We start from the raw sequence: 57,671 nt of genomic DNA on the forward strand, positions 1-57,671 counted from the left end.
TGCGTCCCGATGTACGGCTGAACCGCCTCGCGGATCTCGTGGTAGGTCTGGTGCGCGGTGGAGTTCTCGTCGTCCAGCGCGGTCCTCGGCGCGGGCGCGACGTCGTCGAACCACTGGCGGGCCTGATATCCCACGGCGCCGGCCGCGGTGGTGACCGGCGGCGGCGACGGGGTGTCCCGCATGACGGTCTCGTACCCCAGGAACTGCCCGTACTCGTCCTCGACTCTGACCTGCAACTGGTACGGCATGCCGTAGAGCGCGGTCGGCGGTGGCGGCGCCGCGGTCGTGGGCAGACTGCTCGGCGTCTGGTCGGACGGCGTGGCGAGCGTCTGCTCCACAGTGGCCAGCGGGTGCGGCGTCGTCGGGGCGGGCGTGCAACTGGTCAGGCCCAGCGGGTCCGCCACGGTGAGCGGGTCGGTGACGTACGCGGTCGGGTTCGGGCCGCCGGACAGACCGAGCGGGTCGGGGCTGACGTACCGGCCGGTGGCCGGGTCGTAGTAGCGGAACCGGTTGTAGTGCAGGCCGGTCTCGGCGTCGACGTACTGGCCGGGGAACGCCAGCGGCGTCGCGGTGCGGTCCGCGCCGCGCCCCCACAGGTCACCCCGCGACCACCAGCGCAGCCCGCCGCCCGGCTCGACCAGGTGGGTCGGGGTGCCGATGGTGTCGGTGACCACCGCGCGGACGGCGCCGTCGTCGGTCTGCGCGACCGGAACCGGCGCGTCCGGACGGTAGTCCCACGTGGTCGTGGTGGTGCCGGCGGCGTGGCGGTGCGTCTGCTCCAGCATCAGGTCGCCGGACCAGGCGAAGGAGACCTCCTCCAGCACCTGGTCGCCGTCGCCCAGGCGCTGCTTGGCGATGCGCCGGCCGAAGCCGTCGTAGCGGTACCGCCAGCGGTCGCCGCCGGGGGTGACGGCCAGGACCATCCGGTCCTCGGCGTCCCACTCGAACCGCCACGCGCCCGCCTCGTCGACCCGGCCGGTGAGGCGGCCCTTCGCGTCGTACGAGAACGTCGCGTCGTCGGAGCGCACGAGCATCGTGCCGGTGAACTCCCAGCGCCCGCCGCCGGCGCCGACCAGGTTGCCGGCCTCGTCGTAGTCGTACCGCTGCGGCGCGTCCCCGTCGACGGCCCGGATGCGGCCGGTGTCGTCGGCCGTGAACGCCAGGTCGCCGGCGAGCGAGTCGGCGATCGCGGTGACGCGGTCGGCGGCGTCGTACGTGTAGCGCCGCTCGGCGCCGTCGGCGATGTGCTGCCCGGTGAGCCGGCCGGCCGCGTCGAACGTCTGCCGCAGCGCGACCAGGCCGTCGATGGTCCGGCCGATCTCCCGGCCGGCGTCGTCGTGGCGGAAGCCGACCAGGTGCTCCCCGGCGGTCAGGCTCTCCGGGCGGCCGGCGGCGTCGAACGTCCAGCGGCTCGACCGGCCCGACGGCGTGGTGCGCGTCTCGACCGCGCCGGAGGTGGTGTACGAGGTGTGCACCGTCCGGCCGTTGATCGTCTCGGACAGCACCCGGCCCTCGGCGTCGCGGGTGAACCGCACCTGCGCGTCCGGGCTGAGCACGGCTGCCACGTGGCCGTCGGCGTCGTACTCGACGCGGGTGACGGCGTCACCGACCCGGCGTTCGACGACCCGGCCCAGCGCGTCCCAGCGGTAGCGGGTGACGGTGCCGGCGGCGTCCGTGTGCGCGACCAGCCGGCCCGCGGCGTCGTGCTCGTAGCGCTGGGTGCGGCCGTCGAAGTCGGTCTGCCCGCACAGGCGGCCGGCCGCGTCGTACTCGTAGCGCCACGTCTGACCCGCCGGGTTCGTCACCGCGGTCAGCCGTAGTTCCGTGTCGTACGTGAACTCGGTGCGGTTCCCCGCCTGATCCACCCGTGCCGTGGGTAGATCGAAGGGGCCGTACTCGAAGCTCACCGCCCTTCCTGATGCGTCGATGACGTCCACCAGATTCCCTTCACCGTCGTAGAACCACCGTTGCGTGGAGCCGTCCGGGCGGATCCGCCACGCGAGATCCCCCTCGGCGGTCCAGCCGTACGTCGTGACCGCCCCGTCCGGGCGCTGGGTCGCCCGGACCCGTCCGAGCGCGTCGAACTCGATGTCGCCCGCGGGCGCGGGCCGGCGCGGCGGGACCGGGCGGGTCGAGCCGTCCGGGAGCGTGAGCGTGCGCGCCTCGTGGTCGAACCGCAGGACGCGGCCGAGCGGGTCGGTGCGCGCCAGCAGCCGGTCCGCCGCGTCCCACTCCTGCCGGACGGTTCCGCCCAGCGGGTCGACGATCGCGGTGACCCGGCGGCGCTCGTCGAACTCGTACCGGGTCACCTGGCCCAGTGAGTTCGTCACGTGCGTGACGCCGTCGTCGTACCGCAGGCAGTAGCGCAGGACGTCACCGCCGCCGCCGGCCCGGACGCAGCGGCCCGCCTCGTCGTAGTCGTAGCCGAACCACTCGCCGTTGCGGTCCTGCCAGCGCACGAGCCGGCCCGCGTCGTCGTAGCGCAGCCGCGTCTCGTGGCCGGAGGAGTTGCGGACCTCGACCAGGCGCCGCCTGTCGTCGTAACCGTAGGTGGGCAGGTGCACCGCGTCGTCGGCGGTGCCGTCGGCGGTGCGGACGTGCGCGCCGATCACCAGCCCGCCCGCCAGGTGCGGCACCACCACCAGGCCGGACGCGGAGAGCAGGAGTTCGGGCGTGCCGTCGCCGGAGCGTTCGACGCGCCACGCGGCGCCGTCGGTGACCACGTCGGTGAGCCAGGAGTCGCCGTCCGGGCCGGCCGGCGCGAACAGCAGCGACCGGCCCGGCTCGGTGAGCAGCCAGCCGCCGCCGGCCAGCCGGCGCAGCGGCCCGCCCGGGCCGACGACCGGCAGCGTCTCGTCGCCCTCGGCCGGCATCGGGTACGTCTGGATCGAGCCGTCGGCGGCCAGGAACCGGGCGTACGTGCCGTCGGTGACGACGCGCTGGTCCAGCGTGGACGCCCACGTCGGGCCGAAGCAGCGGCCCCACCGGTAGTCGGAGCGGTGGGTCCGTTCCACTGTGAGCCCGGGGAGCCGGGCGTCGACCTCGGTGTAGACGACCCGGCCGGTGGTGACGTCGACCGGGTCGCCGACCACCGGCGCCCGCGCGGTGGGCGTGGCCACCTCGGCGGCGGGCACCTCCACCGGCGGGGCCGGGGCCGGTGGCGGGGCCACCTGCTCCTCGTGCGCGTGGTAGGCGTCCCACCAGGCGTTCTCGGCGTCCGTCAGGGCCTGCTCGGCCTCGGCGACGGCGTCCGCGTTCGCGTCCGTCCGGGAGGCCAGCCCGTCCAGGCGGCCCGCCGCCTCCGACATCTTCTTCGCCGCGTCGGCGACGGCGAGCGCGGACGCGCGCAGACCCGGGGGGAGGTCCCGGCCGGTGACGTCCCGGGCCGCCGCCTCGTCCAGCCGTACGACGAAGCCGCCGGGCACCCGGACCTCCGTGCCGGCCCGGTGCTTGCCGGCGGCGTCGCGGGACCGTGCGACGAACCGGAACTCGACGTCGTACTCGACCGCGGCGGTCAGCGTGTCGTCCGGGTCGGCGCGCCGGGCCGGCTTGCCGGTCGTGCTGACGGCGACCTTGCCCTCGTCCTTGACCTGGGCGCCCGGGTCGGTCCGGTAGAGCTGCTGCTCGATCAGCGTGGCCGCGTTGACGGCGGCGAAGTCCTGCCGTTCGCCCACCTTGCTCGCGCCGCCGGGATGACCGGTGCCGCCGACGACGAGCGGCCCGGCCGTCTTCACCGCGAACGAACTGCCGCTGGTCTGCTCGTACTCGGTGTCGGCGGTGCGTTTCGCCGCGCCGCCGATCTTCACCGTGGCGTCCGCGCGCAGGAGCTTCGGGCGGGCCACCAGGCGGGCGTCGAGGAACAGGTCGCGGCCCAGCCCGGCCGGCATCGGCAGGGGGAACGCGCCGTCGAGCATCGCCGGCAGCGCCTTGATCCGGCTCACCGTCAGGGTGCTGCGCAGCGCCGTGTCGACGTCTCTGCCGGGTGTGGCGCCGGAGGCGACGAGCGCCTCCCGGGCCGCCGCGTGCAGGCCGGGCAGGTCGACCAGGACGTCCTCGACGGCGAAGCGGCCCGGCTCGGGCAGCCGGTCGAAGCCGGACTCCTCGCGCCACCGCCGCCGGCCCTCGTCGGTGGTCTGCTCGGCGTCGACCGGTGTGGCCTCGCCGGATACGGCGAGTTTCCGGCCCTCGGTCGCCGAGTACGTGGTGACGTCGTGGATCGCGTCGATCGACACCCCGCCCTCGGGCAGCCCGCGCCCGGTGACGGTGAGGGTCAGGCGGACCGGCCCGCGGTACGTGGGCACCGGGCCGGAGACGGTCAGCGACTGCTCGTACGTGCGGCCGGTGCGTTCGGTCGATTTGGTGGCCTGGTTGCCGAGGGCGGCGGTGCCGGCCAGGCCGGCGGCGACGGTGCCGGAGGCCGGACCGTGCCCGGTGGTGCGGGTGGCGTCGTTCTCGACCCGGTCGGTCTCGGTGCCCTGTGCCCGGCCGGTCAGCGTGACCTGCGCCGCGGTCCGCGAGGTGGTGCGGGTCCGTGCCTCGCCGACGACAGTGCGGTCGGTGACGGACATCTCGTCGACCAGGTCGATGCCGGTGAAGCTCGGCGTGCCGGCCGGCTCGGCGGTCAGCGTCACGTGGTACGTCGAGCCCCGGAACCGCCGTTCCAGCCGTACCGTCTCGCTCCGGCCGCCGTTGAGGGCGTCGGCCAGGTGCAGGTGGGCGGCGCCGAGGAACGCGCTGCTGCCGAGCCCCCGGATCGGGTCGTCCGGGCCGCCGTCGCGGGTGGCCGGCAGGATCGCCTGGGCGAGGTCCTCGCTCGACGCCCGGGCCAGGGCACGCCGCAGGTGCGGGATGCGGTCGGTGAGGTCGATGTGGGTGGTGACGCCGCCGATGCCGAGCGACCGTTGCGGTCCGGCCCGGAACTCGCGTGGTGCCGGGGTCGGTGGCGTGCCGGGGTCGGCCGCGTCCTCGTTCTGCCGCTGCTGAGCCTCGCGTACCAGGTCGCGTTCCCGCTGCTGGTGCTCGGCCTGCTCGGCCCGCTCCCGCTCGTGGACCGCCCGCAGCGCGTCGGTGGCCGCCTCGTGCGCCGCCGCCAGGTCCTCGCGTTCGCGCCGGTGGCGTGCCTGAAGATCGGCGAAGTAGGCGTCGGCGAGCTGCCGTCCAGCCGGGCTGACGCGGCGGTCCCGGCGGACGCGGTCCACGTAGGCCCGGACGTCACGGAGGTCGGCGTGCTGCCGCCGCAGCAGGTTCCCGCGTTCCGTGGCCTGCTCGTGCGCCATCCGGGCGTCCTGCTCGCGCTGCTCGGCGCGGAGCGTCTCGGCGTTCTCGGCGTGCCGCAGTTGCAGCCGCACGTCGGCGGTGCCGTGCCGGCGGGCGCGGTCGCGGTCCTGGAGTCGCTTCAGTTCCGCCGGGGTCATCCGCATGACGACCGCGCCGGGCAGGGTGAGGCGCCGGCCGGCCCGCCGGGCCGGTGCGCCCGGCCAGCGGCCCAGCGGACGCAGGTTGCTGTCGTGGCGGGCCTCGGCGACCACCTCGGCCTCGACGTCCACCCGCACCAGCAGCTCGCGTTCGGCCCGGCCGCCGCCCAGGCGCAGCTTGGCGATCCCGGAGACGCTGCGCTCGCTGATCCGGCCCCACGCCCGCCGCCACGGCGTGACGGACAGGATGACCGCGCCCCCGGGCCGGCCGGTGCTGCCACCGTGGTCGGCGACCGGCCCGCTGCCCGACGCGACGCCGGTGGCGGAGACGCTCAATTCGACGGCGCGCGTGTCGGTGGTCTTCCGGGCGGTGCCGCTGGCGAAGGTCCGCTTGATCCGGGCGAACTCGGCGCCGTCGAGCACCGTCGGGTTGGTCGGGCGCAGCCGTACCCGCACGTCGGCGCGGGCGTCGGCGGCCCGGCGGCCGTGCCACAGGTTGCTCAGCGCCAGCGGGCGGCTGAACAACTCGGCGTCGCCGGTGAGGCGCTCGGGCGACAGTTCGTCGGCGACGACTGTGGAGATCAGGCCGTCCTCGACGGCGTAGACGTCGTCCCGGCCGGCCTCGCGCAGCGTCTCGACCACCGCCTCCTGCAGCCGGTCGGCACCGGCGAACGACTCCACCCGGCGTCCGTCGAGGTCGTGCGGGCCGCGGGTCATCCGGCTCAGCGGAGGCGGGTACGCGATGGTCTCCACGTCGCGGGGCACCGGGCTGGGCTCCGCGTCGGGACGCTGCCGGGAGACCCGTGTCTCCGGGACGAGCATGCGCACGTCGAGGCGGTGCCGGCGGGGGCGCAGCTCGGACGAGGCGACGACGGTGGGCACGTCCCGGCCGTACGACCCGAGGGACAACTGCCGTCCCGCCTGGTTGACCCGCACGGTGGACGTGGCGGTGACGGTGAGGTCGAGGGTGGCGGCGAACTCGCGCAGCCGTACCCCGGTGGGCTTGCCCTCGTCGTCCAGCGCCGGTCCGTGGTCGCTCTCGGTGGACTGCCCCCCGGTGACGGCGTTCTCGTCGGTGGTGCCCCAGGTGAACGCGGCGCGCGGCCCGCCGAGCAGCGTCGAGGCGGCCTGGCCGAGCGGGCCCAGGACGCGCGGTTCCAGGCTCACCTCGGCCGACCGGCTGTCGTCGCGGGCGCTGGTCACCGTGGACCGGGCGGTCCGCTTGTCTCCGGTGCCGATCGTGTCGTGGTCGAGCAGGTCGCCGTCGGACACCTCGCCGAGGCTGCCCCGGACGGTCACCACCGTGACGTGGTCGTGGAACGTGCCGGTGCGGATCAGCGGGATCTTCAGCCCGGGGCCGATGATCCGGTCCGCCAGGTGGCGGAGCTGGTCGGGAGAGAGTTGCGTCCGCAGGTCGGTGTCCCGGTTCAGGGCCGCCTGCAGCTCGGGGGTCAGCCCGTCGGCGAGCTGCGCGTCACCGAAGTGCCGCAGCATCTCCTCGCGGCTGGCCAGGCGGAACCGGTCGTGACCGGGCACCGACCGCACCGCCTCGGCGACGGTCTCGTACAGGCTCCGGTCGCCGACCCTCGTCAGGTACGCGCCGCCGAACGACTCGCCCCGCTCGATGCGCGCCGGCGCGAAGTGGGTCCGGCCGCTGCCGTGCCGCCCCCGCCATTCCCGGCGGTCCGGGTCGAGGGCGGTGCCGGGCAGCCGGTCCCGGGTGGTCCACTGGAGCGCGTCGACGGACCCGGACAGCATTCGCGGCGCGCGGCCCAGGACGCGCACCTGCACGCCGTACTCGACCCGGTACCGCACGCCGGGCGCGGTGCCGGTCACCGTCTGCTTGCCGCCGGTCCGCTCGGCGATCGTCCGGGTGGCGCCACGCTCCCGGCCGCCGCCGAGCCGCGGCCCGACGACCAGGCTCAGCGGCGCCGCGTCCACTCCGGCGCCGGCGAGGCCCCACAGCCCCCACTGTCGCTTGGTGGTGGCACCGCCGGTGCTCTCGGCGGCGAGCGCCGACGTGTCGACGTGCGTGAGCCCGTCGACGCTCTCCACCTCCTCGACGTGCCGGGCGACCAGGCGGACCTCGACCTGCCGGGCGCGGCCCGGGAAGAAGCGCCGCCAGCCGGTGCGCGCGGCGCGCGGCAGGGAACCCGACCGGACCCAGCCGTCGTGGACGTTCGCCGGGTCGGTGACCACCATCTTCGGCAGGCTGCCGGAGAACGTCGCCTCGCTGAGCAGCTTCTGCATCACCGGGCGGCCGGGCGCGCCGATCCGGACGAGGTCGGCCATGCCGTCCTCGGCGAGGATCGCCTCCACCTGGTCGAAGAACGTGGCGCCCGGATCGGCGGGCCGGTTCCGGACGCTCTCCACACCGAACCGGGAGGGCACGGGCCCGCCGGGCGTGCGGTCCGCGGCAACCGGCGCTGTTGCGTCTGGCGTCCGCAGCCCCGTGTGTACGGCGAGCGCGACGCGACCCGAGGCCTCGACCGGTTCGACGGCGGGACGGCCGGGGCGCACGAGCCGGGCGACGAACCGGATCGGCACCGTCACCTCGGTCAGCCCGGTGACCTTGACCGTGGTGGTGGACGTGTACGTGTCCTTGTGGTCGGCGGAGTGCTCGGTGGCGGGCATCGTCGGCACCGATCCACCGACGCCGACGACGACACCGGGTATCGCGGTGACCGTCACCTTCGGCTCGACCCGCCGGTCCCGGTTGTGGCGCAGCTTGTGGGTGAGGTCCTCCCGCGTCTTGGCGGTGACCTTGCGCGGGTCGTCGTGCACCCGGTCCACCGTCAGCGCGTCCCAGTCGAGGACGGCGGTGACCCGCAGCTCGGCGGGTTGCCCGTCGATCGTCACCGGGTACGGGCGGCCCTCGCCGAGGAACTGGTCCACGTCGTCGCGGCTGTCCGCCTCCACGGCGGCGACCACGTCGCCGGACAGGCCGGGGTCGAGGGTCCGCAGCGCCGCGCCGAGCGCCGCGTCCTCGGTGGCGCGCAACTGTTCGGCGAGGCCGAGGTTGCGGCTGTCCCGCAGGTACGACGGCAGGCTCCGGCGTACCTCGTCGGGCGACGGCGGCGTCGCGCTGGTCTCGGTGGCCGACGACGTGCCGGACCCGCCCGTGGTGTCCTCCCGGGCTGGGCTCTCCTCCGCGGAGGCCGCTTCCGCGCTGGCCGCTTCCGCGCTGGTCTCCTCCGCGGGGCGCCCGGGGGCGGTGGTCTCGCCCGGGGTGTCCTCGGCGGTGGTGGTCCCGTCCACGGTCGTGCCGTCGTCGCCGTGGTCGCTGCCGCCGTGGTCGCCGTCGCTGTCCCGGGCGCCGCTGCCGTCGTCGAGGTCACCGAAGCCGCCGAAGTCGCCGTCGCCGAAAAGGTCGAAGCCGCCGGACTCGCTGTCGCTGTCGCCGTCGGTGTCGCTCGCCGGGGCCGGCTGCGGTGACTCCAGGCGTGCGTACGTGACGTGGCCCGACTCGTCGATCGTGCGGAGCAGCTCCAGCCGGGTCCGCGGCCGGGCGCCGACCACGGGATGGTCGCGCGGCGGGCCGGCCGGGTCGTCGTACACGAGCAGGTGCACCTGGGTGCCGCGGGCGGCGGCCAACTCGACGACGTCGTGCGCGTTGGCGATGCGCTGCCGTTCGGCGTCGTCGACCGGCGTCCGGCGGCTGCGCGGCCCGGGGTCGGGGGCGAGGGCGGCCCGGACGAAGTGGCCGTTGTCGTACGGGTTGCGCTGCCGCATCTGTGCGGCGACGTCGAGGCTCATCGTGTCCCGCCCGGCGTGCAGCGTGCTGATCCGCAGGGCGTCCGCGTCGCTGCCGGGCAGAGCGGCGGCGATCGCGTCGTAGAGGGAGCCGGGTTGCCGGTCGAGGCCGCCACGATCGGCGATGGTGGCGGCGGCGGCGAACTCCTGCTGGATGGTCCCGGAGTCGTCCGACGTCGCGACGAGGTGCGCGGCGGCGAGGCGCTGGCTGTCGGGCAGGCCCACGGTCCGGGCCGGCCGCTTCGGGTCCAGGTCCGGGTCGACCTCGGGTGTGACGTCCGGCACCGGGGCGGTGCCCGGCGCCGGTAGCGAGACGGCGGTGACGTACCGGTTGTGCGGTTGCGCGCCGAGCTGCCGCAGCTGGCGCGGCGTGAGCGTCTGCTGCCACGTCCACGACGGGCCGGGCACCATGTCGGTCGGCGCGGCGAACGGCTTCGGGGCGGCGACGGCGGGCTTGCGCAGCTCCGCCCGGTACTCCTTGAAGCCGGTGCCCTCGGTGTAGAACAGCTGCCGGTTGACGTTCGTGGGCACGGCGTGCGACTGCGGCAGGAAGTTGCCGACGGCGAAGTCGGCGGCGAGCCGGGACAGGTCGGTGGGCGTGGCGGCGCCCACGAAGTCCGTCATGAACGCCAGGTCCCGGTCGGGATGCCTGTTGTTCTGCGACTCGACCTGGACGTCGACGGCGAGGACGTCCGCGGGGAGGTCGGCCGGCGTCGCCGCGCCGTGGGCGACGGCCAGTTCCGCGCCGTACGCCTGGTGCAGGCTCTCGGCCAGCAGGAGGAACTCCGCGCCCGCCTCGCCGAACCGGACCTCGGGCCGGCCCAGGACGAGCAGGCCGTCGACGAACAGGTTCGGCTCCGGCGAGTACGGGAGCATCGGGTGGACGGTCGCCTGCCGGTCCCGGGACCGCATGTCCTCGTCCACGGCGGTGGTGAAGTCCCGGACGAAGGCGTCCCGGCCGGCCTGCGTGTCGAGCTTGGCGAGCCCGTCCTGGACAGCCGTCAGCTTCTGCTCCTCGATCTCGCGGTCCTTGCGCGAGTCCGCGTCGCCCTGCGCGGTGAGGTCGTCGATTCTCGCCCGGTGGTCGCGTGCGCGTCGTTCCAGCCGCTCCCGGGTACGCCGGACCAACTCCTCGGTGTCGCCGACACGGTAGCCACCGGAGATCATCAAGGGGCGGGCCGGTGGCTCGTCCCGCGGCCCGGTCGCGTCCGGCTCGAAACGGGTCCGGCTGTCGATGCGGTCGAAGACGTGGGTGCCGTCGGGGGTCGTCCGGGCGCCCGTGTCGAAGTCCTGGATGGACACGTACGGGTAGCGCCGGGACTCGCCGTCCGGGCCGCCCTGCGCGAGACCCTGGATCGCGGCGACCGTGTCGGGGTCGCGGAGTACCTGGTTGCGGGTCCGGCCGTACGGGAACTTGCCGTTCTTCGTACCGACCGCGTAGCCGTTGACCGCCACCGGCACGTCGAGGTCCGCCGCGAGCCGGGCCGCCCGGGCGACCGCGTCCCGGAAGGCGGTGTCGGGCACCTCGGCGGTGGTGTTGACACCGAAGACGAACGCGACTGTGGTGCCCGGGGCCAGGGCCTCGGTGACGGCGCGGACCACGTCGGGGATCTGGTCGACGTCGTCGGCGGGCAGCATCGAGTTGACGACGAACCCGATCGGCGCCCCGTCGTCCTTGAGGTCGGCCGTCTCCTGCCGGTAGTTGCCGGGGCCGACCTCGCGGGTGTGCCGGGTCAGCGCGTCGAACCGGGCGTTGCGGCCGCCGGGCACCCGCACCGGCTCGAACCGGACCGGTGCGGTCCGGGGCGGCAACCCGCCGCGGTCGGGCGAGAGCACGTCGTGCTGCTGGCCGGCGATCCGCTCGACACCGCGCGCCAGCAGCCGCGGATCGTTGCCGGGCTGCGGCGTGGTGGTCGCCATCACCGAGTTGTCGCCCTGGACGAAGGGCCGGTCCAGGACGCGGCCCGTCACCGGGTACTCGTCCCGCAGGCCGAGGAAGTGCCCGACCTCGTGTGCCAGGTCGAGGTCGGAGGAGTGCGTCGACCAGGTGGTCTGGGTGGTCGGCGACGGCGTGCTGTGCAGCGTGACGGTGGCGTGCGCCTCGCTGGGCCGGGCCGCGAACTCCACCGTGACGTTGAGCTGGTCGCCGCCGATCCGGTAGCCCTGGTTGTAGATCCGGTCGACCGCGTCGCGTACCCGGGACTCGACCTCCGGCCGGGCGGCCGCCGCCGTCGCGTCCCGGGCGTCCAGGAACACCTTGACCGTGAAGTCCTGCACCTTGCGGTCGCCGAGGTCCAGCACCCGATGGTCGTACGCGATGCGGTTGTCGACCGCGTCGAGGCGCGGACGGGGGCGGTCGACCGCCGGAACGGTCAGGCCGGCCTGCTCGTACGAGCGCGCGACCACGTCGGGCACCCGGGTGTCGGGATGGGGTCCGCCGTCGATGACGTCGTACGCGCTGGTGTTCGCGACCCGCCTGGGTGCGGTGTCGCGCTGCTCGGCGCGTGCCCGGGCGATCTCGTCGCGGGTCTTCGGTACGTCGAACCGGGGCGGCGGGGTCCCCACCGCGCGGGGTGCCGTGTCGACGGGGGGCGCGCCCGGCGCGGCCTCGGCGCGCGGGCGGACGTCCGGACCCAGTGCCTCCGGTGTGGACGGCACGCCGACACCGGGGTCAGTGGCCGGGGAGGTCACCGCGACCGGACCGTCGACCGAGATGCCGTCGACGGGCGCCGACGGTGGCGGGGGCGCCTCCGTCGTGCCGGCGGCGTCGCGCGGGGGAGCGGTCGGCTGGCCGGTGGTCGTCGAGGTCGTGCCCGTGGCCGATGTGCCGGTGGCCGTCGGCGTGCCGGTGCTCGCCGCGCCGGTGGCCGTCGGTGTGCCGGTGTTCGCCGTGCCGATGGTCGGCGCGGTGGCCGTCGGTACGGCTGGGCCGGGCGTGCCGGTGCCCGGGGTGAGGGTTGCCGGTGTGCCGGGCGTGGCGGTGGGCGGCGTGGCGGTCGTCGGTGTGCCGGTGGACGGTGAGGAGCCGGCCGGGCCAGGCGCCGGGCCGGCGGCGGCGGTGGCGGGCGGGGTCACGGGTGCCGGGGTGTCGCGAGCGGCCGGTCCGTTGCTGGACGTCGGAGTGTCGAAACCGGGAAGACCGCCGCCGTACGGTGCCGTGACGTCGGCGGCCCGGGCCGGGGCGCCGGTCGTGGGCGCGCCGGTGCTCGCCGGGATGCCGTTCGGCGTGCCCGTCGTGTCGGCGCGCGGTGCCGTGGCCTCGCCGCCCGCGGTCGGGCCCGGACCCGAGGCGGGAGCGCCGACCGCCCGTGGGTCGGCACCGACGCCCGCAGGGGCCGTGCCGTGCCCGCTCGGGTTCTGACCGCCATCGCCGTTCGTGCTTGCGCTGCCGTTCGGGCTCGCGCTGGCGTTCGGGCTTGCGCTGGCGTTCGGGCTTGCGCTGGCGTTCGTCGTGCCGCCCGGCGACCCGTCGCGGACCTGACCGCCGCCGGTCTGACCGTCCGAGGTCGGGCCGCTCGCGGTGTCACCGCTCGACACCGGGCCACCGGCAGTCTGGCCCGCCGAGGCCGGGCCGCCTGTGGTGTGCCCGCCCGAGGCCGGACCGCTTCCGGTCTGCCCGCCTGAGGTCTGGCCGCCCGAGTTCTGGCCACCCGGGGTGTGCACGCCGGGCGCCTGGCCGCCGGAGGCCTGCCCGCCTGTGGCCTGCCCGCCTGTGGCCTGCCCGCCTGTGGCCTGCCCGCCTGTGGTCTGTCCGCCCGAGGGCTGACTGCCCGGCGACTGACTGCCCGAGGGCTGGCCCCCGGAAGTCGGGTCGCCCGGACCGGTACCCCCGGCACTGCCCGAGCCGGCGCCCAGGTGGCCCGGGCCCCGGTCGCCGGAGCCCGGCTGCGCCGGCCCCTGGTTTCCGGCGCTGCTCTGGCCCGGTCCCGGACCTGCCACGTCCGGGCCGCCCGAGGGCTGCGGACCGGGGCCGCCGCTCCGACTCCCCGGGCCGGTGGGTGGCGGCACGGCCGGTCCGTCCACGGCCGTGGGTGGCGGCGTGGGCGGGGTGGTCGTGAGGTTGTTCGTCTCGATCGTGGGCGGTGGCGCCGTGGCGGCGGCGCCCGGACCGTAGCTCTGGCCGACCACTGTGGCGTAGTGGTGGGCCATTCCGCCGATCATCGACGAGGTCATGGTGGCCCACGGGTTGAAGCCGCCACCGCCGACCATCATGGTGAACAGGCCCTCGAACAGCGTCTCGGCGAGCGCCGACAGCCCTTCCCGCGACAGCACGTTGTTGTTGATCTTCGGGAAGAACTTGCCGCCGATCATCTGCACGCCGCTGACGCCGGCCCCGATGAAGGCGCCGCCGGCGAACGCGATCGCCAGGTCCTTGTAGTCGAGGGACTTGCGGTTGCCCTCGATGATCTGGGTGACCTGGGCGGCGGCGCTCTGCCAGAGTTCCTCCAGACCCTCCTGGAACGCCTCCCAGGCCAGCCGCATCAGCATGTTCCGCAGTCGCTGGCGGAACAGGCCGATCAGCGCGCCGACGATCTCCTGCCCGATCCGGATCAGAGCGGGCACCGCCGCCGCGCCGAAGCCGGAGGCCAGCGCGATGGCGATCTCCACGACCTGGGTGAAGGCCGCGATGACGATGTTGTACTGGGTGTTCTCCGAGTCCAGCGCGAAGTTGTAGGCCGAGCCGCCCAGCGCCAGCGCGATGTTGCCGCCCGCCGGCACGTTCTTGGTGATTCCGACCTGGTACTGCTGGAACGCGTCCATCGCCGGGCCGGACAGGCTCCCGGCCAGCCCGTAGCCGAGGTTGGCGGTGGCGCCCATCCCGTTGAGGATGGTGCTGCTGAGCGCGTACAGCTCGTCGCCCATGGCCCGCAGCGCGGCGGGGTCGGCCTTCGGGTACTCCTCGCCGACGGCGACGAGGATCAGGTCGTACGCCCACTGCCACTGCGGGTCGTTGGGGATGTGGAAGTCGGGCATGTCCTACCGGGGCGCGAGGTGGGTGGCTCAGGCGCCGGGGATGATCGGCGTGGGCGTGCCGTCGGGCGCGTAGCTCAGGTACAGCGGCTGGTAGCCGGGCGCGGTGGGGTCCACGGCCGGGTTCTCCCTGACGACGAAGAACCGGCCCTGCCCGGGATCGATCGCCCGGCCGTCCGGCGTGGTCACGGGTGTGCCGGCAAGTGGGGTGATCGAGTCGTAGAGGTTCGCGTCCACCCGGGTGGTGCCGTCCTCGAACGGGTTGAGCGCGATCAGCCGGTACCCCTCGGGCAGCGGCCGGCCGCCGACGTGCGCGGTCGCGTACTCCGGACCCGTGAAGTAGGACGAGATCGCCGGGTGGGCGGCGATGAGCGGGGTCGGCGCCTCGGCGGGCTCCAGCGGCAGCATCGGGGTGCCGTACTGCCGTGGGGCGAGCCGGGCCCGCTCGCCGACCGGTTCGGCGACCGGCTCGCCGACCGCCAGGCGGCGGGACAGCAGATGTTGCCGGCGCGGCTCACCCTCCGCGGCGGGCTCCAGCGCCGGGTTCGTGACCGCTGCCCGCGTCGTGTACGGGGGGCGCTCCAGGTCGTCGAAGTCCTTCGCCATCTTCCGGCTGACGTCCAGGGCGGCCTCGTCGGCCTCCCGGTACGCCCGGCCACTCTCGGTGAGGCCCTGGGCGGTGTAGCGCAGGGTGCCCTTGACGCCGCCGATGATCGCTTCGAGGTTGTCCATGCCCTCGAGGAACTTCGTGGAGAACTGCTCGCCCATGTCGTCGTCGCCCCAGGCGTTGGCGTACCGGGCGCGCAGGGCGGTCAGCTGGGCGAGGTAGGACTCGTAGAGCAGGACGTGCGCCTCGTACGCCTTGCCGAGCCCTTCCACGCCGTCCGGGTCGACCCACAGGCGCCCGCCGGGGTTGTCGCTGATCATTCGGGCCCCCGGGTCAGGAGTTCCCGCACGCTCGTGACCATGCGGGGCTCCTTGGGCAGGAACGCGTCGGCCCCGGCCTGGCCCCGGACCAGCTTGTGGGCGTCGAGGCCGTCCGGCAGCACCGGCGCCAGCACCTCGGCCGCCTGGTTCATGACCTGTTCCTTGGCGTCGGCGTAGGTGTCCAGGATGAGCCGGGTCAGGTCGGCGGTGGTGAGCCGCTTGTGGGCGCCGGAGGGGAACTGGATGTCGGTCAGCACGCCGTTCTGGCCGACGGTCACGCTCACCTCGCGCCGCGGTGACGTCGCGGTGGCCGAGAGGGCGCTCATCCGGGCCTGCATCTCGGCGAGGCTGTTGCGCTGTCGCTCGTACTCCTGGAACAGGCCTTCGATGCGCTCGCTGTAGTTCACGACGGACCACTCCCTCGACGTCGCCGTCCAGTGAAGACGCCGCCGCGGTCGCGCCGGAACTCCGGCCGGGGATCAGTGCATGAAAGTGCAACCACTCTTCCCGGGCTGTCGGCCGGCGCCGCCCGTTCCGGGGGCGCTGCCGTGCAATGTTTGGTGACGTTCGGACATGGTGGCGCGACCGGGTTGCCGCCGGGCACGGCCGCGGATCAACACTCTTCCCTGCCACCTTTCCCTGACACGAGGAGTCCGACCGTGACGATGCCGATCGTCAGCACCACCGAAGAGGGTATGCAGCGGGCTGCCCAGGAGTTCTCCGACAAGGCCACCGAATTCACCGGCCAGCTGCGCGCGGTCAACGGGCAGATGGCCATCCTGATCTCCTCCTGGACCGGCCAGGCGTCGCAGGGATTCAACCAGGCCATGGACAACTGGGAGAACGCCTTCCAGCGGGTGATCAACGAGCTGCTCAACATGCTCGAGGTCATGGGTGTCACCACCAAGGGCTACCAGACGGCCGAGGACGAGGCGTCGAGCGTGGCCAACTCCTTCGGCGCGGCCCTGCCGGGCATCTGAGCCGCACCCCGACCCCCGATCTCCCGAGAGGACCGACATGTCCAACTACACCTTCGACTTCGTGCAGGCAGACGCCGTGCTGACCGACATGAACCGCATCAACGGCCAGATCCAGTCGTCGCTGGAGGCGATGGAGCAGACGGTCGAGGCCAGCCTCGCCCAGTGGACCGGTGCCGCCCAGGAGCAGTACAAGGTCTCAAAGCTGGCCTGGAACCAGGCGGCCGACTCGATGGTCGCCTACCTGGAGCAGGCCCGCCAGACTCTGCTGCAGATCTCGGACAACTACGGCACCACCGAGCAGCGTCACGCCATGATCTGGAACGACGTCCGCGGCGGCTGACCCGCCGGACGGCCGCCGCGGACGCGGCGTGGCGGCCGGCGTCGTCCGTCCCCGGCCCGGTGCGCCAGACGACCCGGGCCGCTGGGGTCTGTGCCATCGTTCCGCCGTCGACACCCGAGTGGAGTGAGCTCCTTGGCCCGCATTGACTGGGGATACCCCAACGACAAAGCCATCAGCGCGATGAACGCCTACGGCATGGGCGACGCCGTGATCGGGAAGCCGGAGGGGACCACCCAGGCGGCGTACGACTCCTGGATGGCCTACTACCACGAGCACGGCAGGAACAGCCGGTACGGCACGGGTGTGAACCTGGAGGGGTGGAAGAACCAGGTCCGCGCCGAGCATCCGGAGTGGATCGAAGCTCGCGAGTGGTACGACAAGAACATCCTCGACACCGACGGCTGGAAGAACCTCGTCAAGACGTACAAGGACCGGATCACCGACCCGTCGAACGTGAAGCCGCCAGCGTTCACCGACCAGTCCGACTGGATCGACGAGTCGAAGACCCCGACGAACTCGGGCTTCAAACCGCCGGCGATCGACCCGACGTTCAAGGGTGACACCGCCTCGACCAGTGGCGTGGCGGTCAACACCGCTGCCCTGAAGTGGTTCGCGGAGCACGTGCTGGGCAGCATCACCGGCGCCGGGAACATCCTGCTCACCACGGCCGACAAGCTGAGCGCGATCGACCCGCGGCCCGGCGCCTTCGCCCGGGCCGAGGTGCTGCGGCAGGCGATCGTCGGGGCGACGGCCCAGGACGGCGGCGTCAAGGGCGACATGAAGGACATGCTCGTCAACATGAACACCGCCCTGCTCGCGGTGCAGACCGCCCTGCTGAAGATGGCCGCGGAGTACGAGAACCTCGAAGAGCTCAACGCGCTCACCACCGACAAGCTCAGCGAGATCATGGGTGACTCCTTCAATGGCCTGGACAACCTGAAGACCTACGGCCAGAAGGTCGTCAAGACCGACGGAAACTGACGCGGGCGAACAGGTCTCGCCGCTCGCGAAGAGGGACAGGGCATGGGCAACGGTCTCGGTGACAGCAAGCTCGACGGGTGGAACGACCCCGCGGAGGAGGGGGCCACCTTCCCGCCGAAGACGGTCCCCGTCAGCGACCTGTACGACTACCAGACCTGGGCGAACGAGACCCGGGGCTGGCGGAAGCTCGAGGCCGCGGTGAACGGCGGCGCCGCGCTGACCACCCAGAGCGGGCGGGACCACGCCGAAACGCTGGTGAGTGTCCGGTCCGTCGTCGAGACCGCGCAGGCCTTCCAGGCGACCCAGGACCTGCTGATCTGGCTCGAACAGACCATCCGTACCGCTGTCACCTCGATGGTCGGCGACGACAAGGCGTGGAAGGGGCCGGCGGCCAACGGGTTCCGCGACAAGATGAACTACTACGCCGACCTGCTCGGCAAGCAGGCAGAGCACCTGGCCGGCGGCGCAATCCCGGACTCCACCACGGTGTCCAACGACATCAACTCGTCGACGAACGTCACCTCGCTTCCGTCGCAGCTCTACGACGCCGCCAACCACCTCTCCTGGGCCCAGCAGACGATCGCCTACCTGGACGGCGCCTGGGCGACGATCGCCTCCCAGAACGGCGTCGGCAGCGGCGACGGCCCGGTGCCGATCAGCGGCACCGAGTACGAGAAGCCGATGGCCCGGCAGATGGCCGATGTCGTCCACACGGTCGCCGAGAAGTACCGGATGACCACCGACAAGGCGGCGACGTCCACGGTCAGCATGCCCACGCCAAGCGTCAACGTGCCGACGGGCCCGCCGATCCCGTCGCCGACCTTCACGACGCCGACGTTCACGACCCCGCCGGGCTTCACCACGCCGCACATCGGCGGCATCACCACGCCGGCCGTCAGCGCGCCGTCGAACATCACGGTGCCCACGATCACCCCGCCGAACCTGGCCGGCATCGGTGGCCCGGGTCCCGGCCAGGGGCCGGGAGGAATCACCCCGCCGTCGTTCTCGGGTCCCGGTGAGATCGGTGGCCCCACGCCCGGCGGCGGTGGCAGCGGGCTGCCCGGCTTCGACGCGCCGGGCATCAACGGGCCGGGGGGAGCCGGTTTCCCGGGTGGTGGCGGCCTACCGGGTGGTGGCGGCCTGCCGGGCGGCTTCGTCCCTGGTGTCGTACCGCCGGGCATCAAGCCGCCGGGCTCGGCCAACCTCGGCGGGGGTGCGGGCGGCGCCGGTTCGGTCAAGCCGCCGTCGTTCTCCGGACCGGGTGACGTGGGCGGCCCGAAGCCCGGGGCGGGCACGGGCGCAGGCATCGGCAGACCGGGCGGCGGCTTCACCGCGCCGGGCGTCCCCGGCTTCGGCTCACCCGGCGGCGCCGGCCCCGGCGCGGGCGGTAGCCCGAGCCTGCCGGAGAAGCCGGACGCGAACGGGCTGCTCGGCAACAGCGACGACTTCGTCCCCGGTGCCGTCGACGGTGTGGACATCCCGGCCGCCCCCGGCGGCGCCGTGCCCGGCGGCGGCGGCTTCCAGTCGCCGATGATGCCGGGCATGCCCGGCGCGGGCGCTCCCGGTGCCGGTGCCGGCGGCGGATCCGGTGTCCCCGAGGCCCCGGACGCCAAGGGCCTGGTGGAGGGCGACGAGGCGGACTGGCGGTCACCCGGGTTCGACGGCGTGCCGGTCCCCGGCGCGCCGGCCGGCGCCTCGTCCGGCGGCGCCGGGCTCGGTGCGGGCATGCCGCCCATGCCCGGCATGCCGGGTCCCGCGGGCGGCGCGAACAATCCCGGCGGGGCCGAGTCGCCCGACGCCCGGGGACTCGTCAGCGGCGACCCGGAGACCTGGGGACCGGTGGGCGTGGACGCGGGTGTACCGGACGGGTCGGGCGGTGCGCCGGCCGGTGGTGACGGGCTCGGCGTCGACGGCCCGCAGCTCCCCGCCGCCCCGCCCGTGGTTCCGGGCGTCGACTCGCCGGTGGCGACGCCGGCCGGCCCCGCCATGCCGATGATGCCCGGAGCGCCGGGTGCGCCGGGCGCCGGTGCGGGCACGCCCGGCGGCGGTGTCCCGGACGCGCCCGACGCCTCCGGGCTGATCCAGGCCGACCTCGACGACTGGCGTCCGTCGACCCCCGATACCGGCACACCGCACGCGCCGACGGGGGTGGACACCGGCGGCGCCGGGCTGGGGGAGCCGACCCACTCCGCGCCTGCCGTGTCGCCGAGCACCGGTGCGACGCCGCCGACGGCCGGTGTGGTGCCGCCGATGGCCGGCCCGCCGGGCAGCAACGCGCCCGCCGGCACCGCACCCCGGACCGCGCCCGACGCGTCCGGCCTGATCCGGACGGACGGGGCCGACTGGACTCCGGCCGGACCGGGAGACGGCGGGCCGGAGACGGGCGGCGGCACGGCGGCCGGTGGCGCGGGACTCGACGGCTCCGCGCCGGTCACCGGCGTGCCGGGCTCCCAACCGGGGGGCCCGGACGGTCCGCCCGCCGGCCCGGATCCGGGCGTGCCGGAGGCCGCCGCCGAGGAACCGGCCGCGCCGGAGGTTCCGGCCGCGCCCGTGTCCGGCATCGACGGTACGTCGCCGGGTGCGCCCGTACCCGAGGTGATCGCACCGCCGACGGCGGTGGAGGTGCCGACCGTGGTCGACCTGTCCCCGGCGGTGGAACCGCTGCCGCGGGCCGAGCAGCCCGCGGCCGTCGCACCACCCACGGCTGTTGCGCCACCAACGGCTGTTGCGCCGCCTCCAGCCGTCGCGTCGCCTCCGGCGGAGCCGGTGGTCGGCGGTGTCGTGGCGGCTCCGGTGATCGTGGGCCAGCCGGGCCCGCCCGGCCAGCCGGGCCTGCCCGCCCAACCCGGCCCGGTGGCGAACCCACCCGCCCAGGCAGCCGCGCCGAACCAGCCGGCACAGCCGAACCCGTCCGCGCAGGCGAACCAGCCGGCGTCGCCGGGAGGCGGCAGTCCGGAGGGGACGCACCGGAAGGCCGGCGTGGCCGCGGTCGTGGCCGAGGGCGAGGTGGCGGTCGCGGTCCCCGGCGCGCTCGGTCTGGCCGGTGCCGCCGCCGTGGCCGGACTCGCCGGTTCCGGACCGCAGACGTCCGGCCGCGCGACGGCCGGCGCGGACCCCGACGACCCGGCCCGGGCCGGCACGGTCCGGCGTCCCTCCGACCGCGACGACGACAGCGAACCCGGCGCCGGCCGGGAGCCCGCCGCCGGGCTGCGCGAGGACGACGCCGTCTGGGGCGGCGGCCGTACCGCGCCGGCGGCCGACGACCACGTTCCTCTCGTCCGCCCGGACGACGATCCGGACGACACGACGGGCTGGGACGACCTCAGCGACGCGGACTGGCTGACCGGCACGTCCACCGACGACGGCAGGGAAGGGTGACCATGTCGGAGACACCGCAGCGCCCGCGCGCCGTGTGGCGGCGGGTCGCGCCCGCGAAGGCGCCCCGGCCGGCCGACGGCACGTTGGACTTCTTCAGCGTCGACCTGGAGAAGATGCGCCGCTGCGGCGAGCCCGGCGTCAGCGACGCGGAGTTCTCCGCGTCGCTCGTCGAGGAGGAGAAGGAGGCGTCCGCCCGCGCCGAGGCGTTCTGGGCCGAGCAGGCGCGGCTCCGCAAGGATGAGGAGGAGCGGGCGAAGAAGGAGAAGAAGCGCCAGGCCGAGGAGGACGACGACGTCAAGGTGGCCGAGCGCTACCGCAACGACCGCTACGCGGTGAAGCTGCTGCGCCAGGAGCGCACCGTCTGGGGCGACGACGGCGCCGACGCGGGGACGCTCGGATGAGTACGGTCACCGTCAAGCGCCCGCCCCGCGCGGCGGGCCCGGAGGCGCCGGAAGGCTCGATCGAGCTGCAGGAGCCGCCGCTGATGGCGGAGGAGGCCCCGCTCGACTTCCGCTCGTTCGCGATGGTCGTGCCGATGGGCCTCGGCATGGGCGCGATGCTCGCCATGTTCGGCCTCTACAACCGCACCCCGATCATGTACGTGATGGGCGGCGCGATGGCCGGCGGCATGCTGCTCATGGGCGTCATGCAGATCGGCCGGGCGGCCGCCGAGCGCAAACGCAAGATGCGCGGCGAGCGGCGCGACTTCCTGCGCTACATCGGGCAGCTGCGCAAGCAGGCCCGCGAGGCCGCCGACCAGCAACGCCGGCACGTGCTGTGGAACAACCCGCAGCCGGCCTGGCTGTGGTCGATCGCGATGGGCAGCCGGCTGTGGGAACGCCGGCCCAGCCACGACGACTTCGGCCGGGTCCGCATCGGTCTCGGCCGGCAGACCGCGATGCTGAAGTTCAACCCGCCGTCCACCAAACCGATCGAGGACCTCGAACCGCTGTCGTCGATCTCGCTGCGGCGGTTCTCCGAGGCGTACCGGACGGTGTCCGGCATCCCCACCTCGGTCGGCCTGCCGAGCTTCACCAGCGTCGAGTTCGAGGGCGCGATCGACCCGGCGATCGACCTGGCCCGGGCCATGGTGGCGCAGCTGGCCACCTTCCACGCCCCGGACGAGCTGCGGATCGCGGTCCTCGCCGCCGAGGTGCACCGGGGCCCGTGGGAGTGGGTCAAGTGGCTGCCGCACAACGCGCACCCCACCGCGTACGACGCGGCCGGCCCGGTCCGGATGTTCGCCGGCAGCCACGACGCGCTGATGGACCTGCTGGGCCCCGAGATCACCGACCGGGGCGACCACGACCGGGCCGTCAAGCCGACCACCGGCGAGCCGTTCCTGGTGATCGTCGCGCACCTGGTGGACCTGCCGGACAGCTCCCGCCTGCTCGGCGCGGGCATCCGCAACGTGGTGCTGCTCGATCTCACCGGCGCGATGCCCGGCGGCCCCAAGGTGCTGCGGCTGACAGTCACCGACGACACCGTGGAGTTCCCGGCCGGCGCCACGACCGGGACGGCCCGGCGCGACGGTCTGGACCAGACCCAGTGCGAGGCCCTCGCCCGGATCATCGCGCCGAAGCGGACCAGCGGCACGCTCGATGTCTCCGACGAGCCGCTGGACACCAGCTTCGAGCTGACCACGCTGCTGGGCATCCGCGACGCGATGACCTTCGACGTGCAGGCCCTGTGGCGGACCCGGACGCCGCAGCGCAACCGCCTCATGGTGCCGATCGGCGTCACCGAGGAGGGTGAGGTCATCGAGCTGGACCTGAAGGAGTCCGCGCAGGGCGGCATGGGACCGCACGGCCTGCTCATCGGCGCCACCGGCTCGGGCAAGTCGGAGCTGCTGCGTACCCTCGTCTGCGGCCTGGCCGCGACGCACAGCTCGGAGATCCTCAACCTGGTGCTCGTCGACTTCAAGGGCGGCGCCACCTTCCTCGGCATGGACAAGCTGCCGCACACCTCGGCGGTGATCACCAACCTGGCCGACGAGCTGCCGCTCGTCGACCGGATGCAGGACGCGCTCAACGGCGAGATGACCCGGCGGCAGGAGATGCTGCGCGCCAGCGGCTACGCCTCGCTGTTCGACTACGAGAAGGCGCGCGGCAACGGCGCCCAGCTCGTGCCCTTCCCGGTGCTGCTGATCATCGTGGACGAGTTCAGCGAGTTGCTGTCCAGCAAGAGCGAGTTCATGGACCTGTTCGTGTCCATCGGCCGGCTCGGCCGGTCGCTCGGCGTGCACCTGCTGCTCGCCTCCCAGCGCCTGGACGAGGGCCGGATCAACCGGGTCGAGGGGCACCTGTCGTACCGGCTGGCGCTGCGCACGTTCTCCTCGATGGAGTCGCGGTCGGTGATCGGCGTGGGCGCCGCGTACGAACTGCCGCCCGAGCCGGGCAACGGCTACCTCAAGGTGGACACCACGAACCTGGTGCGCTTCAAGGCGGCGTACGTGTCCGGCGCGTACACCGGAACCGGACGCCGCGGCGACGTCGCGGACGCCGGGGACGAGCCCACCGCGGACGTGGTGCCGTTCACCACCCGTCAGGTGGCGGTGCGCCACGACCCCGGGCCGGAGCGCCCGGCCGAGCAGGTCGAGGAGCCCGCCGCCGACGCGAACGGGCCGAGCCTGGTCGAGGTGCTGCTGGACCGGCTCGCCGGTTCGGGCCCGCCGGCCCGTCAGGTCTGGCTGCCGCCGCTGTCCAGCGCGCCGAGCCTGGACTCGCTCATGCCGAGCGTGCTGCCGGACCCGGTACGCGGCATGACCATCGACGACCCGGCCGTCCAGGGCGGCCTGCGGGTTCCGGTGGGTGTGGTGGACCGGCCCGCCGAGCAGCTCCGTGAGCTGCTGGTGGTCGACCTCGGCGGCGCCGACGGCCACGTCGGCATCGCAGGCGCCCCGCAGAGCGGCAAGTCGACGCTGCTGCGGAGCCTGATCCTGGCGCTGTCGCTGGCGAACACGCCACGCGAGGTGCAGTTCTACGGCCTCGACTTCGGCGGCGGTGGCCTCGCCTCGATCGCCGGTCTGCCGCACGTCGGCTCGATCGCCACCCGGATGGAACGCGACCGCGTCGTCCGGACGGTCGAGGAGGTCCTCCAGGTCATGGAGAAGCGCGAGGCCGAGTTCGCGCGGCACGGCCTCGACTCCATGTCCAGCTACCTCGCCAAGGTCGCGGACGGGGTGATCGACGACGGCTTCGGGCACGTCTTCCTGGTCATCGACGGCTGGTACACGATGAAGCAGGACTTCCAGGAGCTGGAGCAGAAGTTCCAGGAGCTCGCCTCGCGCGGCCTGTCCTTCGGCGTGCACGTGATCGTCACCGCGACCCGCTGGTCGGAGCTGCGTACCTGGATGCGGGACCTGCTGGGCACGAAGCTGGAGCTGCGGCTCGGCGACGCGATGGAGTCCGAGCACGGCTCCCGCAAGGCCGCCACCGTCCCCAACCAGGTCGGCCGCGGCCTCACCGACGGTGCGCTGCACTTCCTGGCCGCGCTGCCCCGGATGGACGGCAGCTCCGAGGTGAGCGACCTGGCCGAGGCGACCAAGTCGGTGGTCGAGGAGATCGGCACGTTCTGGCCCGGCCCGACCGCCCCGCCGGTACGGATGCTCCCGGCGCACCTGATGGTCGAGACACTGCCGCCGCCCGAGTCCGACTTCAAGTTCGTCATCGGCCAGGACGAGCAGCGTCTCGCCCCGGTCTGGCACGACTTCATGACCACCCCGCACATGCTGGTCCTCGGCGACAGCGAGACCGGCAAGACCAACCTGCTCCGGCTCGTCCTGCGGTCCATCCAGCAGCACTACCCGCCGGAGCGGGCGAAGGTCGTGCTCGGCGACTCGCGCCGCGACCTGGACACCGCGATCGGCGCCGCGTACCAGGTGGGCTTCGCGTTCACCGGCGACAAGATGCACGAGCTGGCCGGCCAGGCGTCGGTCTCGATGAACCGGCGGATGCCCGGCGCGGACGTGTCGTCCGAGCGGATGCGCAAGCGCGACTGGTGGGAGGGGCCGGAGCTGTTCGTCATCGTCGACGACTACGACCTGATGACCAAGAGCACCGGGATGGGCTCGACGCTCGACCCGCTCCTGCCGTTGCTGGCCCAGGGCGCCTACATCGGCCTGCACGTGATCGTCGCGCGGAGCACCTCCGGCGCGATGCGGGCCATGATGGACCCGGTGATCCGGCGGATGTGGGAGCTGGGCACGCCCGCGACGCTCTTCTCCTACCCCAAGGAGGAGGGCAAGTTCCTCGGCGAGGCGAAGCCCCGCCAACTGCCGCCCGGACGCGCCCAGCTCGTCACCCGGCGCGGCGTACGCCTGATGCAGACCGGTTTCGTGTCGGACACGGCCCGATGAGAGAGGCTCGCTGGTGACCGCAGCGCTCAACGACCAACTGTGCCGCATCACGGTGATCGGCCCGGCGCGCCGGGCCGATCTGGCCGTGCCGGTACGGATGCCGGTGGCGAACCTGATGCCGTTGCTGGTGCGGCACACCACCGACCTGGCCCGGGTGCCCGACGGCGAGGTGCCCGACGAGTCGTTCGTGCTGCAACGCCTCGGCCAGGCGCCGTTCGAGCTGTCCGGCACGCCGGAGAGCCTGGACTGGCTGGAAGGGGAGGAACTGCACCTGCGCCCGGCGCAGGACCCGCTGCCCGAACTGGACTTCGACGACCTGGCCGAGGGCGTCGCCACGGTGGTCAACCGGCGCGCCGACAGGTGGCAACCGGAGTACCGCCGGGTGCTGTTCCTCGTGCTCTGCACGGTGGCGATGGGGCTGATCGCCGCCGTACTCGTGGACCGGGGTCCGGTGCTGCCCCAGGTGATCGCCGGCGCGGTGCTCGCAGCCGGCCTGTTCACCGCGTCGGTCGTCAGCGCCCGCCAGCAGACCGACGGCGCGATCCCGCTGCTGTTCGGCGGCGGCGCGGCGTTCTTCGCGGCGGTCGCCGCGTCCAGCGCCGTCGACGGCGACCCGGACGGCGTGGCCTGGAACGCCGGCGCCGGACTGGCCGCCGCCGTCGCGGTCGTCGCGGTGACCGTGTTCCTGCTGATCGCGCAGCGCACCGTCACACCGGTCATGCCGTTCGCGCCGCTGCTGATCGTCGCGCTGACCGCCGCGATGGTGGTGCTCGTGCTGCTGGCCGGCGACGGCTTCGCGCTCACCGCGCCGAAGGTCTCCGCCATGGCCGTGTCGGTGATCCTGGTGCTGATCGTGATCGCGCCCCGGGCGGCGGTGAAACTGGCCCGGCTGCGCGGGCCGCAACTGCCCAAGACCGGCGCCGACATGTCGTACGACATCGAGCCGGAGGACTCCGACCTGGTCAAGTCGCGCGCCGACGAGGCGGACACCTACCTGACCGCCTGCATGACCGCCTCCGCCCTGGTCCTGCCCGTGCTGATGCACCACACCATGCGGGTGCCGGGCTGGTCCGGGTGGACGCTCGTGCTCGTGACATCGAGTGCAATCCTGTTGCGCTCGCGTACCTTCTTCGGGCTCTGGCAGCGGATCGCCCTGGTGGCGGCCGGTACCGTCGGCTACCTCATGGTGGCCCTGATGTTCTCCGACAAGCTCGCCCCGACCGGCCGGTACGTCCTGCTCGGCGGGCTCGTCGCCCTTCTGGTGCCGCTGGTGATGGCCGCGCTGCGGCCGTGGCCGCGGCGCATGCTGCCGTTCTGGGAGTACACCGCCGGTGGGCTGGACGTCGCCACCGGCCTGGCCGTGCTGCCGGTGCTCGCCCAGGTGCTGGGGCTCTACGCCTGGGCCCGCGGACTCTTCGGGTAGCCGGCGGTGCAGACCCAGCGCGACCACGTCCACGCCCACCAGTTCATGATGGGCCGGCTGAGTTCCGCCCTGGTCCAGGGCGACCCGTCCACGGCGGAGATACCCGGGCAGCGCGCCGTCACCGGCCTGGCCTTCGGCGTGCTCATCAGCGTCCTGGTCGTGGCCGGGTTCGCCGTCTACGGCTGGATCGTCCCGGGCGGCAGCAAGGCGTACACCCGCAGCGGCGTGATCCTGGTGGAGAAGGAGAGCGGCAACCGGTACGTCTACCTCGACGGCGTGCTGCGCCCGACGCCGAACCTGACCTCGGCCATGCTGATCCAGGGCGGCGGCGCCACCGTCAAGCTCATCTCGAAGGAGTCGATCAAGGACGTCCCGCGCGGACCGTCGATCGGCATCGACGGCGCCCCGCAGTCGGTCGCCACCGGGTCGATGGTCGCCGGTCCGTGGCTGGCCTGCCTGCCCGGCTCGGTCACCGACGAACCCGGCGACCGGCTCGGCCTCAACCTCGACCCGCGCGCCGAATCCGTCCCGCTGCCGGCCGACCGCTTCGCCGTCGTGCGCGGCGCCGACGGACCGGCCTACCTGGTGACCGCCGGCCGCAAGCACCGGATCGCCGACCCCGCGGTGCTCGCCGCGCTCGGCGCCACCACCACCCGCAAGGTGCCCGCCCCGGGCGACTGGCTCGACTTCCTGCCCGACGGGCCGGACCTGGCACCGGCCACCATCCCCGGCGCGGGCCGCTCCGGCCGGGTCGGCGACAGGACGTACCCGGTCGGCACGCTGTTCCGCCAGCGGCCCGACACCGGCGCGGAGCAGTTCCTGGTGCTGCGCCGCGACGGCCTCGCGCCGCTGAGCCGGACCGAGTTCCTGCTGGCCACCGCCACCTCCGGAAAGGAGCCGGTGGAGCTGAGCGCCGCCGCCCTCGCCGCGGCCCGGATGTCGGCCGACCGGTCGCTGCTCACCCGGCTGCCCGACCTGACCGGCCTCACCCCGCAGGAACCCGGCCCGTACGCGCTCTGCCTGCGTCAGAGCGCGGTGGACGGGACGCGGTTCGACAGCACCGCGGTGCTCGTCCCGCTGGCCCGCTCCGGCGTCCGCCCCGACGGCCGCACGACGGTGCTCACCGCGCCCGGCAGCGGCATGGCGGTGCTCCCGGCACCGGTCGGCACCGGCGCGGCGCAGCCCCTGCCCACCTACATCGCGGAGGACGGAAAGGCGTACCCGATCGGCGACCAGGACGCGGTGCGGGCACTGAAGCTCGACCGGGTCGTGAACGTTCCCTTCCCGAGAGAACTGCTGGCGCTGATGCCCCAGGGGCCGGTGCTGAGCACGAGGGCCGTCGCGGCCGCAGAAGTGGGGTAGGTCGATCATGGCAACCCGGATCCGGGACCTGTTCGGTGGCGGCAAGGACCGTCCGGAGGGCGTCGTCCAGCACACCGTCGGCAACGCCCTCGTGGTGCACGCCGACGACGCCATCAGTCCCGAGGCCCAGTCGCTCGCCCTGTCCATGATCGAGGACGCGGAGAACGACGTGGTCGTGCTCGACCTCGGCGACGGGATGCCGATCAGCGCCTGGGAGTCGATGGCCGGGGTGCTGCCGCGCCGCCGCCGCGGCATCCGGCTCATCGCCTGCGGCCGGCACGGCAACTCCGCGGCGATGGCCGGTCAGTGGCTGGCCGAACGCCTCAACCGCACCGTCATCGCTCCGGACGGCGACCTGGTACGCGGCTCGGCCGGCACGCTGTTCGTCCACTCCGTCCCGGGCAGCGGCTGGGTGCGGTTCCGGCCCGGCCGCCCGCCGGCCTGGGACGCCAAGCGCTACCCGACGCCGCGGTGGGACCGGGCCGCGATCGACACCCGGCCGTCCAGCGCCACCGCCGAGATCGAACCGATCCCGGCCGGGGTCTGGATCCACAGCAACCGGGACCCGCAGGTGGTCGACCCGCAACGGCAACGGCTCACCACGTACGTGCCCTGCCAGCCGGAGACCATGACCGTGCTGCTGGGCTGCCCCGGCACGCCGTCGCTGTCGCTCGACGACGTGGTGCGCTTCTGGCGCGGACTCGACGAGGAGAACCGGCAGCGGGTGCGCTTCGTGCAGTTCGGCGAGGTGCGCATCCCCGAGGGCGAGGCGTTCGGCCAGGCGCTCGCCGACCTGCTGAACACCGAGGTCACCTGCTACACCGGCGTGCCGATCGGCAGCCCGCACCGCTACGAGATCCGTACCGTCCTGCCGGACGGCGCGTTCGGCTGGGCACCGTACGCGCTCGAACTGTCGTACTCGCCCCGTGCGCACCCCAACTCGCGGGCCCGCCGGCCCACCGTGCTCAGCCACCGCCCGCCGCTGACCGGCGCCGAGGAGGTCGCGCCCCGGGTCTACTGGTTCGCCCCCGGCGCGGTGGTCGAGGTGGTGCAGACCGGCCTGTGGGTACGCTCCACCGCCGAGCCGAAGAACGCCGAGCAGGTGCGGTCCGCGATGCTCGACGCGCGCAGCGGCACGCTCGTGTTCGACGACACCGTCCACGCCAGCACCCACCGGATGCGGGAACTGGCGCTCGACCTGGCCGCCCGGGTCGACGGCATGACCGGCACGGGCCGGGCGCTGGTGCCGGCGTCGGTGCTGGTGCCCGGCGCCAAACCGGCCAGCCGGGCGGAGATGGTCGTCGACCTCGAGGCCGAGATGCGCGCCGCGGGCACCGTCGCGCCGGTGCCCGTGTACGCGGAGACCGCCCCGCCCGCTCCGGTCGCGCCGCCCGCGGCCGACAGTGTGGTGGTCGCCGTGCCCGCCCCGGTCACCGGGCCCGCCGTCGGCGCGCCGGACGAGACGCGCGCCGCCGCGCCCCCGCTGCCGCCGCCCCCGGTGGCGCCGCTGGTGTCCGAGCTTCCGGCCCCACCCGCGGTCCCGCTGGTGCCGGGACCGCCGGATCCGCCCGCGGCGCGGGTCGTGCCCGAGCTTCCGGCTCCGCCCGCCGTGCCGCTGATCTCCGACCTGCCGGCCCCGCCCGCGATCCCGCTCCCGTCGGCGTCGCCTGTGGTCTCGGCCCCGCCGGCGTCGCAGTCCTCGCCGGCCTCGCCTGCGATCCCGCTCCCGTCGGCGCCGCCGGTCGTGGCCGTACCGCCCGTGGTGCCGCTCGCATCCGAGCAGTCCGCGTCGCCCGCGTCCGGGCTGCCGGCCCCGCCTGCCGTGCCGCTCGTGTCCGAGCTGCCGGAACCGCCCCCCGCGCCGCTCGAGCCGGCGCCGCCCGTCGAACCCGCTGTGGTGGCCGCACCGACGCCGCCGGTCGGCGCCGTCGAGCCGGTCGCCCCCGCCGACGAGCCGGCACCGCCGACCATGCCCGCCGGCTTCGGTCATGCGCTCGCGACCCCACCGGTCGCCGCCGGACCGGTGGTGCCTCCGGCGCCGGCACCCGTCGTGGCAGTCGACCTGCCGTCCGCTCCGACCGGTCCGGCGGACGTGCCCCGAACGGTGGACGTGCCCGAGACGGAGAAGACCGAGGAGACCGCCGGGACGGCGAAGACCGCCGAGCCGTCCGAGGCCGACGAGCCGTCGGAGGTCGCCGCCGAGGCGCGGGTGCAGCCGGTGCCGTCGGCCGGCGCGGGCGCGCTGCTGTCGGAGAAGAAGGGGCTGGTCGACGAGCGCGCCTGGCTGCGCCGCACGCTCAGCCGCGAGTTCGACGTGATGGCCAGCTCGGTGTCCCGGATCATGTCCGAGCACCCGGGCATGCAGGGCTCCGGGGTGTCCACCGAGGACGTCCTCGCCGACTCGGTCGCGCTGCGGCTCTACCTGACCGGCCGTGGGCCGGGCGTCGACGCCGGCCTGCGCTCCGGCCGCAAGGGGCCGCACGTGCCGTTCGCGCGCTGCGTGGTCGCCGGGGTCTCCCGGATGCCGTCGTTCCGGGGCACCACCGTCTACCGGTTGTCCCCGACCGCCGGGGAGTGGGCGCTCTACCAGGACCGGCGACTGGTCACCGACTGGAGCTTCGTCAACGCGCTCACCCAGCCGTGCGCGTCCGAGGACGGCGACACCGACGTGCTGATCTGGTCGATGACCGCCCGCCGGACCAGCCTGCTGGAGCCCGAGGGCGACGAGCGCGTCGAGGACCGGGTGCTGTTCCTGCCCGGCACGAACTTCAAGGTGCTGGACCTGCGCCGGCCGGCGGCGGGCGAGCGCGGCGCGGTCCTGCTGCGGGAGATCGGCGCCAACGAGATCGACGACACCGGCCGGGTCGACTCCAACCGGGTGTCGCTCGACGACCTGGCGATCACGTCGCTGCGGCGCAGCGTCGAGCGCTGGGCCACGGCCGAGCCCCGGGTACGCACCGGCGCGGCGGCCCGCGGTCGCCTGCGGGTGCTGCCCGGCCTGGACCGGAAGGGATGACGCGGTGAGTCGGCAGGTTCTTGTGGTGGGCGACCGGAAGCCCGGTTCCTATCCGACGATCGGTTCCGCGCTGTCCCGGGCCGAGCCCGGCGCCACGATCGACGTGCACCCCGGGCGGTACGTCGAGAAGCTCGTGGTCGGTGACCGGGTGACGATCAGCGCGGCCCAGCCCGGCACGGTCGAGGTGCACGTGGAGGAGGGCAGCGTCCTCGTCGTGCGCGGCGAGGGTGCCCAGCTGCGCGGCATCACGCTCAGCAGCGCCGACACCACGCTGGCGGCCGTCGACGTGTACGCGGGCGAGGTGGCGCTGGACGACTGCCGGGTCGGCGGCGCCTCCTGGGTGACGCTGCTGGCCCGAATGCAGGGCACCGTCGCGCTGCGCGGCTGCGACGTGACCAGCTCGGCCGGCGCGGGCGTGGTGGTGATGTCGGCCGGGTCGAGCACGATCGAGGACACCGATGTCCACGACGTCGCCACCAGCAGCGTCGTGGTCGGGGAGCAGAGCGCCCTGACGCTGCGCCGCTGCCGCCTGCGGACGGCGGGCGCGAACAGCGTGTGCGCCGGCGGCGACGCCCGGCTCACGATCGAGCAGTGCGAGATCACCGGGGCCGGCAAGCCCGCCCTGGTGGTCGAGCAGCGCGCCTGGGCCCGCATCCGGGGCCTGTCCGTCACCGGCAGCGGCAACGTCGACGTCTTCGTCCGCGGCGAGGCCGACGTGCAGATCAGCGACTCGACGTTCACCGGCGCCGCGGTGCAGTCGGCGCACATCGCCGAGGGCGCGTCGCCGTCGTTCCGCAACTGCACGTTCGGCGGTGCCGGGCACACCGCGATCCAGGTGCTCGGCGGCGGCCGGCCGACCTTCACCGACTGCACCGTCCAGGACGCGCCGGTCGGGGTCGCCGTCAGCGGTGGCTCACCCCGGTTCCTCGGGCTGACGGTGCGGGGCACCCGCGACAACGTCGCCGTGCTCGCCGGCGAGTCGGCTGTCGTGCTCCAGCGGCTGCGCGCCGAGATCACCACCGGCGACGGGGTGCTGGTCCAGGACGGTGCCTCGCTGGAGGGCACCGATCTGGTGGTGGACGCGGGCGAGGCGACAGCGCTCGCGCTGACCGGGCCGGCGCGGGGCGTCGTCCACGAGGCCCGCCTCACCGGCACGGGCGCGGCCTGCGTGCGGGTGGGTGCCGGCGCCGACCTGACGTTGCGCGCGGCCCTGCTGCGCGGTTCCGGCGTGCTGGCCGAGGGCGCGCTCCAGCTGGGGGACAGCGAGATCGTCGGCGCGGCCCGCGACGGTCTGCGGGTCACCGGTTCGGCGAGCGTCACGCAGACCCGGGTGCGGGACGCCCGGGCCGACGGGATCGTCTTCGAGGCGGGCTCCCGGGGCTCGGTGAGCGATGGGGAGGTGCTGGGCAGCGGCGCGGCCGGCATCGGCGTGGACACCGTGGAGCCGGTCGCGCTCACCCGGTGCGTGGTGCGCGACAGCGGCGGCGAGGACGTCCGCCGTGCGCCCGGCGCCACGGTGACCGCCGAGGCGCTGACGGTGGGCCGCCCGCAGGCCACCCCGGCGCCCGCCGGCCCGCCGGCCGCCGCGCCGGTCCCGGTGGCCGGCGACGATGGTACGGCGGAGGAGAACGGCACGGACGAGCTGAGCGAGCCGCTTCGCGAGCTAAACGGGCTGATCGGCCTGCGCGGGGTGAAGCAGGAGGTCACCGCGCTGATCAACCTGATCAAGATGTCGCAGGTCCGGCTCCAGATGGGCCTGCCGATGCCGCCGATGAGCCGGCACCTGGTCTTCGCCGGCCCGCCCGGCACCGGCAAGACCACCGTGGCCCGCCTGTACGGCTCGGTGCTCAAGGAACTGGGCATCCTGTCCAAGGGCCACATGGTCGAGGCGGCGCGGGCCGACCTGGTGGGCCAGTACATCGGCTCCACCGCGATCAAGACCACCGAGCTGGTCACCAAGGCGCTCGGCGGCGTGCTCTTCATCGACGAGGCGTACACGCTGTCCAGCGGCTCGGGCGGCTCCGGGCCGGACTTCGGCCAGGAGGCCATCGACGCCCTGATGAAGATGATGGAGGACCACCGCGACGAGCTGGTGGTGATCGTCGCGGGCTACTCCGAGCTGATGGAGCAGTTCCTCGCCTCCAACCCCGGTATGGCGTCCCGCTTCACCCGCACCATCGAGTTCCCCAACTACTCCGTCGAGGAACTCGTCACCATCACCTCGAACCTGGTCAGCAAGCACTACTACGAGCTGACCGACGACGCGGTGGAGGCGCTCACCGCGTACTTCACGCGGGTGCCGAAGAACGCGACGTTCGGCAACGGCCGGGTGGCCCGCAAGCTGTTCGAGGCGCTGATCAACAACCAGGCGTCGCGGCTGGCGACCACGCCGCCCACGAAGGACAGCGAGCTCAACCGGCTCACCGCCGCCGACGTCGAACCCGAGCTGGCGCAGCTGGAGGACCTGCCGGTCGAGCAGGGCGAGCAACCCGACGCGGCGACCGACCCGACCGGCGCGATCAACGCGGCCCGCAGCTGGAAGCGGATCTGCGGCCTGGTCGGCGGGCAGCGGGTGAAGGAGGCGGCCGGGCAGACGCTGTTGCAGCTCTGCGAGGGACGCAACCGCCGCCGCGGGCCCGGCCGCACGGGCAACGTGCTGCTCGGCGGCCGGGCCGGGAGCGGCCGCAGCGAGTACGTCCGGCTGTACGCGGCCTGCCTGTCGGAGCTGGGCCTGGTGCCGGTCGGCCAGCTGGTGCGGGTGAGCACGAGCCGGGAACTGGCGCCGCAGTGGCCCGGCCAGGCCGGGAGCCTGGTGGACGCGGCCCTCGACGACGCGGCCGGCGGTGTGCTCCAGCTCGACTACGTCGACGACGGCTCCGGCGTGGCGCCGGAGATCGCCGAGGCGCTCGCCGGCCGGATGCGCTCCCGGCTCGGCGACCCGGTGGTGGTGCTGACCGGCGAGGAAGCGGCGCTGGCGAGTCTGCGGGCCGCGGTGCCGGCGGTGAACGAGGTGTTCGGCCAGCAGTGGTCGGTGCCCGAGTTCAGCACCGACGAGCTGGCCACGATCGTGCTGCGGCACCTGGTACGGCGGGGCCACGAGGTGCCCGACGACGTCCGGGCGGCGCTGACGCAGATGGCCGCGCGGTTGCCCGAGCGCACCGTCCACGCCGCCCACCAGTTCTCGCTGGCCCTGACCCGGCGCACCGGCTCCCGTACCCTCGCGCTCGCCGACCTGGCCGCTCCCGGCCCGGCGGTGGGCGAGCGGCTCGGCGGCCTGGCCGCCGTCGGCTGACCGTCCGTCCCGAACAGAAAGGCCCGGCATGCAGCCCGAGTCCACGCCGATCCCACCGTCGTTCCAGGAGTTCATGGAGAACGCGCAGCGCCTGGAGGACCAGATGCGCAACGCGCAGTCGGAACTGGAGCGGGCCATCGTCACCGGCCGCTCGCAGGACGCCACCGTCGTGGTCATGGCCAGTGGCCTCGGCAAGGTCCAGACCGTCCGGGTCGACCCCCGGGTGTACGAGCAGCGTGACGCAGCGTCGCTGCAGACCGCGATCATGGAGGCGATCCAAGCCGCTGCCGCGAACGCCGGGAAGCTCGCCACGGAGAAGATGGGCCCCGTCGAAATCAATCTTCACTGACTGAAAAAAGTCTGACCAGCGGTTACGTGCCGATCTTCACGGTTCGCGGCGGGCGCGGAGGAGAGTGTGGAGATTTCCTGAAGGACTCTCCATGAGACTGTCAGCCCCTACTGACAGTGATGGAGATGGCTGTGGAGCAAGTTGCCGTCTTTGTGCACGCGCCCGACCCGCTGACCCACACCGGCCTGACCGCCCACCTCCGGTCGCGCTCCGACATCGCGCTGCTGGACAGCGCGGACCGGACGCGGGCGCAGGTGCTCGTCGTGGCCGCGGAGCGGCTCACCACCGACGTGATCGCCATGCTGCGCCTCGCGGCGACCGAGATCGGCGCGCCGGTGGTCCTGATCACCACGGAGGTCACCGAGCAGGAACTGCTGACCGCCGTGGAGTGCCGGGTCGTGGCCGTCCTGCCGCGCGCGGCGGTCACCGCCGAACGCCTCGTGCACAGCGTCCGGGCGGCCGCCTCCGGCGGCGGCGTGCTGCCCCCGAACCTGGTGGGTGAGCTGCTCAAGCACATCGAACGGCTCCAGCGCGACGTGCTCAACCCGAACGGCCTGAACGCCTCCGGCCTGACCGCCCGCGAGATCGATGTGCTCCGGCTGATGGCCGAGGGCTTCGACACCAACGAGATCGCCGACGAACTGCGCTACTCCGAACGCACGGTGAAGAACGTCATCTACGGCCTCAACCACCGGCTGAAGCTGCGCAACCGCTCGCACGCGGTGGCCTACGCCCTGCGCTCCGGCATGATCTGAGGTGATCACGCGCCACACCGTCGGCAACGCCCTGGTGCTGCACGCCCGCGAGCGGATCAGCACCGAGGCCCGTACGGTGGCGCTCTCGGTGGACGTGGATCCCGACAACGACATCGTGATCCTCGACCTGCAGCACGAGCTGCCGTTCGACATCTGGGACACCGTCGCCACCGAGCTGCGCCGCCAGCGCCTGCGCCGGGGCATCCGGCTGGTGGTCTGCGGCGCCCGCCCGGAGACCGGGGCGCTCGCCGGCCAGTGGCTCTCCGACCGGCTCGGCCGCCCGGTGATCGCCCCCTTCGGACGGATGATCCCGGGCGCGGCGGGACTGCTGTTCGTGCACGCCACGGATCTGGGCGGCTGGGTCTGCTACCGGCGCGGCCACACGCCGGTCTGGCAGTCGAAGCGCTATCCGGTACCGGCGTGGGACGGTGCCGCCGTCGACCACCTGACGGTCAGCTCGACCTGCGCCGCCGAGCCGCTACCCGGCGGCGTCTGGCTCCGGGAGAGCCGCGACGACGCCGCCGTCGCCGTACACGGAAGCCACCTCACCTCGACGATGCCGTGCCTGCCGGACGCGATGCCGGTCCTGGTGGGCTGCCCCGGGACGGTTCCGCTGCGCCTCGACGACATCGCCCGGTTCTGGCGCGGGCTGGCGCCCGAGGGCCGCGAGCACGCCCGCTTCGTCCAGTACGGCCCGGTCGCGCTGCCCGACGGTGAGGAGTTCGGGCAGGCGCTGGCCGACCTGCTGCGTTGCCCGGTGCGTGTCTTCACCGGCGTGCCCACCGGCCGCCCGGGCGGTCCGGCCCTGTTCACGGTCGGCACCGACGGGCGGCCCGGCTGGCAGGTCTTCGCCGAGGAACTGGCCTACCGGCCCCGGGAGACGCTCGGGGCGAAGGCGCTGACGCCGCGCATCCTGCGGCACCGCGCACCGCCGGAACTCGGCGAGCCGGTCGGCCCCCGCGTCTACCAGTACGCCCACGACGCGGTGGTCGAGGTGATCCCGGCAGGCCTCTGGCTGCGCGCCCCGCAGCCGCCCCGGCACGCCGACCGGATCCGTGCCGTCCCGATGGACCCGAACCGCGTCCGGCTGGTCGTGGACGACCCGGCGCCGGCGGTGGCCGAGCGCCACCGGGAACTGGCCGGTGACCTGGCGGAGCGGCTGGACCCGGAGACCCGCAGGCGCGTGGCGGTGCAGCCGTCCTCGCTCGTGGCGCCGGGACGCCCGGGGCTCTCCGCCCGCGGGATCGAGGCCGGCACGTACCGGCACACGACGACTCCCGCCGCCGATCTGCCTCCCGCGCCGTCGGTGCCGGTGCCCGTCCCGAAACCGGTACCCGTCACCGTGGCCGGCCCGTCCGTGCCGGCGACCGAGGGGGCGGCCGACGGCGGCGCCGCTCTCGCGAGTGCCGCCTCCGCCGCCCCGCCGGACGGAGCCGGACCGGACATCGCCCGGATTCCCGGTGCCGGATCGGACAGGGACGTGCTTCGCGGGGCGGGGCTGGACGTTGCCGGGCGCCCCGAGGCCGCGTCGGGCGTGGCCGGGCTGCACGGGGCCGGGCCGGGCGTCGCCGGGATCGACGATGCGGGGCCGGACGCGGACGCGCCGGGTGTGGCGGCGACCGACGTGGCCGGGCCGGTGCCCGGCGGCGGCGCGGGCTGGGCGACCAGCCCGACGATGACGCTGCCGGTGCACAGCCCCGCACCGGCTCCCGTCCGCTTCCAGCGCACCCCCGGCGACGACGCGCGGGGCGTGCGCCCCGGCCCCGACCTGGACGAGGAGCGCACCTGGTTCCGGCGCGCGTTCCGCCGCGAGATCGCCGCCGTCTCCGCCGACGTGTCGGACGTGCTCGCCGCGCATCCGACGCTCGCCGGCGGCGCCGACGCGGTGGAGTACGCGACAGCCGTCCGCCTCTACCTCTCCGCGGCGGGCGACGGTCTCGACCAGGCGCTGCGCTCGGCCGAGCCGGGCGGTCACGTGCCGTTCGCCAGGTGCGTGTCGGCGGGCGTACGCCGGTTGCCGGTGCACCGCGGCGTCGCGTACGCCGGGGCCGAGCTGACCACGGCGGACCTGCGCCGGATCGCGCAGCGGCGGGTGCTCACCGACTGGGGGTTCACCAACGCGCTCGCCGAGCCGCCCGCCGACCTGCCGGGCACCGTCGAGGTGCTGATCTGGTCGGCCACCGCGCGTCGCACGGCGGCGTTCGAAACCGGCGACGGCGTGCCGGCCCGGGTCCTGTTCCTGCCCGGTACGGCGTTCACGGTGCTCCAGGTGCAGGAGCCGGAGGCCGGCGCCCCCGCCCGGCTGCTGTTGCGGGAACTGGCGGTGGAGGAGCCGCCGGTGGACGGGCGGGTACGCTTCGACGCCCTCGCCCTGGCCGCCCTGCGTCAGCACCTCGCGCGCAGCGCCGGCCCGGGTACGCCGGTCCCGGCAGCCGCCGCACGCCGGTTCCTGGGCGTCCCCGGGCTGCGCTAGATGTACTGCGCGGTGATGTCACGCCTGGGGTCGCCGGCACCCTCCCCGTTCCGGCGGCCCGTGCCGCCCTCAGCTGATCGTTGCCAGCAGGTCCCGGCAGCCCTGCTCACAGGCGCGGCACGCCTCCGCGCAGATCCGGCAGTGCTCGTGCTTGTCGGCGTGCGCCGCGCACTCGTCGCCGCACGATCGGCAGGCAGTCGCGCACGCCTCCAGCAGCGTGCGGCTGATGGTGGCGTCGTAGCCGGTGTGCCGGGACAGCACCCGGGCGGTTGTGGCGCAGATGTCGGCGCAGTCCAGGTTCGTCCGGATGCACTTCGTCAGCTCGGCGACCATGTCCTCGCTGAGGCAGGCGTCCGCGCAGGCGGTGCAGGCCTGGGCGCAGTCGTTGAGGGCATCGACCGCCGCGGCCAGCTTCGCCCGATCCAGGTTGATCGACTTCGGGTACGTCTCCAGCATCGGCCCTGTGGTGCTCGGCATCGGACAGTCCTCTCGTCGGTTCTCCCCGCCCTACCCGAAGTCTCCTGTCACACACCCTCTCCGAGCGCGATCAACAGCAGTTGTCCGTACCGCTCGGCGAGCCGTGGGGCGGGTCTGCGCGGCGACGCTCACCCCGTACCCGCTGGGAGTGCCGTCCGTGCTGCCCGGCGAGGTGGTGGGCCGACGGCGAGACACCTAACGGTCGAGTCGTTCGCGCAGGTCGTCGACCTGCTGCTGGATCCGGTTCACCGCGCCCTCGTTGTTGAGGAACGTCGTGAGGCCCGCGCCGAGCGCGAGCCCGAGCAGCAGGGCGATCACACTGAGCACCAGCCCGCCGATCGCCACGCCGCGACCGGTCACCCCTGGTCGCGCGGCCATCTTGAGCCCGACGACGCCCAGGACGATGCCGATGATGGCGAGCACCACGCCGATCCAGGCGAGGATGGCGGTGAGCACGCTGAACAGCGCGGCCACGCCGAACACGAGCGCGAACGCGGCGGCCGCGCTGGTCTTGGCCGCCCCGCCGGTTCGGGTCCGGCCGGCACGGGTCGGAACGCCGGCCCCGCGGGCCGGCTCGCTGGACGCGGTCATGGGCACTCCCTCCGGTACACCGTGAGGCGTACGCTGCGTGCCGCCGCTTCCCCGGTCACCGTCGACTCATGCCTGCCCTTTTCGCGGTCCGCCCGGCGATCCCGTCCCGGCGGCGAGGCGCTACCGGTCCGGGCCGTCGAGGAGAGCGGCGAGTGTCGCCCGCGCCGCCTGCAGCAGCCGAGGGCTCGCCAGGGCGCGGCGCAGCAGTTCGCGCGCCGGCTCCGGGGCCTGCCGGGACAGCTCGGCGCCGTGCGCGACCAGCCATCGCACCAGCCACTCGTCCACCTCGGGCGGTCCGGCGAGCAGGTGGTCGGCGACCCGGGCGGCGGCGCCGCCGTCGTCCGCGAGCGCCTGTGCCGCGTGCCGGCGCAGGGTCGGCCGCAGCGCGGCGGGGATGCTGCCCGCGAGGGCCTGCCGCAGCACCGGTTGCCGGAATGCCAGCTCGCCGCCCGCGTCCACGAGGACGTCGGCGGCGAGCGCCTCCTCCAGGTCGGCCATCAGGTCGAACGGCGTCCGTCCGGTGACCGCCGCGACCTCGGCGACGGCGAACCGGTCGCCCAGCAGGGCGGCGTAGCGCAGCGCCTCCCGGGCACCGGGGGAGAGGTGGTCCAGGCTGGCCCGCACGGTGTCCAGAAGCGCGCGCGGCATGCCGTCGGCCCGCGCGTCGACCTCGGCGAGCCCGTCGACCACCCGTACCCCGTCCTCCGCCACGAGGCCGGTGACCAGTTCCCGGGCGTACAGCGGGTTGCCGGCGGCCAGCGGCGCCAGCGACCGCAGCGTCGCGCCGGGTGGTACGCCCACCGTCGTACCAAAGATCTGCTCGATGTCCGACGGGGGCAGGGGAGCCAGCCGGATCAGGTGCCCGTCGCGGGTGCTCACGCCGCGCCGCAGCCGGGCCAGGTCGGCGCGGCCGGGCTCGGGCCGGGCGGTCGCGACGAGCAGCAGCGGCAGCCACCGGGTCAGCGCGGCGAGCCGCTCCCAGGCCAGCAGGCTCACCTCGTCGGCCCACTGGAGATGGTCGACGGCCAGCACCAGCGGACCTGCCGCGGTCAGCTCGCGGACGTGGTCGAGCACCCGGTCGACGGCCGCCGGCGGGTCGTCGTGCGCCGCGTCCTCCAGGCGCAGCGCCCGCCGCATCACGTGCAGCGGGATGCGGCCGCTGAGCTCCTCGGCGACGCCCCGCGCGACCCGGTGGCCCATCGCCCGCGCCTCGTGCAGTGCCGCGTCGAGCAGCGCCGACTTGCCGATGCCCGGCTCGCCCTCGATCCACACGATCGTGCTGCGGCCCTCGCCCAGCGCGCCCAGCAGGCCGCGCAGCAGCGCCAGCTCGCCGTCGCGCCCGACCAGGCGGCCCCGCCACGGTACGGCGGGCGCGGGCACCGCGTCCGGCGCCACGGGTACGGCCGCTACGGCCGGTGCGGCCGGTGCCGGCTCGGCGAGGATCTGTACCTGCAGCTCGCGCAGGGCCGGGCCGGGCTCGACCCCGAGTTCGTCCACGAGCACCCGGCGCGCCGCGTGGAAGACGTCGAGCGCCTCGGTGCCCCGGCCGGCCCGGTGCAGCGCGCGCATCAGCAGCTCGTGGAACGGCTCGTGCAGCGGGTGGTCGCGGACGAGGGCGGTCAGGTCGGCGATCAGCGTGTCGTCCCCGCCGCCGGCCAGGACCAGCCGGGCCCGCCGCTCCGCCGCGCCGATCCGCAGCTCGGTCAGGCGGTGCCGGTCGAGGTCGGCGAAGAGTCCGGTGACGTTCGCGTACGCCTCGCCCCGCCAGAGCGCGAGTGCCTCGTCGAGCAGTGCCAGCGCCTGACCGGGCCGGCCGGCGGCGGCCTGCGCCCCGGCCGCCTCGCACAGCGTCTCGAACCGGTCGGCGTCCAGGGCACCCGGTTCGAGGCGCAGCGTGTATCCGGCCCGGCCGGAGCGCAGCAGCCCACCGGCCGCGCCGAGGCTGCGCCGCAGCCCGGAGACGTAGGTGTAGATGTTGCCCGCCGCGGCGCTCGGCGCCGACTCGCCCCACAGCGCCCGGATCAGCTCGGTGCGGGTGACCGGGCGGTTGGCGTTCGCGGCCAGCATCGCGAACAGGGCACGCCGCCGGGCCGGCCCGAGGTCGATCTCGGACTCGCCGTTCCAGGCCCGTACCGGGCCCAGTACGGTGACGCGCAGTCTCCTCACCGGTGCCCGACGACCGCCGGTCCGACGCTCGGGGACGGTCCGCCCGGGTCGGCGATCCGGTTCATCTCGGCGCGCGTCGCGGCGTCCGCGGTGTGCGCCGACACCCAGCTCGCCTCGGCGCCGGCGGGCAGCCCGCAGCGGTGCAGCACCCGGGCCAGGTGCGCGGTGAGCAGCTCGCGGGACGGCGCGGACAGGCCGGGCGAGGCGACGGCGTGCCGCAGCACCGCGATCGCGGGCGCGGGGGCGACGACGCTCAGCTGCGCGGCGTGCGCGGTCAGCCAGTCCTGCACCCACGTGTCGACAGGCACCGGACCGGCCAGCAACTGGCCCGCGACCCGGCCGAGGTCGCCGCCGGCCTCGGCGAGCCGCTGGGCGAACTGCCTGTGCATCAGCACCCGCAGCGCGGTCGGGATCGCGCCGCGCAGGACCCGGCGGACGACCGGATGCCGGAACCGCAGGCGACGCCCGTCCTCGACGAGGACACCGGCGGCCAGCGCCTCCTCCACCGCGGGTACGAGCTCCGGCGCCGACCTGCCGGTGACCGCGGCCAGGTCGGCCACCAGGTAGTTGTCGCCGAGGAAGGCGATCGCCCGGAGCAACTGGCGGGTGTCGTCGGCGAGTGGTTGCAGGTGCCGGGAGACGGCGTCGGTCAGGTCCGGTCCGGGCGTGTCTGCGGTCCGGCCGTCCCGGTCGGCGAGCACGAGATGACGCAGGTAGTACGGGTTCCCGGCGGCCGCCGCCACGAAGGAGCGGGTGGCGCCCGGGTTCGGGCCGGGCGGGCGGGACCAGGCGCGTACCAGGCCGGCGGCCGTGTCGTCGTCCAGCGGGCCGAGTTCGACGAGCGTGGTGCCGTCGCGGGGCAGCACCCGGCGCAGGAGCCGCACCTCGTATCCGGCCGGGACCGGGCGCGCGGCGGAGACGAGCAGCAGGGGCAGCCGCGTGGTGAGCTTGTGCAGCGCGTGCCAGACCAGAAGCGACATGTCGTCGGCCCACTGGAGGTCGTCCAGGACCAGCAGCAGCGGCCGCTCGGCGCACCGCGCGACCACGAACCGCTGGATCGTGTCGATCACGGTCATGGTCGGCGGCGCCCCACCGGTGCAGGCCTGCAGCGAGGCGGGCAGGCCGTCCGCGTCGTTGCCCAGGGTGAGGCACTCCAGCACGATGCTCAACGGCATCCGGTACGCCAGCTCGTCGCCGACCGCCCAGCCGACCTGGGCGCCGAGCGGGGCGGCGCCGCTCAGCCCCTCGGCCAGCAGCGCCGACTTCCCGATGCCCGCCTCGCCGCTGATCCAGACGCTGCCACCGCGCCCTCCCGCGAGGCCGGTGACCGCCGTGCGCAGCCGGTTCAGCGCGGCGGCGCGGCCCCGGAAGCCGGGATGCCGGTGCGGTACCGGACTGCGCGCCGGTGCGGGAGCCGCGCCCAGCAACTGGTCGTGGATCTGCCGGACGGCGGCGGCGGGTTCGGTGCCCGACTCCTCCACCAGGCGGTCCCGCAGCGTGGCGTAGAGCGCGAGCGCCTCGGCGGCACGGCCCTGCGCGGCGAGCGCCCGCATCGCCAGCGCGTACAGGCTCTCTCGGGCGGGGTGGCGGCCGGCGAGCGCGAGCAGGCGGTCGACGACCTCGGCGCCGCGCCCGAGGCCCAGCATCAGCTCGGCCTGGCGTTCCACTGTGGTCAGGTACAGCTCGCCGAGCCGGATCCGGTGGCCGGCCGCCCGCGGTCCCGGTACGCCGACGAGCGCCTCGTCACCCCGCCACTGCGCCAGCGCGGCGTCCAGCGCCGCCAGTTCACCGGCGGTGTCCCCGGCGGCGCGTGGCGCACGGCTGCGGTCGCGCAGCCGCTCGAAGCGGTGCACGTCGACGGCGTCGGCGTCGAGGTGCAGCCGGTAGCTGCCGCCCTCGGAGGTGAGCACCCGGCCGGAGGACCACCTGTCCCGGTCCGGTTCGAGCATCCGGCGCAGGGCGGAGACGTACGTGTAGAGGTTGCCGGTCGCGCTGGCCGGTGGACGGTCACCCCAGACGGCGGTGATCAGCTCGTCCCGGGACAGGCCCCGCTCCGGGGTGAGCGCCAGCGCGCTGAAGACGGCCCGGCGCTGCGCCGAGCGCAGCGGCAGCTCCCGCCCGGCGTACGTGATCCGGAGATTGCCCAGCAAGCGGATGTCGAAGCCACTGCACTGTGCCGTCATGCCGTCCTCGTGGTGACCGGATACCTGCCTCGGTGACAACCGTTCGGCGGAACCCTAGCCCAACCATCTACCATGTCAACTTCGTGTGGATGGCGAAAAGGCTTACGACGCAGGGCTTTCGAGTACGTGCGGGGCTCGTCCCGAACCGCTACCGGTCGCGCCAGCAGGCAGTCTTCGCGAGGCCGGTCCGCACCGTCCACGACGGACCGGAGAGCGCCGGGCGTCCCCGGCGAGACGATACTCACCTCGGCGGGGCCGGCGTCCGGCGCCGGCCCCACCGCTGTGGTTCAGCTACCGGTGCAGGTGGCGGTGGCGCCGCCGCCGGTCCCGGTGCCCTGGAATCCGAAGGTGGTGCTCTGTCCCGCACCCAGGCGTCCGTTGTAGCTCTGGTTGGACACGGTGACGGTGCCGCTGGTGCCGCTGGGCACGCCGTTCCAGAGTGAACTGATCGCGGCGCCGCCCGGCAGGGCGAGCGTCACCCGCCAGCCGGTCAGCGCGGCGCTCCCGGCGGTCACCGTCACGTTGGCGACGAAGCCACCGTTCCACTGGTCCTGGACGGTGTAGACGGCGGTGCAGGAGGCCCCGCCCGGCGGCGGAGTGGTCGGCGGGGGCGTGGTCGGCGGCGGCGGGGTCGTGGGCGGCGGGGTCGTGGGCGGGGGAGTGGTGGGCGGCGGGCCGTCCAGCGTCAGGTTCTTCTGCTGGACGCTCCACTGGCTGCGGCACAGACCGCAGTCCGGGCCGACGAAGTTGGCGCCGGCGCTGACGTCGCCCTTCAGGCGCCACTTGAGGTAGAGCACCGTGACCCGGCCGAACTCGCCGCCGTTGGGCTGGTCGTACGTGCCGCCGTGCCCGACGTTCAGGTTGCCCATGAAGGCGGGCAGCCCGGACGGCAGCTTGCCCCAGTCGTCCATGGCGTTCGGGTAGGCGATGTCGCTGGGCCCGCCGACGAAGTACGCGATCGGCTTGGTGAGTCGCCGCAACTGGTAGTCGTCGGCGTCGTTGAGCAGGCCGCTGCTGAAGATGCCGGTGGTGGTGACGCGCGGGTCGTTGGAGACCGCGTACGCCTCCAGGCCACCGCAGGAGAACCCGGCCACGGCGATCTTCGTGGTGTCGATCCGGTTGTAGTACTTGCTGCCCGAGCGGGAGTTCTCCGCCACCGCCCAGTCGATCGACTGGGTGAGCATCTGGGAGTTCGTGGAGCCGGAGCCGTTCGGCGCGCCGTTGGCGATGGCGAGGAAGCCGTGCGAGGCGATCTCGCGCAGGAAGTTGCCCTGCGACAGCCCGTTGGCCGAGCACGCGCCGTTGCCCCAGACCAGGACGGGAAGGCGTTCGGACGGGAGCGTCTGGGGCCGGAAGATGGTGTGGTTGGGCAGGCTCGACGAGGTCTCGTAGTCGGCGGGGTAGGGGCCCGAGCCGCCGATCGCGGCGCCGGCCGGTGTCGCGCCGAGCGCCACGACCACTGTGGCGAGCGGGACGAGGGCGGCGGCCAGGCCCGCGTAGATCTTCGATCGTCTTCTCATGCGCCCTCCAGGGGACGTCGTGACGGCGCTCCCCGGATGGTGGTGGTGGCGGTGTGTCGGCCACGTCGGTGTGGCGCCGCCGCGATGCGTCCCCGCGGGGGGACCGGCGGGAGCTTTGCAGTTAATATCACCGCCGTAACGGAATGTGTCAATACACGCAGGTCGATGCCTGCCGCCGGTCTCGCCGCCGCGGCCCTGACCGTCCCGCTGTTCGCCGCGCCCGCCGCCGCGGAGCCGGCGTCGATCCCGAACCCCGACACGGGTCTGGTCTTCTACTCCAGCAATCCGCTCGCCGTGGTCGCCCGGCAGGCCGCGCCGGACGGCTACGGCGCGGCGGCCGCCGAGTCGGCGTCGGCTTCCTGCGTATCGGCGCCGGCGGCCTCCGGGCGGGCGGCGTCGTGCGCGGCCATCTCGTCCTGCCGGGCGGGCTCCTCGCGCAGGATCGCGGCGTGCAGCCACGCGTCGGGGATGGCGAAGCCGTCCACGAGCGTGCGCATGAACGGTCGTAGCTCCTTGAGCAGCCCGTTCACCACGCCGGTGATCGCCTTCGACCGGGCCGGGGTGAGCCGGCCGTGCTCCAGCAGCCAGCCCTTGTCGGCCTCGATGACGCTCAGCGCGTACAGGTCGCAGACCCGGGACAGCAGCTCCTTGACCGCCGGGTCGGCGGTGGCGTCGATGCCGGCGACGAACGCCTCCAGGGTCACCCGGTCGACGTGCGCGGCGGCGACGGCGAGGACGTGGTCCTGCACGTCGTTGAAGATGTCGAACGGACGGTCCTTCTTGGTGGAGGCGCCGCCGCGCAGCCGGCGGACCGCGCTGTCGAGCAGGTGCTCCTCGCGGTCCTCGAACACCTTGAGCTGCCAGCCCCGGTCGGTGACGGCGACCTCCTCGTCGCGGCCGGGCACCGCGCCGACCAGCCGCGCGATCAGCGCCCGCGCGGCGGTGCGCTCCAGCACCATCTCGCGTACCTGCTCGGCGACGAACGACGCGCGCCCCCAGCCGTCGAGCGAGCCGAACTCGTCCCGGTAGCCGGTCAGCAGCCCCTTGGCGACCAGCTGCAGAAGCACCGTGTTGTCGCCCTCGAACGTGGTGAACACGTCGGTGTCGGCCTTGAGGCTGGGCAGCCGGTTCTCGGACAGGTAGCCGGCGCCGCCGCACGCCTCCCGGCAGGTCTGGATGGTGCGCGTCGCGTGCCAGGTCTGCGCCGCCTTCAGCCCGGCGGCCCGGGACTCCAGCTCCCGCTGCCGGTGCTCGTCGACCGGCCCGTCGCCGCCCTGGATCTCGTCGAGCGCGGCGACCAGCTCGGTCTGGGCGAAGTGCAGCGCGTACGTGGTGGCCAGTGCGGGCAGCAGCTTGCGCTGGTGGGCCAGGTAGTCGTTGAGCAGCACCTCACCGTCGCCGTCGGCGTCGGCGAACTGACGGCGGATGTCGCCGTAGCGCACCGCGATGGCGAGCGCCGCCTTGGTGGCCGCCGACGCGGCGCCGCCCACGCTGACCCGGCCCCGCACCAGCGTGCCGAGCATGGTGAAGAAGCGGCGGGAGTCGTTCTCGATCGGGCTGGAGTACGTGCCGTCCTCGGCCACCTGCGCGTACCGGTCCAGCAGCATGTCCCGCGGTACGCGTACGTGGTCGAAGCTGAGCCGCCCGTTGTCCACGCCGAGCAGCCCGGCCTTGGGCCCGGCGTCGCCGATGGTCACCCCGGGCATCGGGTCGCCGTGCTCGTCGCGGATCGGCACCAGCCACGCGTGCACCCCGTGGCGGTGCCCGTCGATGATCAACTGGGCGAAGACCACAGCCATCCGCCCGTCCCGGGCCGCGTTGCCGATGTAGTCCTTGCGCGCTGCCTCGTGCGGCGTGTGCAGGTCGAAGGTCTGCGTCCGCGGGTCGTACACGCAGGTGGTGCGCAGCTGCTGCACGTCCGAGCCGTGGCCGGTCTCGGTCATCGCGAAGCAGCCGAAGATCCGGCCGGAGACGATGTCCCGGAGGTAGGCGTCGTGGTGCCGCTCGGTGCCGAGGGCGGCGACCGCGCCGCCGAACAGGCCCCACTGCACGCCGGCCTTCACCATGAGTGACAGGTCGACCTGCGCCAGCATCTCGGTGGCGACGATCGAGGCGCCGATGTCGGACCGGCCGCCGTACTCGGCGGGGAAGCCCGCGGCGATGCCCAGATCGACCGGGAGTTCGCCGAGCAGCCGGGTGATCCGCTCCCGCGCCTGGTCGCCGGTCTCCCCGTAGACCGGGAGAAACCGCTCGTCGAGGTGTTTGCGGTGAGCCTGGCGGACCTCGGCCCACGGTCCGTCGAGCGTCTCCTGAAGGCGGGCGATGTCGATGCGGCGGGACGCGTGATCGAGCATGGTCGCTCCTCGGGGCAGCGGGGCACGTGGGCGCACTCTCGGCCTGATCAACATTACCGGCGGTCACCATGGCCCGCTGGCGGAGCCCGTGGTGAGCCGTGCCACCCGGCTCGGCCACCCGAGACGCTGAGGTTAGGCTGTCCTCACTTCGATCCCTGGAGGCGTCCCCTCGTGTCCCCGCATCCCGCCGGCAGCGCCGTCACGGCCCGGTACGTGCTCCGTCAGGCGTTGCGCCGCCAGCGGCGACCGGTGCTGATCGGCGTGACGCTGCTCGGCCTGCACCAGGTCGCCGAGGCGCTCGTGCCGGTGGCGATCGGCGTCATCATCGACCGCGCCGTGGTGACCGGCGACCCGTGGGCGCTGGCGTACTCGGTCGCCGGCCTCGCGGCCCTGTTCGCCGTGCTCGCGTTCGCCTACCGCAACGGCGCCCGTCAGGCGTTCGCCGCCGTGGAGCGCGAGGCGCACCTGCTGCGGGTGGAGATCGCCGAGCGCGCGCTCGACCCGCGCGGGCACCGCTCCGGCCTGCGCGACGGTGAACTGCTCTCGGTCGCCGCCTCCGACGCCGAACTCGCCGCGTACGTGGTGCGGGTGGCCGGATTCGGCGTCGCCGCGGTGACCGCGTTGACCGTGGCGGCGACCGCCCTGCTGGTCATCGACATCCCCCTCGGGCTCGGCGTGCTCGTCGGCGTACCGGTGCTCGTGCTGGTACTGCAACGGATGGCGCCGCTGCTGTCCCGCCGCAGCACCTCCCAGCAGGAGGCCCTCGCCGAGACCACCGCGCTCGCCGTCGACCTCGTGTCCGGCCTGCGGGTGCTGCGCGGCATCGGCGCCCAGCACCACGCCGCCGGCCGGTACGCCGCCGCCAGCCGCCACGCCCTCGCCGTGACGTTGCGCGCCGCCAACACCAAGGGGCTGCACCTCGGGCTCACCACCGCCGCCAACGGACTGTTCCTCGCGGCGGTCGCCGGTGTCGCCGGCTGGCTCGCCCTGCGCGGCCGGCTCACCATCGGCGAGCTGGTGACGGTGGTCGGCCTCGCGCAGTTCGTGGCCGAGCCGGTGCAGACCATGGGCTGGTGCGTGCAGTTGTTCGCGATGGCACGCGCCTCCGCCGCCCGGGTGGCGCGCGTGCTCGGCGCCGAGCCGCTCACCCGGCCCGGTGATGCGCCGGCCCCGGCGGACCCGGACGGGCCACGGCTGGCCCTCGACGACGTCGGGCACGCCGGACTGGACCGGGTGAACCTGCGCGTCGGCCCCGGCGAACTGGTCGGTGTGCTCGCGTACGACCCGGCCGACGCCGAGGCGCTGGTGGCGCTGCTGTCCGGGCGAGTGCCACCGGACGCGCGCCGGGGCGCCGTACGTGTCGACGGCGTACCCGCCGACGAGCTGCACGTCGACGCGCTGCGCGGCATCGTGCTCGTCGAGCCGCACGACGTGACGCTCTTCGAGGGCACCGTGGCCGACAACCTCGCCGCCGGCGCCCCCGCCGACCGGGCGCGGCTGCACGCCGCCGTCCGCGCGGCCGCGGCCCAGGACGTGGTGGACGCGCACCCCGGCGGTCTGGACCACCGCATCGTCGAGCGCGGCGCGAACCTCTCCGGTGGACAGCGCCAGCGGCTCGGGCTGGCCCGGGCGCTGCACGCCGACCCGCCCGTGCTGGTGCTGCACGACCCCACCACCGCCGTCGACGCGGCCACCGAGGCGCAGCTCGCCGACGGACTGGCGCAGGCGCGCCGGATCACGCCCCGGGGCACCCTGCTGATCACCAGCAGCCCGGCCCTGCTGCGGATCACCGACCGGGTGGTGGTGATCGCCGACGGCCGGGTGGCCGCCGAGGGACCGCACGAGCGCCTGCTCGCCTCCGACGCCCGCTACCGCGAGGAGACACTGCGGTGACAGCTGACCCGCGTACCGCCGACCGGCCGCTGCTGCCGATCGCGTCCGCCCGGCAGACCTGGGCCACGCTCGGCGCCCAGTTCCGCGCCCGGCCCGGCCTCAGCGCCGCCGCGGCGACGGTGCTCGTCGCCGCCGCGGCGGGCGGCCTGGTCGCGCCCTTGGTGCTCGGCCGCCTGGTCGACGACGTCATCGCCGACGCCCCGGTCTCCCGGATCGCCGGCCGGGTGGCGGTGATCGCCGCCGCCGCCGTGCTCACCGGCCTGCTCACCGCGCTCGGCGCCGCGCTGGCGTCCCGGCTCGGCGAGACGGTGCTGGCCCGGCTGCGCGAGCGCGTCCTCGATCGGGCGCTGCACCTGCCGTCCGCGACGCTGGAACGGGCCGGCACCGGTGACCTGCTGGCACGCGTCGGCGACGACGTGGCGGTGGTGACGAACGTGATCGCGGTGAGCGGCCCGTCGTTCGTCGGCGCGCTGCTGTCGGTCGTGCTCACCGTGTTCGGGCTGGTCGCGCTGGACTGGCGGCTCGGCCTCGCCGGGCTGGTCGCCGCGCCCGCGTACGCGCTGGCGCTGCGGTGGTACCTGCGGCGCTCGATGCCGTACTACGCCCGCGAGCGGGTCGCCACCGGTGAGCGGACGCAGGCGATGGCCGGTGCGCTGCGCGGCGCGGCGACGGTGCGCGCGTACCGGACCGAGGACGCGCACGTGGCAGCCATCGCCGAGCGGTCCGGCCTGGCCCGCGACCTGTCGCTGGACATCTTCAACCTGCACACCCGCTTCGGGCTGCGGATCAACAGGTCGGAGTTCCTCGGCCTGGCCGCGGTGCTCGTCGCCGGTTTCTTCCTGGTCCGCGACGACCTGGTCACCGTCGGCGCGGCGACCACCGCCGCGCTCTACTTCCACCGGCTGTTCAACCCGATCGGCCTGCTGCTGATGGAGTCCGACTCGGTGCTGCAGGCCGGCGCGAGCCTCGCCCGCCTGGTCGGCGTGGCGGAGCTGCCCGACACCGCGCCGCCCGCCGCGTCCGGCCCGGCCGCCCGGCCCGCCGGCACCCGCGGCCCGGCGGCGCTGGACGTCACCGTGCGCCGGCACCACTACGACGACGGGCCGCTGGTGCTGGCCGACGTCGAGCTGCGCCTGGCACCGGGGGAGCGGGTCGCGCTCGTCGGCGCCAGCGGCGCCGGCAAGAGCACGCTCGCCGGCATCGCCGCCGGGATCATCGCGCCCACCGACGGATCGGTACGCCTGGACGGCGCGCCGCTGACCGGGGCGGACGAGACCACCTCCCGGCGCGACGTGGCACTGGTCAGCCAGGAGGTGCACGTCTTCGCCGGCCCGCTCGCCGAGGACCTGCGCCTGGCCGCCCCGGACGCGACCGACGCCGAGCTGCTCGACGCGCTGGACCGGGTCGGCGCCACCACCTGGCTGCGTACCCTGCCGGAGGGCCTTGCCACACCGGTGGGCGAGGGCGGTCACCGCCTCACCGCCGCGCAGGCCCAGCAGGTCGCCCTGGCCCGGCTGGTGCTCACCGCGCCCGCCGTGGCCGTCCTGGACGAGGCGACCGCCGAGGCCGGCAGCGCCGGTGCCCGCGACCTGGACCGGGCGGCCCGCGCGGCCACGGAGGGACGGACGACGCTGATCGTGGCGCACCGGCTCAGCCAGGCGGTCGACGCGGACCGGATCGTGGTGCTCGACCACGGCCGCGTCGTGGAGCAGGGCACGCACGAGGAGCTGCTGGCCGCCGACGGCCGGTACGGCCACCTGTGGCGCTCCTGGCGCGTCCCGGTATGATCACCGACCGCTCCACGGCCCAGGCGAGGTGCCCATGACCGACCTGCCGACCCGCTTCGTGCTGTTCCCCGGGCGGCACCACCTGCTGACCCGGTTCCAGGCCGACTACCTGAGCCGGCTCGCGGGCGACGAGGCCACTGTGGTCTGGGCGGTGACGTCGGCCAACCACGAGAACACCAGGCGCAACCCGGTCGCGTACCACAGGCGGGAGGCCGCGATCGAGCGGTTCAGCGTGCTGACCGGGTTGCGCTCGCTGGCCGTGCCGATCTTCGACACCGCGTACACCGACGCGTTCGCCGAGGTCACGCTGAAGTCCATCGCGGTGGCCACCGGAATCGAACTCACGCCCGCGGACACCGTGGTGGCCTGCTCCACGCCGGAGGTCGCCAAGCTGTACGAGCGGCTCGGCTTCGCGATCGCGCAGGTCGAAGCCGACGCGGACCTGCCCGGGACGCCCGAGCGGCCGTGGGACGTGCTGCTGCGCCTGGCCGCGGGCGACGACACCTGGCGGTCGCTCACCCACCCGGCGACGATCGACGTGTTCGAGCGCTACCGCCTGGTCGAGGCGATCCGGTCGGTGGTCAACGACCCGCTGGTCGGCGACGAGGGCGGCCTCACCGTGACCCGCGACTACCGGACCTACGTCGAGGCGTTCGCCTCGGCCGCGCACCGCAAGTGGGACTCGGTGCGCCGGTACGTGCAGCCCGGGCGCATCGTGGACATCGGCTGCGGCGCGGGCGCGGTCCTGGAACTGGCCGACCGGGAGCCCGCGCTGCGGGAGAGCGACCTGATCGGGGTGGAGGTGGCCCGCCACCTCTACCAGGAGTGCCTGCACAAGAAGGCGCAGGGCGTGTTCCGCAACGCCAACGTCTACTTCTTCCACCGCAACGTCCTCGGCGGCGCGGTGTTCAAGGACCGGTCGGTGGACACCACGCTTACCTTCGCGCTGACCCACGAGATCTGGTCGTACGGGCGGCAGCGGTCCTCGCTGCTCCAGTTCGCCCGCCGCATCCACGACCACACGGTGCCCGGCGGCGTCTGGATCAACAGCGACGTGTGCGGACCGGACGAGCCGGACCGGCAGGTGATCCTGCGGCTGTCCACCGACGACGGGGACAACCCCGCCGCGCCCCGCCGGGATCTCGCCGGCCTGACCTCGGCCGAGGTCCGGCGGTACGTCTCGGGCCTGTCGACGCGGGCGCGGCTGGACCAGTTCGCCGTGGACTTCGCGTTCGGCGTCGCGTACGAGCCGCTCGCCGACGGCGCGGTACGCATCGGCCTGGGCGCGGCGATGGACTTTCTGACCCGCAAGGACTACACGGACAACTGGCTGTCGGAGACGAAGGAGCAGTTCTGCGGGCTGAGCTTCGCCGACTGGACGGTCCTGCTGGCCGAGGTGGGCTTCGAGATCGGCCCCGTGTCGGCGCCGGTCCGCAACGACTGGGTGATCGACAACCGGATCGCACCCGTCGCGTCCCTCACCGACCTCGACGGCCGGCCGCTGGACTGGCCGACCACCCACGTCCTCACCGTCGCCCACCGCCCGCGCAACGCCTGACCTGTGGGCGCCCACCGGACCGGCGGGCGCCCACGGGATGCGGCTCAGTGGCTCAGCGCGATACGTACCGCCAGGACGATCAGGATCAGCCCGGTCAGCCGTTCGATCACCAGCAGCACCGACGGCCGGGTCAGCCAGGGCTGCAACCGGTCGATGAGCAGGATGTAACAGGCCCACCAGAGTACGGCCAGGCCGATGAACGTGGCGGCCAGCACCGCCGTGCGGGCCGCCGCACCGTCGCCCGCCTTGACGAACTGCGGCACGAACGAGACGTAGAAGACGACCACCTTGACGTTCAGCAGCTGGCTGGTGACGCCCATGACGAACGAGCGGCGGGCCACGTGCGGCTCGTCGGCGGCCGCCGCCTCCCGGACCGGCGCGGCGGCCGGACCGGTGTCCGCCTCCGGCCCGGGGCCGCCCGCGCCGACCGGTACCGGCTGCGCGGCGGGTGCCGCCCGTCGCGGCCGGGTGGCCCAGAGGATGGTGCCGCCCAGGTAGAGCAGGTACAGCGCACCGGCGACGCGCAGCACCGTATAGAGCGTCGGTGAGGACACCAGCAGGGCGGACAGGCCGGCCGTGGCGAGCGAGGCGTGCACCAGGGCGGCGGCGAACAGCCCGGCCAGCACCACGAATCCGGCCCGCCGCCCGTACCGCACGGTCTGCCGGGTGACCAGGGCGAAGTCGACGCCCGGCACGATGATGATGAGCAGACTCGCCGCGACGAAGCTGACGATCTGGATGTCAGACACGCTGCTCCTCCCGCGCCTCGACGTGGGCCGGGGCGGCCTCCTCGATGACCGAGACGCCGCTGTCGCGGCGTGGCCCGTGCCGGCGCCACTGCTCGCGCAGCCGGATCCGGCCGTCCGGCAGCCGCTCGGGCCGCGACTCGCACTCGCCGACCACGATGCTGCCGTCGGTGAGCACCTCCACGTACGCGAAACGCACCACGCCCTGCGCGTCGCAGGTGCCGGCGAGCCGGCCGTGCCGGACCGGGCCGCCGGAGATCTCCGCCCAGACCAGGTCGCCGCGCTGGTGGTAGTGCCCCCGCAGCGGGTCGGCGTCACCGGCGTGGTCGACGGAGACGAAGATCCGGTCGTCGTAGTCGAATGACGTCATCGCGCTCACGCCCATCGGGTGCTCAGGTAGTCGTCGCGGAACCGGCAGACCGTGCGGCCGGCGATCGAGTTGAGGATCATCGCGCTGCGGATCGGCAGGATGCTCAGGTTGGAGTCGACGAGCCCCTGGACGTACCGCCCCCGGTTCAGCACGAAGATCTTGTGGTCGTCGGCGTGCTTCCAGCGGATCGAGTAGTCCGACTCGATGACCGGCTCACCGCGCTCGTCCAGGTCGATCAGCGCGGTCAGCTCCGGATCGAAGGGCAGCGGCGCCTGCCGGCGTCCCGCCGCGACGATCACGTTCACCGCCCGGTGCCGTTCCTCGCCGCTGCCGGCGGTCAGGCACTCCAGCTCGACCTCCCCGCCGAGCTGCCGGGCGCCGGTCACGGTACGGCTCGGCATGATCGTGACCGGGAACCGGCCGGTACGCAGCCGCTCCTCGTAGTTGTGCTGGTAGATGCCGCGCAAGGTGCCCGGGGAGATCCCGTCGCTGGTCAGGATCTGACCGGAGACGAGGCGTTCCCGCACGTCCCGGGAGAGGGTGAGGAACGCCTCCTGGTAGGCGGGCCGGTACAGGTCGTTCGCCGACGGGGAGTCCTCCAGCGGGGCGAACCACGACCGCCGCCCGATCCATGTGATGTCGCGGCATCCGCGGGCGAGCAGCGCAGCGACGCACTCCGCACTGGTCTGGCCGCTGCCGATCACGATCCACGGCAGGTCCGGCTCGTCCGGCACCGTCGCGAGGCGCTGGTGCAGGTCGTCGGCGACGAACAGGTGGCGCGGGTCGAGCGCGTCCAGGAACTCCGGTACGAAGGCGACGGTCCCGCTGCCGAGCACCAGGTGCCGGGAGCGGGCGACCTCCGCACCGCCGCTGCGGCTGACCAGCGCGCCGTCGAACTCGACCCGGTCGACGCGGGTGCCGTACGTGATGCGCGGCAGCTGACCCGCCGCCCACACCAGGTACTGCTGGTACTCGATCCGGGGGATGGTGTCGAACCCGGCGCCGAGCAGGGCGTACACCCGCCCGGTGGTGACCAGGTAGTTGAGGAACGACAGCGGGTGGGTCGGGTCGTAGAGCGAGACCAGGTCCTTGACCCAGCCGGTCTGCATGCGGACGCCGCTGTGCAGCATCCCGTCGTGCCAGCCCGGCCGGTCGCGGGCCTCGAACAGCGCGATGTCGTGCGGCGCGAGGGTGTCGTACATCGCCGCGAGGCTCAGGTTCGCCGGCCCGGCGCCGATTCCCACTGTGTGAAAGGTCTGCGTCATGAGTCTGCCTCTGTCTGGCCGTGGGGGACAGGGATCGCGGTTCGGGTGTTCAGCAGGGCGGTGGCGGCGAGCCGGCTGGCGGCCAGGACCGTCTTGGCGGCGCCGCCGCTGCCGCCGGTGAAGGTGTGCACGGCACCGGTCACGTGGCGCAGCGCTAGGCCGGCGGGTTCGCTGTAGCAGTCGGCGGCGCTCACCGGCGACCCGGCCGGCCGCGGGTCGAGCCCGGGCAGCCGCCGCGCCGCCACGGTCGGGACCCTTGCCGCCAGTGCGGCGTCCGGTTCCGGGGCCGGCGGGTCGACGTCCCACCTGTCGCTGGGCAGCCCGAGCAGGACGCGCCCCGGACCGGCCGGCCGGCCGTAGAGGCCGCTCGACTCGTCCACGAAGCACGGCAGGTCGTCGCGCCTGGTGGCGTAGCGGGCGTACTGGATGTGCTTGGTCCGCAGCGTGGCCGGCATCCCGGCGGCGCGCAGCAGGCGCGGGGTCCAGGCCCCGGCGGCCACGACGACGAGGTCGCCGGTGAGCCGGCGGCCGTCGACCAGCTCGACCACCCCGTCGCCGAGGCGGGCCACCGGTGTCGGCTCGGTCCGGCCCAGGCCACGCAGGACGGTCCGGCGCAGCCGATCCGGCTCCAGGTAGCCGGCCCGGTCCTCCCAGATCCCCACCGTGCCGTCCGGGAGCCCGGCGAAACCGAACCGGCGGGCGACCTCGTCCCCGGTCAGCGTCTCGGCGCCGTCCACGCCGGCCGCCGACGCGGCGTCGAGGAGGTAGAGCGAGCCGGTCCGCCGCCACCCGGCGGCGGTCGCGAGGGACGAGTCGGCCAGCAGTTCGGCGAGGCTCGCGGCGGCGAGGGCCCGGGCGGCCGGGTCGGGCTCGAAGGCCCGCACCAGCCCGCCGGAGGCGGCCGTCGCGTCGGCGGGCCGCCCGTGCGGAGCGCCGTCGTGCGGACCGATCAGGAGCGCGTCGGCGCCCGCGTCCCGCAGCCGCCGGGCGAGCAGGACGCCGCTGATGCCCGCGCCGACGACGAGCACGCGCGGCTCACCCATCAAAGCCCGCCGGTTCCGCGCCGCCGACGACGCCGAGCAGCCGGGCCGCCCGCTGCGGCGCACCGGGGTACGCGGCCAGCGCCGCCCGCACCGCGGTGGCCGGGTCGAAGTGCTCCGGCCGCAGCGCCTGCTCGCCGCGCGTCAGTTCGGTGTCGGCCAGGACGCCGTCCAGGCCGGGGACGGTGCCGGCCAGTGTCGCGGCGTACCGGGCGGCGAACGCCTCGTACGCCTCCGGCCGGAAGTCCGACTCGTAGCTGTCCGGCCGGTCCCAGCTCAGGAACGCCCGGACCACCGCCGGGTCCTCGGTGGACAGGAACTCGTGCGCCCAGATCGCGTGCTCGCGGCTGGTGGAGAACTTGGCGCCGGTGAGGCGGTAGAACTCGTTGACCACCAGACCGGTCGGCCGGTCGGGCAGCCCGGCGGCCAGGTGCACCGCCGGGATGAGCAGCGCGTAGTAGAACGCGTTGTCGACCCCGAGGAAGATCCACTGCTCGTCCACGTCCCGCCACGCGTCCAGGTACCCGGCCAGCGTGTCCGCGTCCGGCCGCAGGTGGCGGGCGGGCAGCACCAGGTTGGCCAGGGCCATCTCGGCCCAGACGTCGATGCGCAGGCCGTCGTCCCACTCGATGCCCCAGTCCGTCGGGTACGCCAGCGGCACCTCCGGCAGCCCGCCGTCGAGGTACGACGCGACGAGACGCCGCAGCCGGGGCGGCAGCACCGCGCGGGACCAGAACTCGGCGAGTCGTTCCCGGTGGTCGTCGAGCCGGAGCACCGGGATCGTGTGCGTGACCGGCTCGGGTGCCGCGTCGCAGCAGGTCGACCGCGCGTCGACGAGGTTCGCGGCGGTGCAGAAGCCACCGCACCCCTCGCAGGTGCCGCCGTTCGCGCCCGCGCCGCAGACCGGGCAGCGCCCGGCGACCCGGACGTGGTGCAGGGTCCGACCGCAGGCCGCGCAGGCACGCAGCGACACCGGGGCGACCTCCACCACCTTTGCCTCGACCAGCTCGGTGAGCAGGCCGGCCACCGCCCGGCGGTAGCCCTCGTCGGCCAGCGGGTCGGCCATGACGTCGTACCGGATGCGGGCGGCGCGCAGCGCGGCGTGGATCGACGACCCGTATCGGGCGACGGTGTCCGCGGGGGTCTCGCCCAGCGCCTGCGCCCGGGCGAGCACGTAGTTCTGGTGCGCGTCCAGCCCGCACTGGGTCAGCACCGGCCGGCCGGCGGCGCGCAGCGCGCGGGCCGCGATGTCCCCGGCGACGTACGGACCGCTGAGGTGCCCGAGGTGCAGCGGCCCGTTCGGCGTCGGTGGCGGCGTCACCACCAGCACCACGCCGGAGGCGGCGTCAGTCACGGCCGGCTCCGTCGTCCGCGCGGGGCTGCGCCGCCTCGTCGGGCCGGGGCATCCAGTAGATGCTGAGGATGGTGAGCGGCTGCTCCGGCGAGGGGTTGTGGATGACGTGCCGTTGCTCGGGTTCGAGCAGGATCACCCCGCCGGTCGGCACCTCGACCTTCTCGCCGCCCGCCTCGTAGATGGCCGTGCCGCGGGTCACCACGGCGAACTCGACCTCGGGGTGGATGTCCTCGCTGCTGCTGCCACCGGGCGGGATCACGCACCACATGGCGTCGAACGGCAACGGGCCGAGATCGCGGTACTGGGTCCAGCGGCCGATCCGGATGCCGTACTCGTCGGTGAGTTCGGCGGTGTCGCTGACGTACCTTCGCATGTTCGTCCTCCTGGTCGGCGCGCTGCCCTCCGGGCCCACGCCGGACGGTTCTGAGGTTTGCGGAGAGTGACCGGAAGTGCTGCTTCTGCGACGCTGCACCGATGCCGGGAACGGCCCGTCTCGTCGACCGTCGATTCGACTCCGGTCGATAGCGTCGGACCCACTGTGGACTTAACCTCGCTTGGCCAACAGGAGCTTCACCGGCAGATCACCGGCAATGTCG

General features: G+C 74.3%; 31 protein-coding genes (1 of these 31 running past the window's edge). 16 read left to right on the forward strand and 15 right to left on the reverse strand.

Features of this window, described 5'->3' with window-relative positions; genetic code table 11:
* The 3 genes in view from O7604_RS20845 to O7604_RS20855 are tightly spaced (at most 27 nt apart) and all read right to left on the reverse strand, a layout consistent with a single transcriptional unit that may run on beyond the window.
* Positions 1–14,141, reverse strand: partial view of a DUF6531 domain-containing protein gene (locus O7604_RS20845; protein ID WP_281577477.1) — the 5' portion only. It extends 3,343 nt beyond the left edge of the window; 14,141 of the gene's 17,484 nt are visible here — the first part of the coding sequence; it begins with the start codon at positions 14,139–14,141; its stop codon lies beyond the left edge, outside the window.
* 27 nt (positions 14,142–14,168) lie between these two features.
* Positions 14,169–15,065 carry a hypothetical protein gene (locus O7604_RS20850; RefSeq protein WP_281577478.1) on the reverse strand — a complete coding sequence of 299 codons (897 nt, stop codon included), beginning with the start codon at positions 15,063–15,065 and terminating at the stop codon, positions 14,169–14,171.
* Positions 15,062–15,472: a YbaB/EbfC family nucleoid-associated protein gene (locus O7604_RS20855; RefSeq protein WP_262015029.1), complete on the reverse strand. Its 411-nt coding sequence runs from the start codon at positions 15,470–15,472 to the stop codon at positions 15,062–15,064. Before O7604_RS20855 ends, O7604_RS20850 begins: the two co-directional genes overlap by 4 nt.
* Before the next feature lie 252 nt (positions 15,473–15,724).
* Between O7604_RS20855 and O7604_RS20860 the strand changes: the two genes are divergently transcribed.
* The 13 genes from O7604_RS20860 (at position 15,725) to O7604_RS20920 (ending at position 37,771) form a co-directional block, all read left to right on the forward strand.
* On the forward strand, positions 15,725–16,045 hold the full coding sequence (locus O7604_RS20860; protein WP_091416604.1) for a WXG100 family type VII secretion target: 321 nt from the start codon (positions 15,725–15,727) through the stop codon (positions 16,043–16,045).
* A gap of 37 nt (positions 16,046–16,082) precedes the next feature.
* Positions 16,083–16,385 carry a WXG100 family type VII secretion target gene (locus O7604_RS20865; RefSeq protein ID WP_269705427.1) on the forward strand — a complete coding sequence of 101 codons (303 nt, stop codon included), beginning with the start codon at positions 16,083–16,085 and terminating at the stop codon, positions 16,383–16,385.
* Between the two features lie 123 nt (positions 16,386–16,508).
* A complete protein-coding gene (locus O7604_RS20870; protein ID WP_281577479.1) occupies positions 16,509–17,366 on the forward strand; it encodes a hypothetical protein in 858 nt (285 codons plus the stop codon).
* Between the two features lie 42 nt (positions 17,367–17,408).
* Positions 17,409–20,744 carry a hypothetical protein gene (locus tag O7604_RS20875; protein ID WP_281577480.1) on the forward strand — a complete coding sequence of 1,112 codons (3,336 nt, stop codon included), beginning with the start codon at positions 17,409–17,411 and terminating at the stop codon, positions 20,742–20,744.
* A 2-nt stretch (positions 20,745–20,746) separates the two neighbouring features.
* A complete protein-coding gene (locus O7604_RS20880; protein WP_281577481.1) occupies positions 20,747–21,145 on the forward strand; it encodes a hypothetical protein in 399 nt (132 codons plus the stop codon).
* The gene (eccCa, locus tag O7604_RS20885) at positions 21,142–25,101 is read left to right on the forward strand and encodes a type VII secretion protein EccCa (protein WP_281577482.1); all 3,960 of its coding nucleotides are present in this window, start codon (positions 21,142–21,144) and stop codon (positions 25,099–25,101) included. The genes O7604_RS20880 and eccCa overlap by 4 nt, the downstream gene beginning before the upstream one ends.
* Positions 25,102–25,114: 13 nt before the next feature.
* On the forward strand, positions 25,115–26,524 hold the full coding sequence (gene eccD, locus O7604_RS20890) for a type VII secretion integral membrane protein EccD (protein WP_281577483.1): 1,410 nt from the start codon (positions 25,115–25,117) through the stop codon (positions 26,522–26,524).
* A gap of 6 nt (positions 26,525–26,530) precedes the next feature.
* Positions 26,531–27,886: a type VII secretion protein EccB gene (gene eccB, locus O7604_RS20895; protein WP_269705433.1), complete on the forward strand. Its 1,356-nt coding sequence runs from the start codon at positions 26,531–26,533 to the stop codon at positions 27,884–27,886.
* A gap of 7 nt (positions 27,887–27,893) precedes the next feature.
* Entirely contained in the window at positions 27,894–30,902 is a 3,009-nt protein-coding gene (locus O7604_RS20900; protein WP_281577484.1) for a hypothetical protein, read from the forward strand.
* Positions 30,903–30,906: 4 nt separating this feature from the next.
* Positions 30,907–34,194 (forward strand): right-handed parallel beta-helix repeat-containing protein, encoded by a 3,288-nt coding sequence (locus tag O7604_RS20905; protein ID WP_281577485.1) that lies wholly within the window; start codon positions 30,907–30,909, stop codon positions 34,192–34,194.
* A gap of 28 nt (positions 34,195–34,222) precedes the next feature.
* Positions 34,223–34,543, forward strand: a complete 321-nt coding sequence (locus O7604_RS20910) for a YbaB/EbfC family nucleoid-associated protein (RefSeq protein WP_269705436.1) — start codon at positions 34,223–34,225, stop codon at positions 34,541–34,543.
* A 119-nt stretch (positions 34,544–34,662) separates the two neighbouring features.
* A complete protein-coding gene (locus tag O7604_RS20915) occupies positions 34,663–35,298 on the forward strand; it encodes a response regulator transcription factor (RefSeq protein WP_281577486.1) in 636 nt (211 codons plus the stop codon).
* 1 nt (position 35,299) lies between these two features.
* A complete protein-coding gene (locus O7604_RS20920; protein WP_281577487.1) occupies positions 35,300–37,771 on the forward strand; it encodes a hypothetical protein in 2,472 nt (823 codons plus the stop codon).
* 69 nt (positions 37,772–37,840) lie between these two features.
* On the opposite strand, the gene O7604_RS20925 is transcribed toward O7604_RS20920, so the two are convergent.
* From O7604_RS20925 to O7604_RS20950, 6 genes are all read right to left on the reverse strand, one after another.
* Positions 37,841–38,248: a four-helix bundle copper-binding protein gene (locus O7604_RS20925; protein ID WP_252447909.1), complete on the reverse strand. Its 408-nt coding sequence runs from the start codon at positions 38,246–38,248 to the stop codon at positions 37,841–37,843.
* 195 nt (positions 38,249–38,443) lie between these two features.
* Complete coding sequence (locus O7604_RS20930; protein ID WP_281577488.1) at positions 38,444–38,839, reverse strand: DUF4190 domain-containing protein; 396 nt, start codon at positions 38,837–38,839, stop codon at positions 38,444–38,446.
* A gap of 120 nt (positions 38,840–38,959) precedes the next feature.
* Positions 38,960–41,005 carry a BTAD domain-containing putative transcriptional regulator gene (locus O7604_RS20935; protein WP_281577489.1) on the reverse strand — a complete coding sequence of 682 codons (2,046 nt, stop codon included), beginning with the start codon at positions 41,003–41,005 and terminating at the stop codon, positions 38,960–38,962.
* The gene (locus tag O7604_RS20940) at positions 41,002–43,188 is read right to left on the reverse strand and encodes a BTAD domain-containing putative transcriptional regulator (protein ID WP_281577490.1); all 2,187 of its coding nucleotides are present in this window, start codon (positions 43,186–43,188) and stop codon (positions 41,002–41,004) included. The genes O7604_RS20935 and O7604_RS20940 overlap by 4 nt, the downstream gene beginning before the upstream one ends.
* Before the next feature lie 287 nt (positions 43,189–43,475).
* Positions 43,476–44,708 (reverse strand): cellulose binding domain-containing protein, encoded by a 1,233-nt coding sequence (locus tag O7604_RS20945; protein WP_281577491.1) that lies wholly within the window; start codon positions 44,706–44,708, stop codon positions 43,476–43,478.
* 323 nt (positions 44,709–45,031) lie between these two features.
* Positions 45,032–47,062 carry an acyl-CoA dehydrogenase gene (locus O7604_RS20950; protein WP_281577492.1) on the reverse strand — a complete coding sequence of 677 codons (2,031 nt, stop codon included), beginning with the start codon at positions 47,060–47,062 and terminating at the stop codon, positions 45,032–45,034.
* A 171-nt stretch (positions 47,063–47,233) separates the two neighbouring features.
* Here O7604_RS20950 and O7604_RS20955 point away from each other — a divergent pair, with 171 nt between their 5' ends.
* From O7604_RS20955 to O7604_RS20965, 3 genes are read left to right on the forward strand one after another with little or no spacing between them, the layout of a single operon-like run.
* Positions 47,234–48,955, forward strand: coding sequence for an ABC transporter ATP-binding protein (locus O7604_RS20955; RefSeq protein ID WP_281577493.1), 1,722 nt, complete (start codon positions 47,234–47,236; stop codon positions 48,953–48,955).
* Entirely contained in the window at positions 48,952–50,742 is a 1,791-nt protein-coding gene (locus tag O7604_RS20960; protein ID WP_281577494.1) for an ABC transporter ATP-binding protein, read from the forward strand. The genes O7604_RS20955 and O7604_RS20960 overlap by 4 nt, the downstream gene beginning before the upstream one ends.
* 34 nt (positions 50,743–50,776) lie before the next feature.
* On the forward strand, positions 50,777–52,300 hold the full coding sequence (locus tag O7604_RS20965; protein ID WP_281577495.1) for a class I SAM-dependent methyltransferase: 1,524 nt from the start codon (positions 50,777–50,779) through the stop codon (positions 52,298–52,300).
* A 44-nt stretch (positions 52,301–52,344) separates the two neighbouring features.
* On the opposite strand, the gene O7604_RS20970 is transcribed toward O7604_RS20965, so the two are convergent.
* The 6 genes from O7604_RS20970 to O7604_RS20995 are packed head-to-tail and all read right to left on the reverse strand — an operon-like array spanning position 52,345 to position 57,448.
* On the reverse strand, positions 52,345–53,049 hold the full coding sequence (locus tag O7604_RS20970; protein ID WP_269705446.1) for a LysE family translocator: 705 nt from the start codon (positions 53,047–53,049) through the stop codon (positions 52,345–52,347).
* Positions 53,042–53,416: a hypothetical protein gene (locus O7604_RS20975; RefSeq protein WP_281577496.1), complete on the reverse strand. Its 375-nt coding sequence runs from the start codon at positions 53,414–53,416 to the stop codon at positions 53,042–53,044. The genes O7604_RS20970 and O7604_RS20975 overlap by 8 nt, the downstream gene beginning before the upstream one ends.
* 5 nt (positions 53,417–53,421) lie before the next feature.
* Positions 53,422–54,681 carry a SidA/IucD/PvdA family monooxygenase gene (locus tag O7604_RS20980; protein WP_281577497.1) on the reverse strand — a complete coding sequence of 420 codons (1,260 nt, stop codon included), beginning with the start codon at positions 54,679–54,681 and terminating at the stop codon, positions 53,422–53,424.
* A complete protein-coding gene (locus O7604_RS20985) occupies positions 54,678–55,724 on the reverse strand; it encodes an FAD-binding oxidoreductase (protein ID WP_281577498.1) in 1,047 nt (348 codons plus the stop codon). The genes O7604_RS20980 and O7604_RS20985 overlap by 4 nt, the downstream gene beginning before the upstream one ends.
* Positions 55,717–57,075 (reverse strand): class I tRNA ligase family protein, encoded by a 1,359-nt coding sequence (locus tag O7604_RS20990; protein WP_269705451.1) that lies wholly within the window; start codon positions 57,073–57,075, stop codon positions 55,717–55,719. The genes O7604_RS20985 and O7604_RS20990 overlap by 8 nt, the downstream gene beginning before the upstream one ends.
* Positions 57,068–57,448, reverse strand: coding sequence for a cupin domain-containing protein (locus tag O7604_RS20995; RefSeq protein WP_269705452.1), 381 nt, complete (start codon positions 57,446–57,448; stop codon positions 57,068–57,070). The genes O7604_RS20990 and O7604_RS20995 overlap by 8 nt, the downstream gene beginning before the upstream one ends.
* Positions 57,449–57,671 lie beyond the last annotated feature (223 nt).

The organism is Micromonospora sp. WMMA1947 (genome assembly GCF_027497355.1).
Lineage (GTDB): Bacteria > Actinomycetota > Actinomycetes > Mycobacteriales > Micromonosporaceae > Micromonospora.

Excerpts from the sequence above, each read along its gene's own strand:
- O7604_RS20850 (WP_281577478.1), bottom strand. The coding sequence starts at position 15,065 with ATGATCAGCGACAACCCCGGCGGGCGCCTGTGGGTCGACCCGGACGGC.
- O7604_RS20865 (WP_269705427.1), top strand. The coding sequence starts at position 16,083 with ATGTCCAACTACACCTTCGACTTCGTGCAGGCAGACGCCGTGCTGACC.
- O7604_RS20875 (WP_281577480.1), top strand. The coding sequence starts at position 17,409 with ATGGGCAACGGTCTCGGTGACAGCAAGCTCGACGGGTGGAACGACCCC.
- O7604_RS20880 (WP_281577481.1), top strand. The coding sequence starts at position 20,747 with ATGTCGGAGACACCGCAGCGCCCGCGCGCCGTGTGGCGGCGGGTCGCG.
- eccCa (WP_281577482.1), top strand. The coding sequence starts at position 21,142 with ATGAGTACGGTCACCGTCAAGCGCCCGCCCCGCGCGGCGGGCCCGGAG.
- O7604_RS20900 (WP_281577484.1), top strand. The coding sequence starts at position 27,894 with ATGGCAACCCGGATCCGGGACCTGTTCGGTGGCGGCAAGGACCGTCCG.
- O7604_RS20910 (WP_269705436.1), top strand. The coding sequence starts at position 34,223 with ATGCAGCCCGAGTCCACGCCGATCCCACCGTCGTTCCAGGAGTTCATG.
- O7604_RS20915 (WP_281577486.1), top strand. The coding sequence starts at position 34,663 with ATGGAGATGGCTGTGGAGCAAGTTGCCGTCTTTGTGCACGCGCCCGAC.
- O7604_RS20925 (WP_252447909.1), bottom strand. The coding sequence starts at position 38,248 with ATGCCGAGCACCACAGGGCCGATGCTGGAGACGTACCCGAAGTCGATC.
- O7604_RS20930 (WP_281577488.1), bottom strand. The coding sequence starts at position 38,839 with ATGACCGCGTCCAGCGAGCCGGCCCGCGGGGCCGGCGTTCCGACCCGT.
- O7604_RS20940 (WP_281577490.1), bottom strand. The coding sequence starts at position 43,188 with ATGACGGCACAGTGCAGTGGCTTCGACATCCGCTTGCTGGGCAATCTC.
- O7604_RS20945 (WP_281577491.1), bottom strand. The coding sequence starts at position 44,708 with ATGAGAAGACGATCGAAGATCTACGCGGGCCTGGCCGCCGCCCTCGTC.
- O7604_RS20950 (WP_281577492.1), bottom strand. The coding sequence starts at position 47,062 with ATGCTCGATCACGCGTCCCGCCGCATCGACATCGCCCGCCTTCAGGAG.
- O7604_RS20965 (WP_281577495.1), top strand. The coding sequence starts at position 50,777 with ATGACCGACCTGCCGACCCGCTTCGTGCTGTTCCCCGGGCGGCACCAC.
- O7604_RS20975 (WP_281577496.1), bottom strand. The coding sequence starts at position 53,416 with ATGACGTCATTCGACTACGACGACCGGATCTTCGTCTCCGTCGACCAC.
- O7604_RS20980 (WP_281577497.1), bottom strand. The coding sequence starts at position 54,681 with ATGACGCAGACCTTTCACACAGTGGGAATCGGCGCCGGGCCGGCGAAC.
- O7604_RS20985 (WP_281577498.1), bottom strand. The coding sequence starts at position 55,724 with ATGGGTGAGCCGCGCGTGCTCGTCGTCGGCGCGGGCATCAGCGGCGTC.
- O7604_RS20995 (WP_269705452.1), bottom strand. The coding sequence starts at position 57,448 with ATGCGAAGGTACGTCAGCGACACCGCCGAACTCACCGACGAGTACGGC.